Annotated in this window: 48 protein-coding genes (2 of these 48 cut by a window edge); 29 read left to right on the top strand and 19 right to left on the bottom strand. The window is 71.7% G+C overall.

Annotated features, from left to right (window positions below; genetic code table 11):
* Positions 1 to 70: the 5' portion of a Do family serine endopeptidase gene (locus IE209_RS03415; protein ID WP_189685628.1), read on the bottom strand. Its footprint begins 1424 nt before the window's first position; 70 of the gene's 1494 nt are visible here — the first part of the coding sequence; it begins with the start codon at positions 68 to 70; its stop codon lies off the left edge, out of view.
* 200 nt (positions 71 to 270) lie between these two features.
* On the opposite strand from IE209_RS03415, the gene IE209_RS03410 reads away from it, so the two are divergent.
* The 9 genes from IE209_RS03410 (at position 271) to IE209_RS03370 (ending at position 17625) form a co-directional block, all read left to right on the top strand.
* Positions 271 to 2499: a GGDEF/EAL domain-containing response regulator gene (locus IE209_RS03410; RefSeq protein ID WP_189685627.1), complete on the top strand. Its 2229-nt coding sequence runs from the start codon at positions 271 to 273 to the stop codon at positions 2497 to 2499.
* The gene (locus tag IE209_RS03405) at positions 2496 to 3605 is read left to right on the top strand and encodes an ABC transporter substrate-binding protein (protein ID WP_189685625.1); all 1110 of its coding nucleotides are present in this window, start codon (positions 2496 to 2498) and stop codon (positions 3603 to 3605) included. Before IE209_RS03410 ends, IE209_RS03405 begins: the two co-directional genes overlap by 4 nt.
* 13 nt (positions 3606 to 3618) lie before the next feature.
* Entirely contained in the window at positions 3619 to 5949 is a 2331-nt protein-coding gene (locus tag IE209_RS03400) for an ATP-binding protein (protein WP_189685624.1), read from the top strand.
* A 68-nt stretch (positions 5950 to 6017) separates the two neighbouring features.
* Positions 6018 to 8291 carry a sensor histidine kinase gene (locus IE209_RS03395; RefSeq protein WP_189685623.1) on the top strand — a complete coding sequence of 758 codons (2274 nt, stop codon included), beginning with the start codon at positions 6018 to 6020 and terminating at the stop codon, positions 8289 to 8291.
* A gap of 180 nt (positions 8292 to 8471) precedes the next feature.
* A complete protein-coding gene (locus IE209_RS03390; RefSeq protein ID WP_189685622.1) occupies positions 8472 to 10688 on the top strand; it encodes a GGDEF/EAL domain-containing response regulator in 2217 nt (738 codons plus the stop codon).
* A 7-nt stretch (positions 10689 to 10695) separates the two neighbouring features.
* Positions 10696 to 13047 carry an ATP-binding protein gene (locus IE209_RS03385; protein WP_189685621.1) on the top strand — a complete coding sequence of 784 codons (2352 nt, stop codon included), beginning with the start codon at positions 10696 to 10698 and terminating at the stop codon, positions 13045 to 13047.
* Positions 13032 to 14144 (top strand): ABC transporter substrate-binding protein, encoded by a 1113-nt coding sequence (locus IE209_RS03380; protein ID WP_189685620.1) that lies wholly within the window; start codon positions 13032 to 13034, stop codon positions 14142 to 14144. The genes IE209_RS03385 and IE209_RS03380 overlap by 16 nt, the downstream gene beginning before the upstream one ends.
* Positions 14141 to 16495, top strand: coding sequence for a sensor histidine kinase (locus tag IE209_RS03375; protein ID WP_189685619.1), 2355 nt, complete (start codon positions 14141 to 14143; stop codon positions 16493 to 16495). Before IE209_RS03380 ends, IE209_RS03375 begins: the two co-directional genes overlap by 4 nt.
* Positions 16492 to 17625, top strand: coding sequence for an ABC transporter substrate-binding protein (locus IE209_RS03370; protein ID WP_189685618.1), 1134 nt, complete (start codon positions 16492 to 16494; stop codon positions 17623 to 17625). The genes IE209_RS03375 and IE209_RS03370 overlap by 4 nt, the downstream gene beginning before the upstream one ends.
* On the opposite strand, the gene IE209_RS03365 is transcribed toward IE209_RS03370, so the two are convergent.
* The 3 genes from IE209_RS03365 to IE209_RS03355 are packed head-to-tail and all read right to left on the bottom strand — an operon-like array spanning position 17612 to position 20792.
* Positions 17612 to 18805, bottom strand: a complete 1194-nt coding sequence (locus IE209_RS03365; RefSeq protein WP_189685617.1) for a CaiB/BaiF CoA transferase family protein — start codon at positions 18803 to 18805, stop codon at positions 17612 to 17614. The genes IE209_RS03370 and IE209_RS03365 overlap by 14 nt on opposite strands.
* A complete protein-coding gene (locus IE209_RS03360) occupies positions 18802 to 20136 on the bottom strand; it encodes an ATP-binding protein (protein WP_189685616.1) in 1335 nt (444 codons plus the stop codon). Before IE209_RS03360 ends, IE209_RS03365 begins: the two co-directional genes overlap by 4 nt.
* The gene (locus IE209_RS03355; RefSeq protein ID WP_189685615.1) at positions 20133 to 20792 is read right to left on the bottom strand and encodes a response regulator; all 660 of its coding nucleotides are present in this window, start codon (positions 20790 to 20792) and stop codon (positions 20133 to 20135) included. Before IE209_RS03355 ends, IE209_RS03360 begins: the two co-directional genes overlap by 4 nt.
* Before the next feature lie 119 nt (positions 20793 to 20911).
* Between IE209_RS03355 and IE209_RS03350 the strand changes: the two genes are divergently transcribed.
* On the top strand, positions 20912 to 21625 hold the full coding sequence (locus IE209_RS03350; RefSeq protein ID WP_189685614.1) for a YebC/PmpR family DNA-binding transcriptional regulator: 714 nt from the start codon (positions 20912 to 20914) through the stop codon (positions 21623 to 21625).
* A gap of 4 nt (positions 21626 to 21629) precedes the next feature.
* Here the strand turns inward: IE209_RS03350 and IE209_RS03345 are convergent, their stop codons facing one another.
* Positions 21630 to 22562: a M14 family metallopeptidase gene (locus tag IE209_RS03345; protein ID WP_189685613.1), complete on the bottom strand. Its 933-nt coding sequence runs from the start codon at positions 22560 to 22562 to the stop codon at positions 21630 to 21632.
* 112 nt (positions 22563 to 22674) lie between these two features.
* Here IE209_RS03345 and IE209_RS03340 point away from each other — a divergent pair, with 112 nt between their 5' ends.
* The gene (locus IE209_RS03340) at positions 22675 to 24228 is read left to right on the top strand and encodes an acyl-CoA synthetase (protein ID WP_189685612.1); all 1554 of its coding nucleotides are present in this window, start codon (positions 22675 to 22677) and stop codon (positions 24226 to 24228) included.
* A 301-nt stretch (positions 24229 to 24529) separates the two neighbouring features.
* Positions 24530 to 27700: a bifunctional diguanylate cyclase/phosphodiesterase gene (locus IE209_RS03335; protein WP_189685611.1), complete on the top strand. Its 3171-nt coding sequence runs from the start codon at positions 24530 to 24532 to the stop codon at positions 27698 to 27700.
* A gap of 274 nt (positions 27701 to 27974) precedes the next feature.
* Here IE209_RS03335 and IE209_RS03330 read toward each other — a convergent pair whose 3' ends face one another.
* Genes IE209_RS03330 through IE209_RS03315 form a run of 4 tightly spaced genes read right to left on the bottom strand, consistent with a single transcriptional unit; the run spans position 27975 to position 31625 of the window.
* A complete protein-coding gene (locus tag IE209_RS03330) occupies positions 27975 to 28727 on the bottom strand; it encodes an enoyl-CoA hydratase/isomerase family protein (protein ID WP_189685610.1) in 753 nt (250 codons plus the stop codon).
* Positions 28724 to 29680 carry a Bug family tripartite tricarboxylate transporter substrate binding protein gene (locus IE209_RS03325; protein WP_189685609.1) on the bottom strand — a complete coding sequence of 319 codons (957 nt, stop codon included), beginning with the start codon at positions 29678 to 29680 and terminating at the stop codon, positions 28724 to 28726. The genes IE209_RS03330 and IE209_RS03325 overlap by 4 nt, the downstream gene beginning before the upstream one ends.
* A 26-nt stretch (positions 29681 to 29706) precedes the next feature.
* On the bottom strand, positions 29707 to 30846 hold the full coding sequence (locus IE209_RS03320; protein WP_189685608.1) for a CaiB/BaiF CoA transferase family protein: 1140 nt from the start codon (positions 30844 to 30846) through the stop codon (positions 29707 to 29709).
* A gap of 2 nt (positions 30847 to 30848) precedes the next feature.
* Positions 30849 to 31625 carry an enoyl-CoA hydratase-related protein gene (locus IE209_RS03315; protein WP_189685607.1) on the bottom strand — a complete coding sequence of 259 codons (777 nt, stop codon included), beginning with the start codon at positions 31623 to 31625 and terminating at the stop codon, positions 30849 to 30851.
* Between the two features lie 101 nt (positions 31626 to 31726).
* On the opposite strand from IE209_RS03315, the gene IE209_RS03310 reads away from it, so the two are divergent.
* Positions 31727 to 32542 carry an IclR family transcriptional regulator gene (locus tag IE209_RS03310; RefSeq protein WP_189685606.1) on the top strand — a complete coding sequence of 272 codons (816 nt, stop codon included), beginning with the start codon at positions 31727 to 31729 and terminating at the stop codon, positions 32540 to 32542.
* Here IE209_RS03310 and IE209_RS34155 read toward each other — a convergent pair whose 3' ends face one another.
* A complete protein-coding gene (locus IE209_RS34155; protein WP_268245946.1) occupies positions 32543 to 32665 on the bottom strand; it encodes a hypothetical protein in 123 nt (40 codons plus the stop codon). It lies immediately after the preceding gene.
* Positions 32662 to 33897, bottom strand: a complete 1236-nt coding sequence (locus IE209_RS03305) for an MFS transporter (protein ID WP_189685605.1) — start codon at positions 33895 to 33897, stop codon at positions 32662 to 32664. The genes IE209_RS34155 and IE209_RS03305 overlap by 4 nt, the downstream gene beginning before the upstream one ends.
* A gap of 107 nt (positions 33898 to 34004) precedes the next feature.
* On the opposite strand from IE209_RS03305, the gene IE209_RS03300 reads away from it, so the two are divergent.
* Positions 34005 to 34925: a LysR substrate-binding domain-containing protein gene (locus tag IE209_RS03300; RefSeq protein WP_189685604.1), complete on the top strand. Its 921-nt coding sequence runs from the start codon at positions 34005 to 34007 to the stop codon at positions 34923 to 34925.
* Here IE209_RS03300 and IE209_RS03295 read toward each other — a convergent pair.
* Complete coding sequence (locus IE209_RS03295; RefSeq protein ID WP_189685603.1) at positions 34912 to 35193, bottom strand: DUF2917 domain-containing protein; 282 nt, start codon at positions 35191 to 35193, stop codon at positions 34912 to 34914. The genes IE209_RS03300 and IE209_RS03295 overlap by 14 nt on opposite strands.
* A gap of 174 nt (positions 35194 to 35367) precedes the next feature.
* On the opposite strand from IE209_RS03295, the gene IE209_RS03290 reads away from it, so the two are divergent.
* Positions 35368 to 36114 carry an SDR family oxidoreductase gene (locus IE209_RS03290; protein WP_189685602.1) on the top strand — a complete coding sequence of 249 codons (747 nt, stop codon included), beginning with the start codon at positions 35368 to 35370 and terminating at the stop codon, positions 36112 to 36114.
* A gap of 68 nt (positions 36115 to 36182) precedes the next feature.
* Positions 36183 to 37655, top strand: a complete 1473-nt coding sequence (locus tag IE209_RS03285; RefSeq protein WP_189685601.1) for a patatin-like phospholipase family protein — start codon at positions 36183 to 36185, stop codon at positions 37653 to 37655.
* Between the two features lie 3 nt (positions 37656 to 37658).
* Here the strand turns inward: IE209_RS03285 and IE209_RS03280 are convergent, their stop codons facing one another.
* The 3 genes from IE209_RS03280 to IE209_RS03270 all read right to left on the bottom strand — a co-directional run bounded on the left by IE209_RS03280 (position 37659) and on the right by IE209_RS03270 (position 39623).
* The gene (locus IE209_RS03280) at positions 37659 to 37913 is read right to left on the bottom strand and encodes a hypothetical protein (protein WP_189685906.1); all 255 of its coding nucleotides are present in this window, start codon (positions 37911 to 37913) and stop codon (positions 37659 to 37661) included.
* Between the two features lie 151 nt (positions 37914 to 38064).
* Complete coding sequence (locus IE209_RS03275) at positions 38065 to 38379, bottom strand: hypothetical protein (protein ID WP_189685600.1); 315 nt, start codon at positions 38377 to 38379, stop codon at positions 38065 to 38067.
* Entirely contained in the window at positions 38376 to 39623 is a 1248-nt protein-coding gene (locus IE209_RS03270; protein WP_189685905.1) for a DEAD/DEAH box helicase, read from the bottom strand. The genes IE209_RS03275 and IE209_RS03270 overlap by 4 nt, the downstream gene beginning before the upstream one ends.
* Positions 39624 to 39776: 153 nt before the next feature.
* On the opposite strand from IE209_RS03270, the gene IE209_RS03265 reads away from it, so the two are divergent.
* From IE209_RS03265 to ggt, 3 genes are all read left to right on the top strand, one after another.
* Positions 39777 to 40811, top strand: a complete 1035-nt coding sequence (locus tag IE209_RS03265; protein ID WP_189685599.1) for an isocitrate/isopropylmalate dehydrogenase family protein — start codon at positions 39777 to 39779, stop codon at positions 40809 to 40811.
* The gene (locus IE209_RS03260) at positions 40808 to 41467 is read left to right on the top strand and encodes a YceH family protein (RefSeq protein WP_189685598.1); all 660 of its coding nucleotides are present in this window, start codon (positions 40808 to 40810) and stop codon (positions 41465 to 41467) included. Before IE209_RS03265 ends, IE209_RS03260 begins: the two co-directional genes overlap by 4 nt.
* A gap of 99 nt (positions 41468 to 41566) precedes the next feature.
* Positions 41567 to 43294 carry a gamma-glutamyltransferase gene (gene ggt / locus IE209_RS03255; protein WP_189685597.1) on the top strand — a complete coding sequence of 576 codons (1728 nt, stop codon included), beginning with the start codon at positions 41567 to 41569 and terminating at the stop codon, positions 43292 to 43294.
* A gap of 1 nt (position 43295) precedes the next feature.
* On the opposite strand, the gene IE209_RS03250 is transcribed toward ggt, so the two are convergent.
* Positions 43296 to 44480 carry a patatin-like phospholipase family protein gene (locus tag IE209_RS03250; protein WP_189685596.1) on the bottom strand — a complete coding sequence of 395 codons (1185 nt, stop codon included), beginning with the start codon at positions 44478 to 44480 and terminating at the stop codon, positions 43296 to 43298.
* Between the two features lie 123 nt (positions 44481 to 44603).
* Here IE209_RS03250 and IE209_RS03245 point away from each other — a divergent pair, with 123 nt between their 5' ends.
* Positions 44604 to 46310, top strand: a complete 1707-nt coding sequence (locus IE209_RS03245) for a long-chain fatty acid--CoA ligase (RefSeq protein WP_189685595.1) — start codon at positions 44604 to 44606, stop codon at positions 46308 to 46310.
* Positions 46311 to 46321: 11 nt separating this feature from the next.
* Here the strand turns inward: IE209_RS03245 and IE209_RS03240 are convergent, their stop codons facing one another.
* Positions 46322 to 47419, bottom strand: coding sequence for an acyltransferase family protein (locus IE209_RS03240; protein ID WP_189685594.1), 1098 nt, complete (start codon positions 47417 to 47419; stop codon positions 46322 to 46324).
* Positions 47420 to 47574: 155 nt separating this feature from the next.
* Here IE209_RS03240 and IE209_RS03235 point away from each other — a divergent pair, with 155 nt between their 5' ends.
* Positions 47575 to 47943: a response regulator gene (locus IE209_RS03235; protein ID WP_189685593.1), complete on the top strand. Its 369-nt coding sequence runs from the start codon at positions 47575 to 47577 to the stop codon at positions 47941 to 47943.
* A gap of 7 nt (positions 47944 to 47950) precedes the next feature.
* On the opposite strand, the gene IE209_RS03230 is transcribed toward IE209_RS03235, so the two are convergent.
* Positions 47951 to 48637 carry a GntR family transcriptional regulator gene (locus IE209_RS03230; RefSeq protein ID WP_229882673.1) on the bottom strand — a complete coding sequence of 229 codons (687 nt, stop codon included), beginning with the start codon at positions 48635 to 48637 and terminating at the stop codon, positions 47951 to 47953.
* A gap of 148 nt (positions 48638 to 48785) precedes the next feature.
* Between IE209_RS03230 and IE209_RS03225 the strand changes: the two genes are divergently transcribed.
* The 8 genes from IE209_RS03225 to IE209_RS03190 all read left to right on the top strand — a co-directional run bounded on the left by IE209_RS03225 (position 48786) and on the right by IE209_RS03190 (position 56522).
* Positions 48786 to 50210 carry an FAD-binding oxidoreductase gene (locus IE209_RS03225; RefSeq protein WP_189685591.1) on the top strand — a complete coding sequence of 475 codons (1425 nt, stop codon included), beginning with the start codon at positions 48786 to 48788 and terminating at the stop codon, positions 50208 to 50210.
* Positions 50210 to 50737 (top strand): TRAP transporter small permease, encoded by a 528-nt coding sequence (locus IE209_RS03220; protein WP_189685590.1) that lies wholly within the window; start codon positions 50210 to 50212, stop codon positions 50735 to 50737. Before IE209_RS03225 ends, IE209_RS03220 begins: the two co-directional genes overlap by 1 nt.
* A complete protein-coding gene (locus IE209_RS03215) occupies positions 50734 to 52011 on the top strand; it encodes a TRAP transporter large permease (protein WP_189685589.1) in 1278 nt (425 codons plus the stop codon). Before IE209_RS03220 ends, IE209_RS03215 begins: the two co-directional genes overlap by 4 nt.
* 31 nt (positions 52012 to 52042) lie before the next feature.
* On the top strand, positions 52043 to 53059 hold the full coding sequence (locus IE209_RS03210; protein ID WP_229882672.1) for a TRAP transporter substrate-binding protein: 1017 nt from the start codon (positions 52043 to 52045) through the stop codon (positions 53057 to 53059).
* Between the two features lie 73 nt (positions 53060 to 53132).
* A complete protein-coding gene (locus IE209_RS03205) occupies positions 53133 to 53918 on the top strand; it encodes an SDR family oxidoreductase (protein WP_229882671.1) in 786 nt (261 codons plus the stop codon).
* Entirely contained in the window at positions 53915 to 54703 is a 789-nt protein-coding gene (locus tag IE209_RS03200; protein ID WP_189685587.1) for an SDR family NAD(P)-dependent oxidoreductase, read from the top strand. Before IE209_RS03205 ends, IE209_RS03200 begins: the two co-directional genes overlap by 4 nt.
* A 4-nt stretch (positions 54704 to 54707) precedes the next feature.
* The gene (locus IE209_RS03195) at positions 54708 to 55580 is read left to right on the top strand and encodes an isocitrate lyase/PEP mutase family protein (protein WP_189685586.1); all 873 of its coding nucleotides are present in this window, start codon (positions 54708 to 54710) and stop codon (positions 55578 to 55580) included.
* Positions 55581 to 55604: 24 nt separating this feature from the next.
* Positions 55605 to 56522, top strand: a complete 918-nt coding sequence (locus IE209_RS03190; protein WP_189685585.1) for a dihydrodipicolinate synthase family protein — start codon at positions 55605 to 55607, stop codon at positions 56520 to 56522.
* Positions 56523 to 56757: 235 nt separating this feature from the next.
* Here the strand turns inward: IE209_RS03190 and IE209_RS03185 are convergent, their stop codons facing one another.
* Positions 56758 to 56922 carry the 3' portion of a DUF6364 family protein gene (locus tag IE209_RS03185; protein WP_189685584.1) on the bottom strand. Its footprint extends 60 nt past the window's final position, so only the last 165 of its 225 coding nucleotides appear in the window; its start codon lies beyond the right edge, outside the window; the stop codon is at positions 56758 to 56760.

The raw sequence follows: 56922 nt of genomic DNA, 5'->3' as shown, positions 1-56922 counted from the left end.
CACCGGCGGCCAAAAGCGCCAGCACAAGGCGGGAATTTTTCACGGAAGAGCGGTCGAGTCGGTCGGTCATGGCATCCATCCTTCAAGTGTTTTGCGGATGTCCGAAATGATGGGGAGGCAGACTTAGACCGGACTTAAGGCTGTGACGCACTGTTGCAATCGCTTACTGTCAGAACTAGCAGCTGACGCGTATGGGCCAGCCCTGGTGCAATCGCGGGCCTTTGCGGCGACAGCCGCCCAAGAAACCTGCGCAAGTGCGCAATGCGGGAAATGAACGACCACGACATACTGGAATTCGTCGACGACGGCGAGGGGCCGGAGCCGACGGAGCCACAAGAATCAGCGCCCTGGCGCATCCTGGTGGTCGACGACGATGCCGATGTCCACGAGAGCACGGCCTTCGGCCTGCGCGGCATGGAGATCGAGGGGCGGCCGCTGCAGCTGCTGCACGCCTATTCGGGCACCGAGGCGGTGCAGATCCTCGGCCGCGAACGCGACGTCGCGGTGATCCTGCTGGACGTGGTGATGGAAAGCGAGGAGGCCGGCCTGGTCACGGTGGACCGCATCCGCGGCGAGCTGGGCCTGGCCCATGTGCGCATCGTGCTGCGCACCGGCCAGCCGGGCCATGCGCCGGAGATCGAGACGATCCGGCGCTACGACATCAACGACTACAAGACCAAGAGCGAGCTCACGCGGGTCAAGCTGTACACGGCCTTGACGACCGCGATCCGTTCGTACGACCAGCTGCAGCGCCTGGACGCCAGCCGGCGCGGGCTGGAGAAGATCGTCGAGGCCAGCAACCAGTTCCTGGCCGAGCAGGGTTTGCGCACCTTCGCCGAAGGCGTGATCACCCAGATCGCCAGCCTGATCGGCGTGCTGCCCGAGGGGCTGGTCTGCGCCTCGCGCCGCACGACCGAGCGCGGCGCCGCCAGGCAGTGCACCGTGATCGCCGCGGCCGGCGCCTTCGCCGGCCTGATGGACCGGGACATCGCCGACATCGGCGACGCCGTGGTCGCCGACTGCCTGACGCGCGCGCTGTCCCAGCGCCGCAACCTGCTGGAGCCCCAGCACCTGACGCTGTTCTTCGCCGGCCAGGATGGCAACGACTTCGCCGCCTTCGTGCGCGCGGGGAAGCCCTTGCGCGACGTCGACGTGCGGCTGCTCAACGTGTTCTGCTCCAACATCTCGCTGAGCGCGGCCAACATCGATCTGCTGGCGCGTTTGCGTGCGCACGCCTTCCGCGACCGCCTGCTGGACCTGCCCAACCGCATGGCCCTGCTGCAGCACATCGACCAGGAGGCGGCCGCGGGCCGCGACGAGGGCCAGGTCCTGGCCCTGCTGGACATCGACCGCTTCGCCGAGACCAACGACATGTTCGGCTACGCCTACGGCGATCTGCTGTTGCAGGCCATCGCCCGGCGCCTGGCCGGCGGCCTGCCGCCGCACTGCCTGCTTGCGCGCGTGGCCGGCGACACCTTCGGCGTCTGGGGACCGGCATCCGAGCTGGTCCCGGCGCGGCTCGCGGCCTTGCTGGAAGCGCCCTACCTGGTCGAAGGCGTCGCGCGACCGATGTCGTTCTCCATCGGGCTGGCGCGCAGCGAGAACGCGGCCGGCGCCGGTCAGGAGCTGTTCAAGAACGCGCTGATCGCGCTGAAGCAGGCCAAGGCGAGCGGCCTGGGGCGCGCGCACTACTACACGGCCGAGGTCGGGATCGTCACGCGCGAGCGCACCCGTTTGCTGCACGGGCTGCAGCAGGCCTTCGACCGCGAGAGCCTGTTCCTCGTCTACCAGCCCCAGCTCGCGCTGGCCCAGGACCGGGTCATCGGCGCCGAGGCGCTGCTGCGCTGGCGCACGGACGACGGGCGCTTCGTCTCGCCCGCCGAGTTCATTCCGGTGGCCGAGCAATCCGGCCTGATCGTGCCGATCGGCCACTGGGTGCTGCGCACCGCGCTGCAGGCCCTGGCGCGGCTGCGCGCGCAGCAGGACGGCCTGCGCATGGCGGTCAACGTGTCGCCGCTGCAGTTCGCGCAGCCGCAGTTCCTGGCCCAGGTGGACCAGGCCCTGCACGATGCCGGGCTGCCGCCCAGCTGCCTGGAACTGGAGATCACGGAATCGGTGGCCGTGATGGGCATGGAGCGCGTCTCCGCGCTGCTGCACCAGATCAAGGCGCGCGGCATCGCCGTGGCGATCGACGACTTCGGCACCGGCTTCTCCTCGCTGTCCTACCTGGACCGTCTGCCGGCCGACCGGCTCAAGATCGACCGTGCCTTCGTCTCGGCGCTGGACTCGGGCGACACCACCGCGCGCATCGCCGAGATGATCGTCCCGCTGGGCCACCGGCTCGGCATGCAGGTGCTGGCCGAAGGCGTGGAGACCCCTGCGCAGGCGCAGGCGCTGCGCCAGCTCGGCTGCGACGAGGTGCAGGGCTATCTGTACGGCAAGCCCATGCCGCTGGACGGCTTTGCGGACTGGCTGGCGCAGCGGGAGACGCTTGCGTGAGGCGGCGTGCCCTGGTCGCCGGCCTGGCGGGTCTTGCCGGCCTGGCAGGCTGCCAGGCGCGGGGACTGTCCAGGATCGGCTTCCTGGCCGGCCTGTCCGGCCGCGGCGCGGCGACCAGCGTGGACGGGCGCAACGGCGCCATCCTGGCGGTCGAGCAGGTCAACGCGGCGGGCGACACCGGCGGGCGCCCGCTCGAACTCGTGGTGCAGGACAACGGCGACGACCCTGCCACCGCGCGCAAGGCCATGGAGAACCTGGTGGCAGCGCAGGTGCAGGCCGTGGTCGGCCCGTTCGCCAGCGCCATCGCCATCGCCGTGTTGCCGCAGGCCACGCAGGCGGGCCTGCTGCTGGTCAGCCCGAACGCCACCGCCTCGGTGCTGGCCGGCAAGGACGACATGCTGCTGATGCTGAGCCCCTGCACGCGCGACACCACCCGTGCCTATGCCCAGCTGCTGTGGCAGCGCGGCCACCGGCGCATGGCCGTGGCCACCGCCACCGACCCGCGCAACGCGGTCTACGCGGTGGCCTGGCGCGACGAGTTCTGCGCCGCCTTCCAGGCGCTCGGCGGCGCCGTGGCGGCGACGGTGGACTTCGCCTCCGACGCTGCCACGGCCTACGGCGACGTCGTGCGCGAGATGCTGCAGCAGCGGCCGGACGGCCTGGTCTTCGCCTGCGGCAGCGTCGATGCCGTGCGGCTCGCGCAGCAGGCGCAAAGGCAGGCGCCAGGGCTGCCGATGGCCGTGGCCGACGCCGCCGGCGGCGAGGCCCTGATCGCGCTGGGCGGCCGCGCGGTCGAAGGCGTGCTGGTCGGCCAGATGCACGACCGCAGCAGCACCAGCGCGCGCTACCTGGCCTTCGTCGCCGCCTACCAGGCACGCTTCGGCCGGGGGCCGGGCTACCACGCGGCCATCGCGCACGATGCCGTCACGGTCCTGGTGCAGGCCGCTGCGCGCAGCCGCGCCGGCGAATCGCTCAAGCAGGCGGTGCTGCGGCACGGCCCTTACGACGGCCTGCAGCAGCCGATCGGCTTCGACGGCTTCGGCGACACCACGCGGGCGCCGAGCTTCGTCGTGGTGCAGGACGGCCGCTACCAGCCGCTGCGATGAAAGGGGCCGCGCCATGAGGACCGCGCGGGTCTGGCAGTTGCGCCACCACCTGTCGGCGCTGCTGCTGGTGACCATGGTGCTGACCTTCGCGCTGGTCAGCGTCGTCGCGCTGGTCTGGCGCGTGCCCGACATCGAGGCCGGGGCGCTGCAGGACCTGCGGCAGGAGGTGGCCGACGTCTCCGAGCGGCTGGAGCTGCTGCTCGGTGCGCGCCAGTCGCGGCTGGAGCTGATCGCCACGCTGCTGCGCGGCAAGCCGGCCGAGGCGGCGACGGCGCTGCTCGATGCCGATGTCGGCAGCGGCCGCATGTTCCGCGCCGTGTACCTGGTCTCGCCGACGGGGCGCGTCGAAGCGGTCGGACTGTCGGCGGACATGCCGGCGCACGGCGCCGAGCTGGTGGGCAGCGACCTGTCCGCCAGCGCGCTGTTCCAGGCCGTCGACGCCGAGCGACCAACCGCCTGGAGCGGGCGCCTGCTGTCGGCGCTGTCCGGCACGCTGGTCGTCGGGGTGGCGCACCGCGATGCCGCGGGCCGCGTGTTGATCGGCGAGGTGCCGATCGCCACGCTGCTGCACGACCTGCAGGCGCTGGCCGGCGCCGGCGCGTCCGCCCTGTGGGTGGTCGACCGCAGCGGCGAAGTGGTGGCCGACACCGAGGGTCGCCAGATGGGCCGGCTGAACCTGCAGAACTGGCCGCTGCTGCAGGCCGCCCTGCGCGGGCAGGAGCTGCCCTCGGCCGTCGAGTTCGAAGGGCGCAGCCTGCAGGCGGCGCTTGCGCCGGCGCCGACGCTGGACTGGTATGTGGTGGGCACCATCCCGCGCGGGCTGCACTCCGCCGGCGTGCAACGCGCCCTGCGCTATGCGCTGCTCAGCTTCGCCGCCGCCCTGGCGGTGGGCCTGCTGGCCGCCCCGTTCTGGGCCCACCGGCTGGTGCGCGCACTGCAGGAGATCGTGCAGCGCGCCGCCCTGACCACGACCGGCCAGGCGCTCGGCCGCGACTGGCCGCGCGGTCCCGTGGCCGAGTTCAACAGCCTGGCGGCGAACCTGCAGGCCATGGCCGCCGCCCTGCAGGAACGCGAGCACAAGCTGCAGGCCTTGTTCAACGTGGCACCCGTGCCGATGGCCGTGGTCGACGCGGACGAGGGACACACGCTGCTGGACGTGAACGACGTCTGGACCGAGGAGGTCGGCTACACGCGCGCGGAGGCCGTGGGCCTGAACTCGCTCGAACTCGGCCTGTGGGAATCGCCGATGCGACGCGACGCGCTGCTGGCCGGCACGCAGGATGGCGCGCTCAGTGGCGAGATCGAGATCGTCTGCAAGAGCGGCGAGGTCAAGCTGTTCAAGTCCTTCGGCCGGATGCTGACCTTCCGCGAACAGCGCCTGGTGGTCTGGGGCAGCATCAACATCGGCCCGCTGCGCCGCGTGGAACAGGAGCTGCGCAGCGCCAACCACGACCTGGAGGCGCGCGTGGCGCAGCGCGCCGAGGCGCTCGCGGCGTCCAACGAGGAGCTGTCGGCCACGCTGGTGCGCCTGCGCGCCGCGCAGGCCGAGCTGGTGCGCTCGGAGAAGATGGCGGCGCTGGGCGGTCTGGTGGCCGGTGTGGCGCATGAGCTCAACACGCCGCTGGGCAATGGTGTCATGGCCATCAGCGCCATGGACGACGCGACGCGCCGCCTGCGGGCGGCCCTGCAGTCCGGGCTGCGGCGGGCCGACCTGCAGCACTGGCTCGACAGCATCGAGCAGGGCTGCGACATCGCCGCGCGCAACCTCGGACGGGCCGCCGACCTGGTGCGCAACTTCAAGCAGGTGGCGGTGGACCAGGCCAGCGCCCGGCGCCGCAGCTTCGAACTGGCCGAGGTGGTGCACGAGATGGTGGTGAGCCTGCGGCCGACCTTCGCGCGCACACCCTACCGCATCGAGACCGCGGTGCCGGCGCAAGGCCTGCGGCTGGACAGCTATCCGGGGCCGCTGGGCCAGGTGCTGGGCAACCTCTTGCAGAACGCGGTGCTGCACGGGTTCGACGGCCGCGCGCGCGGCACCGTGCGCATCACGGCCGGCCGCGCGGAAGAGGGCCGGATCTGGCTGCGCGTGAGCGACGACGGCCGCGGCATCGCGCCCGAGCACATCGGCCGCATCTTCGATCCGTTCATGACCACCAAGATGGGCCAGGGCGGCACCGGACTGGGCCTGCACATCAGCTACAACGCGGTCGTGAACCTGCTGGGCGGGACGCTGACGGTGAGCAGCGTGCCGGGCCAGGGCGCCTGCTTCGAGCTGCGGCTGCCGCAGACCGCGCCGCGCACCGCCGCACCGCCGGCGCGAACGGCCGACGAGGCGGCCGCATGAGGACCGCGCCGCAGGGGATGGGCCGGCGCGGCCGGGTGGCGGGCCGGCCCCGGCCACGCGTGTGGCGCATGCGCAGCCATCTGTCCGCGCTGCTGGTGGTCACGATGCTGGTGACCTTCGCCGTGGCGGGGGCCGCGATCCTGCTCGCGCGGCTGCCGGCCATCGAGCGCGCCACGCAGGCGGAACTGCAGGCGCATGTGGAGCAGCTCGCGGGCCGGCTGGAGCTCTTGCTCGGCACGGCGCAGAACCGGCTCGAGCTGCTGGACACGCTGGCCAGGGACGCGCCAGCCGGGCAGGCCGAGCGCCTGCTCGACGAAGGCCTGCGCGCCGGCCTGCCCCTGGATGCCGTCTACCGCCTCTCGGCGGACGGCCGCGTGCTGGCGGCCGGGCTGGGAGGCGAATGGTTGCGGCGGCGGCACGAACTGATCGGCAGCGACCTGTCCGCCAATGCGCTGTTCCAGGCGGTGCGCCGTGGCCCGGCCGTGGTCTGGAGCGGCCGCCACATGTCGTTGCGGGGCGGTGGGCGCGTCGCCGCGCTCGCGGTGCGCGATGCCGCTGGCCAGGTGCTGGTCGCCGAGGTGTCCCCCGCCGTGCTGCTGCAGGCGGTGCGGGTGGCGGCAGGCCGCCGCGCCGCGACCCTGTGGGTGGTCGACCGCAACGGCGACGTGATCGTCGACACCGGCGGCGGCCGCGAACAAGGGCCTCTGAACATCCGGGCCTGGCCGCTGATGCAGGCCCGGCTGCAGGGCCGCGCGGCCGAGCCGATCTTCCGCCACGAGGGCCGGACCTACCATGCCGCCGTCGCGCATTCCGCGGTGCTCGGCTGGGACTTCGTGGGCCAGGCACCGACCGGCTGGGCCAATCCGCGCGTGCGGCAGCTGGTGTCCTACATGGTGAGCTCGCTCGCCGGCTGCCTGTTGGTCGGACTGCTGATGGCGCCGTTCTGGGCGCAGCGGCTGACGCGGCCGCTGCAGCGCATCGTGCGCCGCGCCGAACGGACCACCCGCGGCGAGCCGGTCAGCGGCGACTGGCCGCGCGGCCATGTGGCGGAGTTCAACCGCCTGGCGGGCGACCTGCAGAGCATGGCCGAGGCGCTGCAGGAGCGCGAACGCAAGTTCCTGGCGATCTTCAACGCCTCGCCGGTGCCGATGAGCGTGACCGACGCGGCCAACGCGTACCGGCTGCTGGACGTCAACGAGGCCTGGTGCCGTGAACTGCGCAGCAGCCGCGACCAGGTGCTGGGCCGCACCGCCACCGAGATCGGCCTGTGGACCGAGGCGCAGCGCAGCGCCCTGCTGGGCCGCATGCAGGGGCAGCGCGCCAGCGCCGAGACCGTGCTGCTGCGCGGCGATGGCGAACCCATGCAGGCCCAGGTGTCCGCGCAGCGCGTCGCGCTGGCGTCGCAGGATCTCGTGATCTGGGCCATCATGGACATCGGACCGCAGCGGCGCATCGAACAGCAACTGCGCGAGATGAACCAGCAACTGGGCGAGCGCGTGGCGCAGCGCACCGAGGCGCTGGCCGCCGCCAACGCCGAGCTGTCCGCCACCGTGGAGCAGCTGCGCACGGCGCAGGACGAACTGGTGCGCGCCGAGAAGATGGCGGCGCTCGGCGGCCTGGTGGCCGGGGTCGCCCACGAGCTGAACACGCCGCTGGGCAATGGCGTGATGGCGGTGAGCGCCATGGCCGAGGCCGGCCGGTCCCTGCGCGCGGCGCAGGCCGGCGGGCTGCGGCGCAGCGTGCTGCTGCGCACGCTCGAGCAGGTGGAGCAGGCCACCGACATCGCCGGGCGCAATCTGCGCCGGGCCGCCCACCTGGTGCACAGCTTCAAGCAGGTGGCGGTGGACCAGACCAGCGCGCAGCGGCGCAGCTTCGAGCTGGGCGACGTGGTGCGCGAAATGGTGGCCAGCCTCACACCGAGCTTTGCGCGCACGCCCTACCGCATCGACGTGCAGGTCCCTGCGTGCGGGCTGCTGCTGGACAGCTACCCCGGCGCGCTGGGCCAGGCGCTGGGCAACCTGGTCCAGAACGCCGTGCAGCACGGCTTCGAAGGACGCGCGCACGGCACGGTGCGCATCACGGGCGGGCGCAGCGATGGGCCGGGCGAGGACGGCCGCATCTGGCTGCGTGTGGCCGACGACGGCTGCGGCATCGCGGCCGCCCAACAGGACCGCCTGTTCGAGCCGTTCATGACGGCCCGCTTGGGCAAGGGCGGCATCGGACTGGGACTGCACATCAGCCAGGCTGCCGTCGAGAACCTGCTGGGCGGCAGCCTGAAGCTGTGCAGTGCGCCTGGCGAAGGGGCCTGCTTCGAGATGCGGCTGCCGCCGCGGGCGCCATAGCGTCAAGGAAAGGGCTGGACCGTGTCTTGTACGCCGCTCTTCCCGGGTGCTGTCGCTCGTGATGTACACATTGCATGTGTCGGTGCCTGTCTTGTTGTCAGCGAATTTCCCTGATGGTGCAATGGCATCGTTGTCAACTCGTCCATCCCATGGCCGCGTTTGTGCGCAATGGGCATCCCCATGAACGATGAAGATCCACTGGAGTTCGTCCCCGACGACGAACCGCCGCCTTCGGCGGCGGATACCACGCTGCGGCCCTGGCGCATCCTCATCGTCGACGACGCGCAGGACGTGCACGAGAGCATGCGCTACGGCCTGCGCGGCCTGCAGATCGAAGGGCGGCCGCTGCAGTTGTTCCATGCCCATTCGGGTGCTGCGGCGCTGGAACTGCTGGCCCGTGAGCGCGACATCGCCGTGGTCCTGCTCGACGTGGTCATGGAAACGGAGCAGGCCGGCCTGGTCACCGTGGACCGCATCCGCCGCGACCTGGGGCTGGCCCACGTGCGCATCGTGCTGCACACCGGACAGCCCGGCCATGCCCCCGAGATCGAGACCATTCGCCGCTACGACATCAACGATTACAAGACCAAGGGCGAGCTCACGCGCGAGCGCCTGTACGTGGCGCTGACGACGGCCATCCGTTCTTACCAGCATCTGCGGCGCGTGGAGGCCGGCCGGCGCGGCCTGGAGCAGATCGTTCAGGCCAGTGGCCGGCTCATGGTCCGTGAGGACCTGCACGGCTTCGCCGAAGCGGCGCTCGCCGAGGCCGCGAACCTGCTCGACCTGCCGACCGAAGGCCTGGTGTGCGTGGGGGACGTGCGCAGCGAGATGGCTTACGCGGTGGTGCTGGCGGCGGCCGGCGTGCATGCCGCGCAGAAGGGCCGCGTGCTGCGGGAACTGCCGGACCGCGAGGCCGCCGCCTTCCTGGAACGCGCACTGAGCGGGCGGCGCCACGTGCTGGCGGACCGCCGGCTGGCCCTGTTCCTGCCCGGCCGCGCGGGCCGCGACCTGGCCATCCTGCTGGAGACCGACCGGCCGACGGACGGCGTGCGCGCGCGCCTGCTGAACGTGCTGTGCGCCAACCTGGCGCTCAGCGCGGCCAACCTGGATCTGCTCACGCGGCTGCGCGAGCAGGCCTTCGTCGACCGTTCGCTGGGCCTGCCCAACCGCTTGGCGCTGGTCGAGCACATCGATGCCGCCGGCGCTGCCGGCGCCGCGCGGGGCCATGTGCTCGCCTTGCTCGACGTCGACCACTTCTCCGCCACCAACGACATGTTCGGCCATGCCTACGGCGACCAGCTGCTGGCGGCCATCGCGCAGCGCCTGGCGCGCAGCCTGCCGCCCGGCTGCCTGCTGGTGCGCGTCACCGGCGACACTTTCGGCGTCTGGGGCCCCGAAGTCGCCGTCGAGCCCGGGCATCTGAACATCCTGCTGGCGCCGCCGTTCGAGGTCGATGGCGTGGCCCGCCCGGTCTCCGTGTCCATGGGACTGGCGCGCTGGGACGATGGCCAGCCCGGCGGCGCCGACCTCGCCAAGAACGCGGCGATCGCGCTCAAGCAGGCCAAGTCCGCCGGCCAGAGCGGCGCGCAGTACTACTCGCCCGAAGTCGGCGAGGCCACGCGCCGAAGCACGCGGCTGCTGCACGACCTGCGCCTGGCGGTCGACCGCGAGCAGCTGCAGCTGGCGTTTCAGCCGCAACTGTCCTTGGCCAGCGGCCGTGCGGTGGGCGCCGAGGCCTTGCTGCGCTGGCAGACCGAGGAGGGGCGCTTCGTCTCGCCGGCCCAGTTCGTTCCGGTGGCCGAGCAGTCGGGCCTGATCGTGCGGATCGGCCGCTGGGTGCTGCGGGCAGCGCTGCAGGCGCTGGCGCGCCTGCGCGCGCCGGACAGCCGGCTGCGCATGGCCGTCAACGTGTCGCCGCTGCAATTCGCGCAAGCCGACTTCCTGGACCAGGTCGACGAAGCACTGGCGCTGGCGCAGCTGCCGCCGCAGGCGCTGGAACTGGAGATCACCGAGTCCGTGGCGATGCTGGGCCTGGAGCGCGTGACAGGCCTGCTGCACGAGATCCGGGCGCGCGGCATCGCCGTGGCCATCGACGATTTCGGCACCGGCTTTTCCTCGCTGTCCTACCTGGATCGCCTGCCGGCCGACCGCTTGAAGATCGACCGGGCCTTCGTCTCGGCGCTCGAGGCCGGCGGTGGCGGCGCCCGCGTCGCCGAGATGATCGTGCCGCTGGGCCGGCGCCTGGGCATGCAGGTGCTGGCCGAAGGTGTGGAAACGCCGAACCAGGCCGGCCTGCTGCGCCAGCTGGGCTGCGACGAGGTGCAAGGCTACCTGTACGCCAAGCCCATGGCCTTCGATGCGCTCGGCCGCTGGCTGGCCGCCCATCCATGCGATTGAGCCCCTGATGCTGGCCCGCGGCCGTTGGGGCGTCTGGACGCTGCGCAGCCACCTGTCGGCCCTGTTGCTGACGAGCATGCTGCTGACGCTGGTGCTGGCCGGCGGCGCCGTACTGGCCTACCGGATCCCGGGCCTGGAGCGCGAGAGCCAGCAGTCCCTGCTCCACGAGGTGCAGGAACTCGGTGCGCGCATGGAGCTGCTGCTGGGCACGCGGCAGGACCGGCTGGAGCTGCTGGCCGCGCTGCTGCAAGGCCCGGCTGCGGCACATGCCGACAGGGTGCTGGACGAGGGCGTGGACGACGGCGCCATGCTGAGCGCGGTCTTCCGCGTCTCGCCGCAGGGCCGCGTGACCGCCGTCGGCCTGCCCGAGTCCCTGCGCGCGCGGCGCGGCGACCTGCTGGGCAGCGACCTGTCCGGCAGCAGCCTGCTGCGCGCGCTCGGCCCCGGGCCGGGCGTGGTCTGGAGCGGCCGCTACCTCTCGGTGCTGACCGGCCGCCTGACCGCCGGGCTGGCCTACCGTTCGCCGGCCGGCGAAACGCTGCTCGCCGAGGTTCCGATCGGCACGCTGCTGGACACCATGGACACGGCGGCCGGCGCAAGCCCGTCCTCGGTCTGGGTGGTCGACCCCGACGGCGAGATCATCGCCGACACCGTCGGCGGCCGCGACGCGGGCAAGGTCAACATCCGCAACTGGCCGCTGATGCAGGCGGTGCGCGAGGGCAGCGACGGCAGCCGGATCTTCCCCTTCCCGGCCGGGGCGTTCCGGGTGGCGACCGCGCACTCGCCGGCCCTGGGCTGGTACTTCATCGGCCATGCGCCGGTCGGTCTGGCCAACGCGGACGTGAGCAATCTGGTGCTGGGCGTCGGCGTGGCCTTCTTCGCCAGCCTGGGCATCGGACTGCTGATGGCACCGTTCTGGGCCGGCTATCTGGCGCGGCCGCTGCAGACCATCGTCGCGCGGGCCACGCAGACCATGCGCGGCGCCAGCCCGGCCGGCCCGGACAGGCCGGCCGGTCCGGACTGTCGGGTCGCGGAGTACGACCGGCTCTCGCGCCACCTGGCGGCCATGGCCGTCGCGCTGCGCGAGCGCGAGCTGACCTTCCTGGCCATCTTCAACGCCGCGCCGGTGCCGATGGCGGTGACCGATGCCGACCACGGCATGCGCCTGCTCGATGCCAACGAAGCCTGGTGCCAGGCCTTGCAGCACCGCCGGGAGGATGTCATCGGCCGCACCGGCGTGGAACTCGGCCTGTTCACCGCAGCCGAAAGCGCCGAGCTGGTCGCCCGCCTGCAGGACGACGGCCTGGTCGGCGAAGGCCGGCTGCGGCGCGCCAACGGCGAGACGATGCTGTGCCAGATCTATGGCCGGCGCGCCAGCGTGGGCGGCGAGCGCTGGCTGATCTGGGCCAGCATCGACATCGGCCCCATGCGCCGCATGCAGCAGCAGCTGCGCGGCCTGAACCGGCAGCTGGAGGCCTCCGTGCAGCAGCGCACCGAGGCGCTGGGCCGCTCCAATGCCGAGCTGTCGCAGACCGCCGCCCGCCTGCGCGCGGCCCAGCGTGAACTGGTGCGCGCCGAGAAGATGGCGGCGCTGGGCAAGCTGGTCGCCGGCGTCGCGCACGAGCTCCATACCCCGCTGGGCAACGGCGTGATGGCCGTCAGCGCGATGGGCGACGCCACGCGCAGCTTCCAGGCGGCCGCGCAGGAGGGCCTGCGGCGGCGCGACCTGGTCCAGCTGGTCGAGAGCCTGGGCCAGGGCGTGGCCATCGCAGGGCGCAACCTGCGGCGCGCGGCCGAGCTGGTGCACAGCTTCAAACAGGTGGCGGTGGACCAGACCAGCGCACAGCGGCGCAGCTTCGAGCTCAGCGAGGTGGTGCACGAGATGGTGGTGAGCCTCAAGCCCAGCTTCGCCAGCCAGCCCTGGCGCATCGAGGTGGACGTGCCGGCCAGCGGCTTGCGCATGGACAGCTATCCCGGCGCGCTGGGCCAGGCGCTGGGCCACCTGATCGAGAACGCGGTCGTGCACGGCTTCGAAGGCCGCACGCGCGGCACGGTGCGCATCACGGCAGGGCGCGAGGACCGGCCCGGCGGCGACGGGCGCATCTGGCTGCATGTGGTCGACGACGGGCGCGGCATCGCGGCCGGGCAGCTCGACCGCCTCTTCGAGCCCTTCGTCACGACCCGGACGGGACATGGCGGCGGCGGCCTGGGGCTGCACATCGCCTCCAACGCGGTGACCAAGCTGCTGGGCGGGACGCTCACGGTGGACAGCGTGATGGGCCAGGGGGCGTGCTTCGCGATGCGCCTGCCGGTCGTCGCGCCGGACGCGCCCAAGGACTCCGGATGGCTGCTGCCCTGAACGCGTGCCGGGTCGCCACCTGCCTGGCGCTGGCGCTGCTGGCCGGGTGCATGCCCGCGGCGCCGGTGCGCATCGGCCTGCTGGCCGATTTCAGCGGCCGCAATGCCCGTTTCAACGTGGACGGGCGCAACGGCGCGCTGCTGGCGGCCGAGAGGCTCAACGCCGGCGGCGGCATCGGCGGGCGGCCGGTCGAACTGCTGGTGCGCGACAGCGGCGCCACGCCCGCGACCGAGGCCGCGGCGGTGCGCGCGCTGCGCGATGCCGGCGTGGCGCTGGTCATCGGCCCGTTCTCCAGCCCCGTCGCGGCCCGCATGCTGCCGCTGTTCGACGCGGCCGGCGTGCTGTTGCTGTGCCCCACCTCCACCGACGCGGCGCTCAGGGAACGCGACGACCAGCTGCTGCTGCTGAACCGCAGCACGCGCGCGAGCGCCAGCGACTACGCCGGCATGCTGCATGCGCGCGGCCACCGCCGGCTGGCGCTGGCCACCGACATGCGCAATGCCAGCAACAACGGCGGCTGGCGCGATGCCTTCGTGCAGGCCTTCACGGCCCTGGGCGGGCACATCGTGGCGGACACCGAGTTCGGCGTGGCCGCGGATCCGACGGCCTACGCCGCGGTGCGCACGCTGCTGGCCGCCGGCCCCGACGGCCTGGTGTTCGTGGCCAATGGCGTGGACGCGGCGCGGCTGGCCCAGCAGGCGGCCAAGCTGCATGCGAAGCTGCCGATGGTGGCCCCGGACTGGGCCGAGGACCGCTCGCTGCTGGAGGCGGGCGGCAGCGCCGTGGAGGGCCTGGTGCTGGCATCCGCCGCGCGGCTGGACGACGAGGGCGCCGCCTACCGCGGCTTCCACCAAGCCTATGTGGCGCGCTTCGGCACCGAACCCAACTACCGCAGCATCGCCGCCTACGACGCGATGACCGTGGTGGCGCGCGCGCTGGCGCAGGCGCGGCCGGGCGAATCGGCCCGCAACGCCGTGCTGCGCCAGGGCCCCTACCAAGGCCTGCAGCAGAGCATCGCCTTCGACCGCTTCGGTGATGCCGCGCGCCAGGCGTATTTCCGGGTCGTGCAAGGCGGCCGCTTCGAGCCGCTGCCATGAAGCGCCCGGCCTGGCCCGTCCTGCGCCTGCGCAGCCACCTGGCCGCGCTGCTGGTGGTGGCCATGCTGCTGACCTTCGTGCTCGTGCTGGGCGGCCTGCTGGCCTACCAGGTTCCGCGCATCGAGGCCCGCAGCCACGCCGCGCAGCAGCGCGAGGTGGCCGAGATGCGGGCCCGCATGGAACTGGTGCTGCAGGCGCAGCGGCGCCGGCTTGCGCTGCTGGAAGCGCTGATCGATGCGGCGCCACCGCAGACCGCCGATGCGGTGCTGGACCAGGGCGTGGGCGATGGCCGCGTGCTGCGCGCCATCTACCGCCTGTCGCCGCAGGGGCGCGTGGTCGCGGCGGGCCTGCCGCCCGCGCTGCGCCACCAGCGTGAGGATGTGCTGGGCAGCGACCTGTCGGCCGACCCGCTGTTCCGCGCGGTCGCCGGCCGGCCGACGCTGGTCTGGCGCGGCACCCATGTGTCGGTGCTGGACGGCCGGTCCACCGTGGGGGTGGCCTTGAGCGACCGGCACGGCGACGTGCTGCTGGCCGAGGTGCAGCTGGGCGCGCTCGTCGATGCCGTGCGGGTGGCGGCGGGCACGCGCGCCGCGTCGGTATGGGTGGTCGACCGCACCGGCGAGATCATCGCCGACAGCCAGCAGGGCCAGGATGTCGGCACGCTCAACATCCGCAACTGGCCGCTGATGCGCGGCATGCTGCGCGAGCAGCCACCCGTGGAGCGCTTCGAGCACGGGGGCACGCAGTTCCACGCCACGGTCTCGCATTCGGCCGCGCTCGACTGGTACTTCGTCGGCCGCATGCCGGTCGGATGGGCCCATCCCCAGGTGCGCACGCTGGTGCTGTCCGTGGTCGCCGTGCTGCTCGGCAGCCTGGTGATCGCGCTGCTGGTGGCGCCGTTCTGGGCCACGCGCATGGCGCGCCCGCTGGACCGCATCATCGAACGCGCCGACCGCAGCGGCAGCGGCAACGACGGCGAGGATCCCTGGCCGCGCAGCTCGGTGGCGGAATTCAACCGGCTGGCCTGCGACCTGGAATCCCTGACCGGTGCGCTGCAGGCGCGGGAGCGCAAGTCGCAGGCGATCTTCCACGCCTCGCCGGTGCCGATGGCCGTGAGCGACACCGACGACGACGACCGCCTGCTGGACGTCAACCGGGCCTGGTGCAAGGAGTTCCGCTACCGCCGCGAGGACGTGCTGCAGCGGCTTCCGCGGGAGCTCGGCCTGCTGGCCGACCCGCAGCTGCGCGCGGGCCTGCGCGGCACCATCGAGCGCGGCGAACCGGTCGGCGACCTGTGCCTGCGCCGCAGCGACGGCAGCCCCGTGCAGGTCAGCCTGCATGCCCGGCGGGCCCAGTTGCCCAGCGCACGGCTGATGGTCTGGGCCACCATGGACGTGGGCCCGATGCGCCTCGTCGAGCGCGAGCTGCGCGAGTTGAACCAGCAGCTCGAGAGCCGGGTGCAGCAACGCACCGAGGCCCTGGCCGGCGCCAACGCCGCGCTGTCCCGGACGGTGGAGCAGCTGCGCGCGGCGCAGGACGACCTGGTCCAGGCCGAGAAGATGGCGGCGCTGGGCGGCCTGGTGGCCGGCGTGGCGCACGAACTGAACACGCCGCTGGGCAACGGCGTGATGGCCGTCAGCGCGATGGGCGATGCCTTGCGCGGTTTCCAAGAGGCGATGCGCTCGGGCGTGCGGCGCAGCGCGCTGGACCAGATGCTGGAGAGCATCGCGCAGGGCGTGGACATCGCGGGGCGCAACCTGCGTCGCGCGGCCGAGCTGGTCCACAGCTTCAAGCAGGTGGCGGTGGACCAGACCAGCGCGCAGCGCCGGCGCTTCGAGGTCGGCGAGGTGGTGCACGAGATGGTGGTGAGCCTGCGCCCGAGCTTTCACCGCACGCCTTACCGCATCGAGGTGGACGTGCCGGCCAGCGGTCTGGTGCTGGACAGCTACCCCGGCGCGCTGGGCCAGACCATCGGCAACCTGATCCAGAACGCGGTGCTGCACGGCTTCGACGGGCGCGACCACGGCACGGTGCGGATCTCGGCCGGCCGCGAGGACGAGGGCTGGGTCTGGCTGCACGTGCAGGACGACGGCAGGGGCATCGCGCCCGAGCACATCGACCGCATCTTCGAGCCCTTCATGACCACGCGCATGGGGCGTGGCGGCACCGGGCTGGGTCTGCACATCAGCTACAACGCAGTGGTCAATGTGCTGGGGGGCACGCTGACCGTGCACAGCGTCCTCGGTGCCGGCGCCAGCTTCGTGCTGCGCCTGCCGACCGATGCCCCGCGCACGGGCGGGCACAACCGGCCCGCCGACACCGTCGCCGGTTCTAGGACGACGTCGCCATGACGTGCCGCGCCGCACACCTGCGCCACATGCGGTCCTGGATGTGCCGCATGGTGTTCCTGGCCGCTGCAGCCCTGGCGGCCTGCAACGGCGGCACGCCGGTGCGCATCGGCTTCCTGGGCGGCGCGGCGACCCAGGGCTTCAGCGTGAGCGAGGACGGGCGCAACGGTGCCATGCTGGCCGTGGAGGAGCTCAACCGCGCCGGCGGCGTGCACGGGCGCCCGCTGGAACTGGTCGTGCGCGACATCGCCCTCGACAAGGACCACGCCCAGGCCATGGCCGCCGCGCTGCTGTCGGCCCGCGTGCGGGCCGTGGTCGGTCCGTTCACGAGCACCCAGGCGCTGGCCGTGCTGCCGCAGGCCGATGCCGCCGGCACCTTGCTCGTGAGCCCGACGGCCAACGCGCCCGAACTCGGCGGCCGCGACGACCACTTCATCCGTCTGAACGGTGCGCTGGCCGACTCCGCGCGGGCCTACGCCGAGCTGCTGGTCGGGCGCGGCCAGCGGCGCGTGGCGGTGGCCTTCGACCAGGCCAACGCGGCCTATTCCGGTCCCTGGCTGAGCGCCTTCCGCATCAGCCTGGCGGCCCTGGGTGGACAGGTGGCGGCAGAGGTGGCCTACGTCTCCGGGCCCGCGCTGTCGTCCAGCGCCGTGGCGCGCGCGCTGCTGCGGCACCCGTCCGACGCGCTGCTGTTCATCGGCCGCGGTGCCGATGCGGCGCTGCTCGCCCAGCAGGTGCGCAAGCAGGGTTCCGCTGTGCCGCTGGCCGCGGCCGAATGGGCCGCCGCCGACGCACTGCTCGAACTGGGCGGGCGCGCGGTCGAAGGCCTGCTGACGGCCTTGCCCTACGACCCCTCGGACCGCACGGCGCGCTACCAGGCGTTCCAGCGCAGCTACCGCGCGCGCTACGAGCGCGAGCCTGGCTTCGGCGCGCTGGGCTCCTACGATGCCGTCATGGTGCTGGCGCAGGCCATGGAACGTGCAGAGCGCGGCGAAAGCCTCAAAGAGGCCGTGCTGCGCCACGGCCCCTACCAGGGCCTGCAACGCGCCATCGCGATCGACCGCTTCGGCGACAGCCGGCCGCCGCTGCACTTCGTCGTGGTGGAGGGCGGCGCCTTCGTCAGCCTGCGGTGATGCCGCGCGCGCGCAGCGCGGCGATCTCGGCCGCGCCGTAGCCCAGTTCGCGCAGCAGCGCCTCGCCATGCTCGCCGGCCGCGGGCGGCTGCAGCCGGATGCCGGGCCGCTGCCCGTCCAGCGTGAAGGGCAGCAGCGGCACCTTGGCCATCTGGCCGTCGTTCATGCGCAGCTGGCCGAAGCCGCCACTGGCGTTCAGGTGCGGGTCGTCGAACAGCTCCTGCGGCTTGGCGATCGGCGCGAACGGCAGTTCGTGGGCTTCGAACCTGGCGGCCAGTTCGGCCGCGCTGTGCCCGGCCAGGTGCGAGCGCAGCAGGGGCATCAGCCAGTCGCGCGCGAGCACGCGGTCGTTGTTGCTGGCCAGGCGCGGGTCGGCCAGGAGCTCCTGCAGGCCGAAGGCCTGGCAGAACACCGTCCACTGCTTGTCGCTGACGACGGCCAGGAAGATCTGCGCGCCGTCCTTCACGGTGAACACGTCGTAGACGGCCCAGGCCGAGATGCGGCTGGGCATGGGGTTGGCCGCGCGGCCAGTGGCCGCGAACTGCATCATGTGCTGCATGACCAGGAACACGTTGTTCTCGAACAGCGCGGACTGCACCTCGCAGCCCAGGCCGGTCTGCTCGCGCTGGCGCAGCGCGGCCATGGCGCCGATCGCGCCGAACATGCCGCCCATGATGTCGTTGACGCTGCTGCCCGCGCGCAGCGGATCGCCTGCGCGGCCGGTCATGTAGGCCAGGCCGCCCATCATCTGCACCACTTCGTCCAGCGCCGTGCGGTTCTCGTACGGGCCGGGCAGGAAGCCCTTGTGGCTGACGTAGACCACGCCGGGGTTCAGCTTCTTCACGCTAGCGTAGTCCAGGCCGAGCTTGGCCATGGTGCCGGGCTTGAAGTTCTCGCTCACGATGTCGGCCGTCGCCACGAGCTTGAGCGCGGCCTCGCGGCCCTCGGGCTGCTTCAGGTCCAGCGCGATGCTCTTCTTGTTGCGGTTGAAGGCCGGGAAGAAGCCCGCCCCCGCGCCGAGCAGCCGGCGCGTGCTGTCGCCCTCGATGGGTTCGACCTTGATCACCTCGGCGCCCAGGTCGCCCAGCAGCATGCCGCAGGTCGGGCCCATCACCATGTGGGTGAACTCGACGATGCGGATGTTGGCGTAGGGCAGGGGCGCGGCAGCGGTATCGGTCATGCAGGGGGGGAGTCAGGGGGAAAGCGCAGCGTGGCGGCCAGGCCGCCCAGGCGCGTGGAGGAGTCCAGCGCCAGTGTCGCACCGTGGCGTTCGGCGATCGCGTGCGCGATGGTCAGGCCCAGTCCGCTGCCGCCGGCCGCGGCATCGGGGCTGCGGTAGAAGCGCTCGAACACGCGGGCGCGCTCGGCCGGCGCGATGCCCGGGCCGTTGTCGTGCACGGCCACGCGCAGCGGGCCCAGCACCACGTCGACGCGGCCGCCCTCGGGGCTGTACTTGATGGCGTTGTCCAGCAGGTTGCGCAACAGGATGGCCAGCGCATCGGCATCGCCGCGCACGGCGGGCAGGGCGGCCTCGTCACCCTCGCCATGGCCTTCGATGTCCAGGCCCAGGTCGATGCCGCGCGCCTGGGCCTGCGGCAGCGCGTCCGCCACGGCTTGGCGTGCCAGCGGCGCCAGCGCTAGCGGCGGCAGCGGCGCGCTGTCCTGCACGGCCGCCTCCTGGCGGGCCAGCAGCAGCAGCTGCTGCATGAGCCGGATCGCGCGGTCGATGCCCTGCTGCAGCCGCGCCAGCGCGGTGGCGCGGGCGCCGTCGTCGGCGGCGCGCTCCACGGCCTGGGCCTGCAGCTTGAGAGCGGCCAGCGGCGAACGCAGTTCGTGCGCGGCATTGGCGACAAAGGCGCGCTGCGCCGCGAAGGCCTGGTCGAGCCGGCCGAACAGCGCGTTGATCTCGTCCACCAGCGGCAGCACCTCGTCGGGCAGGCCGGCGGCCTGCAGCGGCGAGAGGTCGTCGGCCGCGCGCACCGCGACCTCGGCCCGCGTGCGTGCCAGCGGCGCCAGCGAGCGGCGGATGCCCCACCAGGCCAGCAGCATGAGCGGCGGCGCCATCAGCGCCATGGGCAGCGTGGCGCGCAGCGCCAATGCGCGCGCCCGGGCCTGGCGCGCGTCCCGGTTCTGCGCGATCTGGATGGTCTGGTACGGCGTCTGCACGCTGTAGACGCGGTAGTGCACGCCGTCCAGCCGCGCGTCGGAAAAGCCCAGCACGGCGCGCGGCGGCAGCGGCGTGGGCACGGAGCGGAACAGCTGCACGCCGTCGCGGCCCCAGATCTGCACCAGGTATTCGTCGCTGCCATCGGCCTCCAGCGTGGGCGGCGCCAGCGGCAGGCCGCCGCGCAGCGCATGCGCCATCTGCTGCAGGTGGTAGTCGAACATCTCGTCGGCCTGGCGCAGCGCGCTGCGCCAGGCCGTGCCGGCCAGCACGGCGGCGGCCAGCACGATGACCGTCATCACCGTGGCCAGCAGCCGGCGCTGGAGCGAGTGGCGCGCCTGCGTCATTCTTTGGGCATCAGGTAACCCAGGCCGCGCACGTTCTGGATCAGGCCCGGGCCGAGCTTCTTGCGCAGGCCGTGGATGTAGACCTCCACCGCGTTGGAACTGATGTCGTCCTTCCAACCGTAGAGCTTTTCCTCGAGCTGGGCGCGCGAGAACACCACGCCGGGCCGGGCCATCAGCGTCTCCAGCACGGCCCATTCGCGGGCCGACAGCACGATGGGTTCGCCGGCTTTGCTGGCCTCGCGTGTGACCGGGTTCAGCGCCACGTCCTGGTAGCGCACCACGGGGTCGGCCCGGCCATGGGCGCGACGGATCAGCGCGTGGATGCGGGCCAGCAGCTCGTCCAGGTCGTAGGGCTTGAGCACGTAGTCGTCGGCACCGGCGTTCAGGCCGGCCACGCGCTCGGCCACGGCGTCGCGCGCGGTCAGGATCAGCACGGGCACCGTGTCCTGGCGCGCGCGCAGCGCGCGCAGCACCTCCAGACCGTCGCGCTTGGGCAGGCCCAGGTCCAGCAGCACCAGGTCGTAGCGCTCGGCCTTGAGCGCGGTGTCGGCCATCTCGCCGTCGCGCACCCAGTCCACGGCGAAGTGCTCGGCCCGCAGCAGGTCGAGCACGGTCTCGCCGATCATGGTGTCGTCTTCGACCAGAAGCAGTCGCATGGTTGTGTCCTTTGGCCGCGGATTATCCCGAGGCCGGCGGCGCGAAACTGAAGCGGGGCTGAAAGCCGGCCGCGGCGGCCGCCGTGGCCTAATACCGGGTTTCTTCAAGGAGAGGCGACATGGGCGCACAGTGGAAATCGAAGGGCAAGGAGCTCGTGGCCAATGCCAAGGGCAGGCTGTTCAGCAAGCTGGCCAAGGACATCATGCTGGCCGCGCGCGCCGGCGCCGACCCGGCCAGCAATGCCAGGCTGCGCCTGGTGGTGGAGCAGGCGCGCAAGGCCTCCATGCCCAAGGACACGCTGGACCGTGCGATCAAGAAGGGCGCGGGCCTGACCGGCGAGGCCGTGCACTTCGACCATGTGATCTACGAGGGCTTCGCGCCGCACCGCGTGCCGGTGATGGTGGAGTGCCTGACCGACAACGTGAACCGCACGGCACCCGAGATGCGCGTGCTGTTCCGCAAGGGCCAGCTCGGCACCTCGGGCTCGGTGTCCTGGGACTTCGACCATGTGGGCATGATCGAGGCCGAACCCGCCACCCCTGGAGCCGACCCGGAACTGGCCGCCATCGAGGCCGGCGCCCAGGACTTCGAACCGGGCCATGAGGAGGGCAGCACGCTGTTCCTGACCGACCCGGGCGACCTGGACCTGGTCAGCCGCGCGCTGCCGGCCCAGGGTTTCACGGTGCTGTCGGCCAAGCTGGGCTACAAGGCGAAAAACCCGATCGACCCGGCCAGCCTGTCGGTCGCGGAGCTCGAGGAAGTCGAGGCCTTCCTGGCCGCCATCGACGCCAACGACGACGTGCAGAACCTGTTCGTCGGCCTGGGCGGCTAGCGCCTCAGTCCAGCGGCCGGGTCAGGTACACGGCCTCGCGCCCCACGATGGGTTCGCGCGTGGGCATGAAGACCGTGCAGTCGTTGCAGGGCGCGACGATGGCGTGCGGCCCGTCGGTGGCGATGAGTTCGCCCTGCGCGAAGCTCTCCAGCCCGATCAGCGGCCGCGTGAAATGGAAGTCCGTGGTGCGCACCAGGTGCGTTTCCAGCAGCTCGAAGCGCAGCTGCGGCTGGGCCGGTGCCTTGGCGGGCGCATCGACGAGGCCGAAGTGCGCGAGGAAGTCCAGCGTCACGGCCGTCGCCAGGTCGGACGCGGCCTGCTGGAAATGCTGGCCGCACTCGGCCACCAGCGCCACACCCGGCCCCGGCCCCTCGCTGCCGTGCGGGCCGTACTGGATCAGCGGCGTGCCCGAGCCCAGGCCCCGCGGCATGACCAGGTGCAGCGCCGGCCGGCCGATGGCCAGCGCCACATCCGCGTTGCGCGAGAAGGACGGATAGACCCAGAACGGCGGCACGGCCTGGCTCGTGGAGTGGATGTCCAGGATGTGGTCGGCCGCCTCGACCACGCCGCGCAAGGCGCGGGCGCGCTGCAACTCGGGGCTGTCTTCGGCGCCGTCCAGCCACTCGGTGGACCAGATGCGGTTCATGTTGTGCACGAGCTGGCGGCTGTCGAAGGGGCGCTCGATGTCGAAGCTCTCGTAGGCCGCCACGTTGGCGAAGCTCACCGTCAGCGTGCCGATCTTCGGCCGCACGCCGGTGTCCAGCAGGTGCGTGGCCGCGACCATGCCGCAGATCTCGTTGCCGTGCGTGAGCGCGTTGATGAGCACGTGCGGCCCGGGCTTGCCGGATGCGAAGCGGTGCACGTAGTCGACGCCGGTGTTGCCCTGGCGGTAGGCGGAGAGGTCGCGCGGTAGAACCTCGAGGGGTGTGGTGCTCATCCGGCCATCTTACGGGTGACACAGCGCCAGCGGAATCCGCCATAGCATGCACAGCCTCAACCCCGGACGCACCGCCCGTGCATCCGCACACACCACCAGGAGACCCATGCCGATGTCCACCCCGTCCCCGCGCCGCCACACCATCGCCGACCTGCTGCGGCGCACGCGCCGGCGTTACCCCGAGCGCACCGCCATCCGCTGCGGCGCCGTGAGCTGGACCTATGCGCAATTCGACGACATCTGCAGCCGCCTGGCCGCGGGACTGGCCGGCCTGGGCGTGGCGCCGGGCGACCGGGTCGCCGTGGTGTCGCGCAACTCCCACGCCTTCGCCGCGCTGCGCTATGCGGTGGCGCGGCTGGGCGCGGTGCTGGTGCCCGTCAACTTCATGCTGAACGCCGAGGAAGTGCGCTACATCCTGGAGCATGCCGGCGCCAGCGTGCTGTGCGTGGACACGGCCTCGGCCGCGGTCGCACTGCAGGCCGCCGACGGCACGGCCGTGCGCCACCGGGTCTGGCTGCCGGCCGAGGATGCGTCCGAGGCCGTCCCGGGCCTGCTGCCCTTCGATGCGCTGCTGGCCGACGCCGCAGCCCTGGTGGAGCCGGCGCTGGAGGCCGACGCGCTGGCCCAGATCATCTACACCAGCGGCACCGAGTCGCGGCCCAAGGGCGCGATGCTCACGCACGCGGCCGTGATCGCCGAGTACGTGAGCTGCCTGGTGGATGCCGAGATCGCCCAGGGCGACCGCGTGCTGCATGCGCTGCCGCTGTACCACTGCGCCCAGCTCGACGTGTTCCTGGGCCCCTGCATCTACGTGGGCGCGACCAACGTGATCACGGGCAAGCCCACGCCCGACAACCTGCTCGCGCTGATGGCGCGCGAGCGCATCACCTCGTTCTTCGCGCCGCCCACGGTCTGGATCGGCCTGCTGCGCGCGCCGCAGTTCGACGCCACCGACCTGTCGGCGCTGGCCAAGGGCTACTACGGCGCCTCCATCATGCCCGTGGAGGTGCTCAAGGAGATCCTGCGCCGCCTGCCCGGCACGCGGCTGTGGAACCTGTACGGCCAGACCGAGATCGCGCCCGTGGCCACGGTGCTGCCGCCCGAGGACCAGCTGCGCAAGGCCGGCTCGGCCGGCCGCGCCACGCTGAACGTGGAGACGCGTGTGGTCGACGACGCGATGCAGGACGTGGCGGTCGGCCAGGTCGGCGAGATCGTGCACCGCTCGCCGCAGCTGCTCAGCGGCTACTACCGCGACCCCGAGCGCACCGCCGCCGCCTTCGAGGGCGGCTGGTTCCACAGCGGCGACCTCGGCTTGCTCGACGAAGAGGGCTACCTCACGGTGGTGGACCGCAAGAAGGACATGATCAAGACCGGTGGCGAGAACGTGGCCAGCCGCGAGGTGGAAGAGGTGCTCTACACGATCGAAGGCGTGTCCGAGGTCGCCGTGATCGGCCTGCCCGACCCGAAGTGGATCGAGGCCGTCACGGCCGTGGTCGTGCGCCGCCCGGGCAGCGCCCTGGACGAAGCCGGCCTGGTCGCGGCGGCCTCGGAGCGGCTCGCGCACTTCAAGGTGCCCAAGCGCGTGCACTTCGTCGACGCGCTGCCCAAGAACCCCAGCGGCAAGCTGCTCAAGCGCGAGCTGCGCCGGCTTTACGAAGCGCGCTGAGCGCGCGCGCGGGCCGGCAGGTCCGGCCCGGCACCGGGCAGCTCGATCGGAAAGCAGATTTGCACATCAGCGGCTCTGCCATGGTCCACGGCCGCCGGACCTGCTCCAGGATTGGCTTGCAGCGACAGGCCGAACATGCGCAAGTGGGACTGCCGATTCAGAGAGCGGCACTGGACTGTTGTTGCCACCAAACTGCGCGTGGTTTGCACGTATGTTTTCCGCGATTCGATCACTTATGATGCAGATAGCTCGGTAGCCGAAGCCACCCGTTTTCGTGGAAAGGGGCTCGGGCGCAGGCAGCATGACCACACCCAGCCCATCCGCGCCCGAACGCCGGACCGCGCCGCCAGCCGCGGTGGCCACCACTGTCTCGTGGCTGCGGCCCGCGCTCGCCGCGGGGCTCACCAGCGCGGTGCTGGCGCTCGTCCCCTGGCTGTACCTGCAGGACCGGCAGAGCGATGCGGAGCTGGCGCTGCATGCGTTGGTGTCCCACGAGGCCGACCGCGCCGTGGCCAATGTACAGACCCAGCTGCGCGCGTTCGAACTCGTGCTGCGTGGCGTCAAGGGTTTCTTCGAGGGTTCGGATGGCGTCGATGCCGCCGAGTTCCAGGCCTTCGCGGCCTCGCTGGCGCTGCAGCGCACGGCACCAGGCCTGCAGGGCGTGGGATTCGTCGCCCACCTGGACGGTGCCGGCGGCCCCCGCCACGCCGTGGCAGCCGCCTTCGATGCCTCCGGCCTGGTGCTGCGCCCGCCAGGGCAGCGCCCGGCGTATGCGCCCATCCTGTTCATGGAGCCGCCCACGCCCGGCAACCGGGGCGCGCTGGGCCTGGACGTGCTGACCGTGCCCACGGCCCGTGCCGCGATCGAGCAGTCCATGGCCTCGGGCGCGCTGGCGTTGACGGGCAAGCTGCAGTTGGCCCAGGACGCCGGTGGCCCGCCTGAACCGGGCTTCGTGATGTACCTGCCGGTCTACCTGCCGCAGGTCCCTGCGCCTGGCCAGGGTCGGCCGGACGTGGCGCCCGTGGGCTGGGCCGACGGGCCGTTCCGTCTGCGCGAACTGCTGGCGCCGGTCGCCGCCGAGCTCATGCCCGGCCTGCGCCTGCAGGTGTTCGATGGCGAAGAGCCCAGCGAGGCCAGCCACCTGTTCGGACTGCTGGACGGCAAGCCGGCCCTGTTCGACGGCGCCGCGTCCACGGGCGATGCCGTGCGCCGTGTGGCCAGCTTCGGCGGCCGCAACTGGACCTATGTGCTCGCGCCGACGCCGGCCTTCGTCGCGCAGCACCGCGCCGGCGCGCACCACGGGCTGGCGCTGACCGGCCTGCTGTTGAGCCTGTCGGGCGGGGTCATCGTGTTCCTGCTGCTGCATGCGCGCAACCGTGCGCAGCGGCTCGCGCTGCAGATGAGCGGCGAGGCGCGCGCACTCTCGGCCGAGATCGCCGGCACGCTCAACGCCATCCCCGACCTGCTGGTCGAGATGGACGGCGAGGGACGCTACCTGGCCTTGCGCGCGCGCCGCCTGGACGGCCTGATCGCGCCGCCCGCGCAGATCATCGGCCGCACCGCGCAGGAGGTGTTGCCGCCCGCTGCGGCCGCCACCGTGCTGCAGGCGCTGGCTCTGGCGCGCATGCATGGGCGCAGCGCCGGCCTGCGGCTGGAAGTGCAGATCAAGGGCGAGGCGCGCTGGTTCGAACTGTCGGTGGCCTGCAAGAGCGAACACCCTGATCCGGCGCAGGCACGCTTCATCGTGCTCTCGCGCGACATCACCGCGCGCATGCGCACGCTGCAGGCCTTGCAGGAGAGCGAGCGCGTGCTGCTGGAGGCGCAGCGCGTTGCGGCGCTGGGGCACTTCCGCGTCGAGCGCGCGGCCCGCATCTGCCATCTGTCGCTGGCCTGCGCGCGGCTGCTGGGCCTGCCGCCGACCGAGCGGCTGGACTTCGACCGCTTCCTCGCCTGCGTCGACGCGCGCCAGCGCCAGCGCGTCGAGGCGCTGTGCCTGGGCGAGGCCGCACCGCAGGCGCTCGAATACGAGTTCCGCCTGGCCGGGCCCGACGATGCCGCGCCGCGCTGGCTGCTGCTGAGCACGCCCGGCGCGGGCGAGCACGAGGCCGAGCGCTTCTTCACGCTGCAGGACATCAGTTCGCGCCGCACCTCGCAGGAGCAATTGCATCGCCTGGCTTACTACGACCCGCTGACCGGCCTGCCGAACCGCAGCCTGTTCGTGAAGGAAGCCACGCAGCTGCTCGGGGCTGCCCAGGCCCGCGGCATGGTGGGCGCAGCCATCCTGCTGGACCTGGACCGCTTCAAGGCCATCAACGACAACTGGGGCCACCGCAGCGGCGATGCCGTGCTGCGCGAGGTGGCGCAGCGCCTGCGCGACGCGGTGGCACCCGAGCACCTGGTGGCACGCCTGCATGCCGACGAGTTCATCGTGCTGCTGGACGCGCTGGGCCAGGACGAGGAAGAAGCCCAGCGCTTGGCGCAGGACCGCTGCCGCAGCGTGCTGCGCATGCTGGCCGTGCCGTCCCAGATCGGGGGGCGCGAGCTGTACTGCTCGGCCAGCATGGGCATCGCGGTGTTCGGCCGCGAGGCGCTGACGCTGGAGGAACTGCTGGCGCGGGCCGATTCGGCCATGGAGCTGGCCAAGCACGACGGGCGCAGCACCTTCCGCCTGTTCGACGAAGGCCTGCGCAGCCGCGTGGCCGAGCGCGCCCAGCTGGAGGCCGCGTTGCGCCAGGCCGTGCCGCGCAACGAGCTCACGCTGCTGTACCAGCCGCAGATCGATGCCGACGGCGCGCTGGTGGGCGCCGAGGCGCTGTGCCGCTGGATCCACCCCGAGCGCGGGCCGGTGTCGCCGGCGGTCTTCATCGCGCTGGCCGAGGACAGCGGCAGCATCTACGCGCTGGGCGAGTGGGTGCTGCGCACGGCCTGCCGCGAACTGGCCAGCTGGCGGCCCGGCACGCCGCTGGGCCAGGCGGTGATGGCCGTGAACGTCAGCGCGCGCCAGTTCCACCATCCGGACTTCGTGGGCCAGGTGCTGGATGCGCTGCACAGCAGCGACGCCGATCCGGCCCGGCTCAAGCTGGAGCTGACCGAGAGCGTGGTCGCGCGCGACCTGGACGCCATCGTCAACAAGATGGGCGCGCTCAAGGCGCTGGGCGTGCGCTTCTCGCTGGACGATTTCGGCACCGGCTACTCCTCGCTCTCCTACCTCAAGCGGCTGCCGCTGGACCAGCTCAAGATCGACCAGTCCTTCGTGCGCGACCTGCTGGCCGACCCGAACGACGCGGCCATCGTGCGCACCGTGATCGCGCTGGGGGCCAGTCTGGGCCTGGCCGTCGTGGCCGAAGGTGTGGAGACTGCCGAGCAGCGCGCCGTGCTGCTGGCGGCCGGCTGCCGCATGTACCAGGGCTACCTGTTCGCCAAGCCGCTGGCGGCCGAGGACCTGCTGGCACTGGCCGCGCGCGGCGTCTGAGAGGGTGTTTCCGAAATCAATAGGCCCACGTGTGGCCCCAGGGCGCGGCCAACGAGGCGCAAGGCGCCGTGCGGGCTGTCTGCCCGCACAAGCCTTGCAACGCCGAGTGGGGGTGCCCTGGGGCCACACCCCTCGGGCCGGGGCGCCCTGCGGCCATGGGCTGCGTTGCGCCACTTGGCCGGGCATCAGTACGGCCTGGGTGTCGCGCCTTGCCCATGGCCGCAGGGCACCCCGGCGTGGGCCTATTCATTTCGGAAACACCCTCTGAGCGCTTTCAGCGGCCTTCGAAGCGCGGCAGCCGCCGCTCCGCCATCGCGCGCACGCCTTCGCGGAAGTCGGCCGTCGCGTAGTGGATCTGCTGCATTTCGCGTTCGTGCCGGTTGATCTCTTCGACAGCGGCCGCCAGGCCGCGGCGCAAGGTGGCGCGCGTGCTGGTCACCGCGAGCGGCGCCGATGCGGCGATCTCCGCCGCCAGCGCGAGTGCGGCGGCGCGGACCTGGTCTTCGGCGACGAGCGTATCGATGAGGCCGATGCGCAGCGCCTCCTCGCCGCCGATGCGCCGGCCCGTGTACAGCAGCAGGGCGGCCTGTTGCGGGCCGAGCAGGCGCGGCAAGGTGGCGCTGAGGCCGAAACCCGGATGGAAGCCGAGCCGGTTGAAGTTGGCCGAGAAGCGCGCAGGCGCGCAGCCCACGCGGAAGTCGGCGGCCACGGCCAGGCCCAGCCCCGCGCCGATGGCCGCTCCCTGTACCGCGGCCACCATGGGCTTGTGGGTGCGGAACAGGCGCATGGCCTGCACGTAAAACGCGGCCGGGTCCTGCGCGCCGCCGCTGAAGTCCGCGCCGGCGCAGAACACGCGTCCCGCGGCCGCCAACACTGTGCAGCGCACGGCGGGGTCCGCGTCGAACGCTTCCAGCCGGTCGGCCAGCGCGCGCAGCATCTCCAGGCTGGCGTGGTTGTGCGGCGGGCGGCGGATCTCCAGCAGGGCCACATGGTCGTGGCCGGATGGCAGTTGGGCGATGTCCGTCATTGCACTTCGATCTTCGCGATGTCCACGTACTGCTTCCACTTGGCGCGCTCCTCGCGCTCGAAGGCCGCGAGCTGCTCCAGGCTCACGCTGGCCGGTGTGAACGCGAAACCCTCCAGCCGCGACTTGATCGGGTCGGTGGTCACGGCCTCGTTGATCCAGCCGTTGAGCTGCTGCTGCACGGCCAGCGGCGTGGCCGCCGGCACGGCGATGCCCAGGAAACCGCCGCGGATCGTGAAGTTGGGGATGCTCTCGGCGATGCGCGGCAACTCGGGGTAGCGCTTGAGCCGCGCATCGCTGTGCACGGCCAGCGCGCGCAGCTGGCCCGAGGCGACGAAGGAGTCGCCCTGCACGGTGTCGGTGAACACCACCTGGATCTGGCCCGCCATGAGCTCGGACATGGCCTGGCCGACCTGCTTGTAGGGGATCGCCGTGAGCGCGATGCCGGCCTCGTGCGCGAACAGCGCGGCCGTGACCTTGGAGGTGGCGTTGAAGTGGCCGTAGTTGAGTTGGCCGGGCGCGGCCTTGGCCGCGCGCACGAAGTCCTGCAGCGTCTTATAGGGTGCGTCCGGCCGCACCAGCAGATAGGTCGAGCCCGGGCCGAAGGAGCCGACCAGGCGGAAGTCCTTGCCGGGGTCGTAGGGCAGCTTGTGGAATAGCGCCGGGTTGGCCAGGTGCGTGGAGGTGGTGGCCAGCAGCAGCACCGAGCCGTCGGCCGGCGCGGTGCGGGCGGCCTCCACGCCGATGATGCCGTTGCCGCCGGGCTTGTTGTCCACGACCACGGCGCGGCCGGTCTTCCGGGTGAGGAACTCCGACAGCATGCGCGCGGAGATGTCGCCCGAGCCGCCGGGGCCGAAGGGAACGATGATCTGGATCGGCTTGTCCTGCGCCTGTGCGGGAAGGGCCGCGGCCAGCGGCAGCGCCGCCAGGCCCTGGAGCCACTGTCTTCTGTCCATGCTTGTCTCCTTGTCGTTGGGTGGGTTCAGCCCCGGATGTCGCGGTTGTGCTCGCCCAGTTCGGGCGCGCGGCCGCGCACGGGCGGGCGCTGGCCGTCGAAGGACAACGGCAGGCCGACCACGCGCAGGTCGACGTCGGGGATGTTCTGGAAGATGCCGATGGCCTCGGTCTGCGGCTCGGCCATGACCTGGGCGAAGTCCTGGATCGGCCCGCAGGGGATGCCGGCATCCTCCAAGGCGGCGATCCAGTCGCCGGTGCTGCGCTGGCGGAACAGCGCCTGCAGCTGCGGCAGCAGCTCGGCCTTGTGCTGCACCCGCAGCGCGTTGCTGGCGTAGCGCGGGTCGGCCGCCCATTCGGCGTGGCCGACCAGGCGCGCGAGCTTGGCGAACAGCCGGTCGTTGGCAGCCGCGACCACCACCTCGCCGTCGGCCGTGGGCAGGGCCTGGAACACCACCACATTGGGATTGCCGCTGCGGTGGCGCGCCGGTTGCTGGCCGGTGGCCTGGAAGCCCGCCATGGACACCTGCAGCCAGCCCAGCGCGGTCTCGAACAGCGAGGTGTCGACCACGCAGCCCCGGCCCGTGGCCGTGCGCTGGAGCAGGGCCGCGATGCAGCCCAGCGCGGCCCAGATCCCGCTGCCCAGGTCCAGCACCTGCATGCCCACGCGCGCCGGCGGGCCGTCCTCGGTGCCGTTGACGCTGAACAGGCCCGCATAGGCCTGCACCATGGGCTCGTAGCCCGGCGCCAGGTGCTTGGGGCCCTTGTGGCCGAAGGCCGTCAGCGCGCAGTACACCAGCCGTGGGTTGGCCGCGCACAGGAGCTCGGGGCCCAGCTGCAGCTCGGCCAGTGCACCGGGCCGCATGTTCTGCACGAACACGTCGGCCTCGGCGACGAAGCCGTGCAGCCATTGCAGGTCGGCCGGGTCCTTGAGGTCCAGCGTGATGCTCTTCTTGCCATGGTTCATGGCCTGGAAGGTGGTGGCCGTGCCGCGCCAGAACGGCGGGCCCCAGCCGCGCGCGTCGTCGCCCGTGCCGGGACGCTCGACCTTGACCACGTCGGCGCCCAGGGCCGACAGGATCTCGCCGGCGTAGGGGCCGGCGATGTTCTGCGCGATCTCGACCACGCGGATGCCCTTCAGGGGTTGTGCTGCAGCGAAGGGTGCCATGTTCATCGTCCGGTGAAGCGGGGCGCGCGCTTCTCGATGAAGTGCTGCACGCCCTCGCGGAAGTCCTCGGTGCCGCGGCAGGCGGCGATCTCGCGGTCGGCCAGGTCGGTGGCCTCCAGCAGCGTCTGTGTGCGGGCCGCGCGCAGCTGGCGCTTCATGGTGCGCACCGAGCGCGGCGAGGTGGCGTTGGCCAGGTCCCGCGCGCGCTCCAGCACGGCCTCGAGGAAGCCTTCGGCCGGCAGCATGCGGGCCAGGCCCATGCGCTCGGCCTCCTCGGCCAGCAGCGTGCGGCCGCTCAGCAGCAGGTCCGCCGCATGCATGGGGCCGATGAGCCGTGGCAGCAGCCAGGCACTGCCGTGTTCGGCCGCCAGGCCGCGCCGCGCATAGGGCGCCGCGAGCTTGGCGCCCGCGGCCACGAAGCGCAGGTCGCAGTACAGCGCCAGGCACAGGCCCACGCCGGCGGCCGCGCCGTTGATCGCGGCCACCAGCGGTTTGTCGATGCGGTCCATGAAGGCGTAGCGCCGGCCTTCGGCCAGCGGGCCGCTGCGCTCGCCGTCGCCGCTGGCGCGCAGCACCTCCATGTCCATGCCGGCGCAGAAGGCACGGCCCGCGCCGGTCAGCACGATGCAGCGCACGGCGTCGTCCTGCTCCGCCAGGGCCAGCGCCTGGCGCAACTCGGTCTCCAGCGTCGGCGTCCAGGCGTTCATGCGCTCGGGCCGCTGCAGGCACAGCAGCGCGACGCGTTCGGCAACGCTGTAGTGCAGTTCCTTGAAATCCATCCCTTGTCTCCGTGGTCGTCGGGGTCGGGCGCAGTATTGGGGCGCGGGCCGCCACGAACAAGGCGACAATTTCGTTGTCTGAAATTGCAGAAATCGTGCCCATGGGCTCCGAACCTTCCACGCGCAGCCGCACGCGGGCTTCGCGCAGCTTCGTGCGCAGCACGCCGGGCAGCCACTCGCTGGAGCGTGGGCTGGCTTTGCTGCGCGCCTTCCGGCTCGGCGGGCGCACGCTCGGCAATGCCGAACTGGCCGAACGCAGCGGCCTGCCGCGCCCGACCGTGAGCCGGCTCACGCGCTCGCTGGTGGACGCAGGCTTCCTGGCCTACGACCACCAGCAGCAGGGCTACCGGCTGGGCGCCGTGTGCCTCACGCTGGCCCTGGTCTACCGTGCCTCCGAGCGCGCGCTGGAACTGGCGTTGCCGCTGATGCGCTCGCTCGCCGAGGGGCGGCGCGTCAACGTCGGCCTGGCCATGGCCGACCAGCTGGAGATGGTCTACCTCGATTCGGTGCGGCTGAGCCGGCTGGGCATGTTCCGGCGCATCGTGCCGGGTTCGCGCATCCCGATCTCGAGCACGGCACTGGGCTGCGCCTTCCTGGCCGGCATGGCCGCGCCCGAGCGCCGGGCGCTGCTGGCGCGCTTGCGCCTGGCCCATGGCGCCGGCTGGCCGGCGCAGCAGCGCGCTGTGGACGCGGCGCTGGCCAGCGTGCGCGCGCAGGGGTTTTGCCGGGCGCAGTGGCAGGCCGGCATGGTCTCGGTGGCGGCGCCGCTGCGCACGCCCGGTGGCGACCTGTACGCGCTCAATGTGAGCTTTCCGGTGCCGGCCGCGTCCGCCCAGGAGGGCGACGAGAACCATGTCGGCCTGCTGCTGCGGCTGGCGGCCGACATCCAGGCGGCCTGGGCCGCGGCGGAGCTGTGATCAGCCGCCGCACAAGGTGGCGAGCGTGAGCCAGGCCTGGGCCAGCGTCGGATCGCGCCAGGCCGGTGCCAGTGCCGCGCAACAGCCAGCCAGGGCCAGCGCCCACAGGACCGGCCCCTTCACGCGGCGGCCGGCCGCAGCAGCGGCCGCTCGTCGATGGGCCAGTGCAGCGCGGCGGCCAGCACGCCCAGGCCCATGGCGATGAGCCAGACCGGCCCGTACGAGCGCGTGGCCTCGAACACCAGGCCGCCCAGCCACACGCCCAGGAAGCCGCCGATCTGGTGGCCCAGGAACACGAAGCCGAAGAGGGTGCCCAGGTAGCGCACGCCGAACACCTGGGCCACGATGCCATTGGTCAGCGGCAGCGTGCCCAGCCAGAGCAGGCCCATGGCGGCGGCGAAGGCGTACAGGCTGGCGCTGGACAGCGGCGCCTGAACGAACAGCGCCATGGCCGCACTGCGCGCGAGGTAGACGCCGGCCAGCAGGCGTTTCCTGCTCCAGCGCGCACCGAGCAGCCCGGCGGCATAGGTGCCGGCCACGTTGGTCAGCGCGATGATGGCCAGCGCCGCCACACCGTCGCTGGCGCGCAGGCCGCGGTCCAGCAGGTAGGCCGGCAGATGGCCGGCGATGAAGGCCAGCTGGAAGCCGCAGGCGAGAAAACCCAGGTTGAGCAGCCAGAAGCCGGGCTGGGCGAAGGCCTCGCGCACGGCGCGGCCCAGCGGCAGGGCTTCGCCTTGCGTGGCGGTGGCTGCGGCCCTGCGGTCGTCGAGCGGCCAGGCCAGCGGCAGCAGCAGCGCGGCGGCGACCGACAGCACGGCCAGCGCGGCCGACCAGCCCCAGCCCGCGATCAGGCCCTGGGTTCCGGGCACCAGCGCGAACTGCCCCAGGCCGCCGACCGCGCCGGCCAAGCCCAGCGCCCAGCCGCGCCGCGCGGGCGGCACGAGCCGGCTCAGCGCCGCGTAGACGACGCCGAAGGCCGTGCCCGACAGCGCGATGCCGATGCACACGCCGCTGGTCAGCACCAGCGCGGTGGCGGTCGGCGCCCAGGCCATGCCGGCCAAGCCCAGCGCATAGAGCACCAGCCCGGCGGCCACCACGCGCGTGGCGCCGAAGCGGTCGGCCAGCATGCCCGTGAAGGGCTGGGCCAGGCCCCAGACCAGGTTCTGCACGGCCAGGGCCAGCGCGAAGGTCTCGCGGGTCCAGCCGCGGTCCTGCGTCATGGGCAGCATGAACAGGCCTTGCACGTGGCGCACGCCCAGGGCCAGGCCCATGACCAGGCCGCCGGCCAGGACCAGCACCCAGGCCTGGGTCCACCAGGGCCGCGGATCGGAGGAAGGAGGGGAGGAAGATCGCATGGCAACGATTGGACGCGCCGGGCGGCACCCGCACAATTGATGATTTGGCGCGCCAGCCATGCACCATGCGCATGGCACCGCAGGACGGCGCGGCCGCACAATGGGCCATGTCCATGCCTCTCGTGCGCCTGTCGTCCCTGGATCTGCTCAAGGGCTTCGTCGCGGTCGGCCGGCGCCTGAGCATCACGCAGGCTGCCGACGACCTGTGTCTCACGCAGTCGGCCGTGAGCCGGCAGGTCAACCAGCTCGAGGAACAGCTGGGCTGCAGGCTGTTCCTGCGCCAGCACCGCGGCGTGGCCTTCACGCCCGAGGGCGAGCGCCTGTTCCGCAGCGCCGACGGGGCCCTGCAGCAGTTGCAGGACGTGATGGGCGAGCTGCGCCGCAGCGAGGAACGCCGGCCCGTCACCGTCACGGCCAGCGTGGGCGTGGTCGGCCTGTGGCTGCTGCCGCGGCTGGCGGCGCTGCAGCAGCTGCACCCGCGGCTGGACGTGCGGCTGTCGGCCAGCAACCAGCTCAGCGACCTGCGTGCCGACGGCATCGACTTGGCGCTGCGCTACTGCAGCGCGGCCGATGCGCCGGCCGACGCCGTGCGGCTGTTCGGCGAGACGCTGGCCCCCGTGGCGCACCCGCGTCTCGTGGAAGAGGCGGCGCGCGACCCTGGCGCGCTGGCGCGCATGGCTTTGCTGGAGCTGGACGATCCGCGGCCCTGGCTGCAATGGCGCGGCTGGACGCTGGCCAGGGGCGCGGCGCGCGGGCGGGCCCGCCCGGCCATGCTGCGGCTGAACCAGTACGACCAGGTGATCCATGCCGCGCTGGCCGGGCAGGGCGTGGCGCTGGGCCGGCTGGAACTGCTGCAGCCGCTGCTGGCGGGCGGTCAGCTCGCGCTGTTGGCCGGACAAGCCCCGCGGCCCAGCCCGTACGCGTTCTGGCTGCTGCAGGCCGAGCCGGCGCCGCGCGCCGATGTGCAGCGCGTGGCCGAGTGGGTCCGCGCCGAGGCCGCCGGCACGGCGGCGCTCAGCCCCAGCTGAAGACGTTGCGGCCTGCGGGGCCGGGCACGGGCAACTCCAGGCTGCAGCGCACGGCCCGGCCGCTGCCGCGCAGATGCGTGAGGAAGTGCGGGCCGGCCCGCTCGACCCGGTGGTGCTGGCCGGGCTGCAGCACGATGTCGGGGCTGGGGCCACCGTCCGCCGGGATTTCGCGCGTCAGCCACAGTTGGCCCGCGTGGCAGTGCAGGACCGCGCCTGCAGGCAGGTGCAGGCGGCGGCAGGCTTGGTCCAATGTCAGTTCCTGGTGCATGGCGTTCTCCCGGGTGCGCTTGCAGTGTGCGGCGCCGCGCCTGCGCGCGGCATGCAAAGGCAGGCCCGCAGCCATGCGGCTTGCGCATGCCTGGGCGGTGGGGCGGCGGTTAGAGTCGCCACCACGGAGCGGGCGCTGCGGCCCCTCCCATTCCTTGCAGAGGAGAGCATTTCCATGAACGAGACCGGCACCGTGCTCATCACCGGCGGCAGCCGCGGCATCGGCGCAGCGACGGCCAGGCTGGCCGCGGCGTCCGGACATGCCGTGTGCATCACCTACGCCACGCAGCCGGCGGCGGCGGAGGCGCTGGTCGCGCAGATCCGCGCCGCGGGTGGGCAGGCCGATTGCCTGCAGGCCGACGTGGGCGACCCGGACGTGGCCGAGTCTTTGCTGGACCGGCTGCCGCCGGCCCTGCCGCCGCTGCGCGGGCTGGTCAACAACGCCGGCATCACCGGGCCGCTGGGCGGCTTCGCGCAGGCCACGCGCGCGACCCTGCAGCAGGTGCTGGACGTGAACGTGCTGGGCACCATGCTGCTGACCCAGCAGGCGGTGCGGCGCTGGTGCGCGGCCGGGCAGGGCGGCGTGGTGGTGAATGTCTCGTCGATCGCCGCCACGCTGGGCGCGCCGGGCGAGTACGTGCACTATGCCGCGTCCAAGGCCGCGGTCGAGGCCTTCACCGTGGGCCTGGCCAAGGAACTGGCCGAAGAGGGCATCCGCGTGAACGCGGTGTCGCCCGGCACCACGCTGACCGAGATCCATGCCACGGCCGGCGAACCGGGCCGGCCACAGCGCGTGGCCGCGCGCATCCCCATGCGCCGCCCGGGCGAGGCGCCCGAAATCGCCGAGGCCATCGTCTGGCTGCTGTCGGACAAGGCGTCCTATGTCACGGGCAGCGTGCTGAAGGTGGCCGGCGGCCTGTAGCCGCGCCGTCCTGTATTCTGCGGACATGTCTTCCGTGTGGAAGATTTGTATGCAGAAGAGGGGTGGAGATGCTGGGATTCGACAGATTGGGACGGTTCGCGGGCCGGGTGGGCCTGGCGGCCGGCAGCTTGGCGCTGGCCGCGTGCACGGCCATGGCGCCCGTGAACGCGCCCGTGACGCAGCCGCAGGCCAGCCAGGGCTACAGCGTGATGCCCTTGCTCAAGCGGAGATTGCCGGGGAACAACCCGCGTGCGCTGGTGCTGCTCGCCTTCTCGGGCGGTGGCACGCGGGCTGCGGCGTTCTCCTATGGCGTGCTGGAGGAACTGCGCCGCACGCCCATCGTGGTCGAGGGGCAGACCCACCGCTTCCTCGACGAGGTGGACCTGATCGCCGGCGTCTCGGGCGGCAGCTTCACGGCGCTGGCCTATGCGCTGTACGGCGAGCGCCTGTTCACCGAGTTCGAGCCACGCTTCCTCAAGCGGGATGTGCAGGGCGAGCTCATCTCGCGCGCGCTGAGCCCGCGCCACTGGGGCGCACTGGGCAGCGCCACCTACGGGCGTTCGGAGCTGGCGGCCGACTACTACGACGAGATCCTGTTCCAGGGCGCGACCTTCGCCGACCTGCAGCGCCTGGCCACGCCCGTGGCACTGGTCACGGGCACGGACCTGTCGACGGGCGCGCGCTTCGAGTTCTCGCAGGACAACTTCGACCTGATGTGCTCGGACCTGGGCGGGGTGCGGCTGGCGCGTGCGGCCGCCACCTCCTCGGCCGTGCCGGTGGTGCTCTCGCCCGTGACCTGGCGCAACTACGGCGGCAACTGCAATGCGCCGTTGCCGGCCTGGGTGCAGGACGTGGCGCGGGCCGACAACACGGCCCGGCCGGCCGGCCGCGCGCTGCTGAGGTACCGCGACATCCGCGAGCTACAGGACAGCCAGGCCCGGCCCTACATCCACACGGTGGACGGCGGCGTCTCCGACAACCTGGGCCTGCGCGGCATGATCGAGGCCTTCGAGCAGATGGAAGCCAGCCCGAACTTCCAGAAGGAGCTGGACTTTGACCAGTTGCGCCATGTGGTGGTGATCGCCGTGAACTCGCGCTCGGCGCCCAGCACCGACTGGGACCGCAGCCCCACGCCGCCCGGCTTCGTGGCGCAGCTGCTGCAATCGTCCAGCGTGCCGATCGACCATTTCTCCTACGAGTCGGTGGAGCTGCTCAAGGACATCGCCCAGCGCTGGGCCAACCGGCGCGACTACCAGATCGCGCAAAAGCGCCTGGAGGGCATGACGCAGGCGCAGGCCGAGGCGCAGGTGCCGCGCATCACCTTCGATGCCATCGACGTGAGCTTCGACGCCATCGCCGACCCGGCCGAGCGGCGCTACTTCATGGAACTGCCGACCAGCTTCATGCTGCCCGACGAGGCGGTGGACAGGCTGCGCAGCCAGGCCGGCAAGCTGCTGCGCGAATCGGCCGCCTTCCGCAAGCTGCAGCAGCAGATCCGCGAGGTCAACACGGCCGCCATGGGGCAGGCCGCCGCGCAGTGAGCATCAGTCGGGCGTGAAGCGCGCCTCGAAGCGCGCGGCGTCGGCCTGCAGCTCGAAGGTCACGAGCTGGCCGTTCTTGCCATCGGTCAACCGGTGCGCGGCGAACAGGGTCCAGCGGCCCTGCGGGTCGTAGCTGGGCGGGTCCACCAGCGCGTAGGGATAGGGCACGAAGACCTCATGCGCGAACAGCGTGCGCTCGCGGTTGCGCGGCGAGGGGTAGAGCTTGTAGGTGGCGGTGGTGATGGTCTGTTCGGCCATGGGTGTCCTGGATGCCGTGGCCTCGCAAGGCCGCGGCGTGTTGTCGGATGGGGTTCGGCCCCGCGGGTCGTTGGCGAAGAAGCAGTCGGGCAGTTCGGTCAGCCGCTGTTCGGCAGGGGCGTGGTCGGATGCCATGGTGCGGCGGCGATCTTCAGGCCAGTGCATCCGCGAAATGTTGCTCGAAGGCGGCGGAGAACGCCGCCGATCCGGCCAGCGACAGGCTGAACACCTGGCGCGGTGCGCCGCTGCCATCGGGTTCCTCGCTCCTTTGCAGTTCGGCGTGCCAGTCGCCGCCGTCTTCCACGGGCGCCGCTGGGCCGAACTGCGCCTGGGCCCAATCCAGCACGGCGGCGATCTCGGCTTGCACGGCAGCGGCCTGCGCGGGCCGCACCGCGGCCATGGCTTCGAACAGGCCGGTGCCGTCGCCGCCCTCGCTGTGCTCGAACAGCAGGAACTGCAGGTTCATGGCTTGGCCGCGGCGGCAGCAGCGGCCGCGCGCAGCTTGTCCTTCTTGCTGGGCCGGCGGCCCTTGATGCCGCCCTGCGGATCGGAGACCACGGGCGGTGCCGCTTCCGTGGCCTCGAAGCCCGGCACCTGCTCGCGCGGCACGGCCAGGCCCTGGCGCTTCTCGATCAGCCGGAAATGCGCCTCGGCCGCGGCCGGCACGAAGCTCAGCGCCACGCCGCTGGCACCGGCGCGGCCGGTGCGGCCGATCCGATGCACGTGTTCTGTGGGCGAGCGCGCCAAATCGAAGTTGACGACGGCCGGCAGCTGCGCGATGTCGATGCCGCGCGCGGCCAGGTCGGTCGCCACCATCACCTGCACGCGCGCGGCCTTGAAGTCGGCCAGCACCTGGCTGCGCTTGCCCTGGCTCAGCTGGCCGTGCAGCGGCTCGGCCGCCAGGCCCGCTTTGCGCAGCTTGGCGGCCACGGTCTCGCAGGCCAGCTTGGTGGCGACGAAGACCAGCACCTGCGGCCAGCCGTGCGCAGCGATCAGGTGGCGCAGCAGCTGCGTGCGCCGGCCGGTGTCGACCACGATGGCACGCTGGGCGATGTCGGGCAGGGCGGCCAGCTGCGCCGGTGCTTCCACCTGGGCCGGCGCGCGCAGCAGCCCGTCGGCCAGCGCTTGCACGGCCGGCGGGAAGGTGGCGGAAAACAGCAGCGTCTGGCGCGCGGCGGGCAGGCGGCGCAGCAGCAGCTGCAGCTCGTCGGCGAAGCCCAGGTCGAGCAGCCGGTCGGCCTCGTCCAGCACCAGCGCGCGCAGGCCGTCCGGGCGCAGCGCGTGGCGCGTGACCAAGTCGAGCGCGCGGCCCGGCGTGGCGACCACGATGTCGGCGCCGCCGCGCAGCGCCAGCATCTGCGGGTTGATGGAGACACCGCCGATGGCGCGCACCAGGCGCGGTGGTTCGGGCAGCCCGGCCGCCAGGGCCTGCACCTGTTCGGCCACCTGGGTGGCTAGTTCGCGCGTGGGCACCAGCACCAGCGTGTGCAGGCGGCGCGGCTGCTGGCGCGGTGTCTGCATCCAGGCCTGCAGCAGCGGCAGCACGAAGGCGGCGGTCTTGCCCGAGCCGGTGGGTGCGCTGGCGCGCAGGTCACGGCCCTGCAACAGCAGCGGAATGGCGGCCGCCTGCACGGGCGTGGGCTGGGCGTAGCCCTGGGTGGCCGCGGCCTGCGCCAGCGCGGGCACGAGGCCCAGGGCGGAAAACGGCAGGGCCGGATCGGATTCGTTCATGCGGGGGTGGGGAGGCGGGGGCCGGCGCGGCAGTGTACGTGGACGGCCCCGCGTCGGTTGCGGACTTGCGGCAGCGGCACCAGCGCCGGGTATGCTGCCGCGCAAGTTCCACGACGCCACAGGAGCGCCACCATGAGCACAACCATCCCCGCCACCCTGATCCCCGGCGACGGCATCGGCCCCGAGATCGTCGAGGCCACCGTCGCCGCGCTCGACGCGCTGGGCGCACCCTTTGCCTGGGACCGCCAGATCGCCGGCCTGGGCGGTGTGCAGGCCGCAGGCGACCCGCTGCCCCAGGCCACGCTGGACAGCATCCGCCGCACGCGGCTGGCGCTCAAGGGGCCGCTGGAGACGCCCTCGGGCGGCGGCTACCGCTCGTCCAACGTGCGGCTGCGCGAGGAGTTCCAGCTCTATGCCAACCTGCGCCCGGCGCGCACGCTCATCCCCGGAGGGCGCTTCGACAAGATCGACCTGCTGGTGGTGCGCGAGAACCTCGAAGGCCTGTACATCGGCCACGAGCACTACGTGCAGATCGACGACGACCCGCACGCCGTGGCCATGGCCACGGGCATCAACACGCGGGCCGGCAGCCGGCGCATCCTCGAATATGCGTTCGACACAGCGGTGGCCACCGGCCGCAAGAAGGTCACGCTGGTGCACAAGGCCAACATCATGAAGGCGCTGACCGGCATCTTCCTGGAGACCGGCGAGCGGCTCTATGCAGAGCGCTACCAGGGCAAGTTCCAGCTGGAAACCGTGATCGTCGACGCCTGCGCGATGAAGCTGGTGCTGAACCCCTGGCAGTTCGACATGCTGGTCACGACCAACCTGTTCGGCGACATCCTGTCGGACCTGGTGGCCGGCCTGGTCGGCGGCCTGGGCATGGCGCCCGGCGCCAACATCGGCAAGGACGCGGCGATCTTCGAGGCCGTGCACGGCTCGGCGCCCGACATCGCGGGCAAGGGCATCGCGAACCCGGTGGCCATCATGCTGGCGGCGGCGCTGATGCTGGAGCATGTGCAGTTGCCCGACCTGGCACGCAGGCTGCGCGAGGCCATCGACGCGACCCTCAACGTCGACCAGGTGCGCACCGGCGACCTGGGCGGCCAGGCCGGCACGGCACAGTTCACGCAGGCACTCATCGCCAGGATCAAGGCCTCCGCATGAGCGTGCCCATCCTCTCGCTGGCCGAGGCGCGCGTGCTGGGCGTGCTGATCGAAAAGCAGCGCACCGTGCCCGACACCTACCCGCTCACGCTGAACAGCCTGGTGGCCGGCTGCAACCAGAAGACCAGCCGCCACCCGGTCATGGAGCTGACCGAGGCCCAGGTGCAGGACGCGCTGGCCACGCTGCGCGGCATGGCCCTCGTCAACGAGACCAGCGGCGGCCGCGCGATGCGCTACGCCCACAACGCCGATGGCGTGCTGCGCATCCCCTCGCAGTCCCAGGCCTTGCTCGCGGTGCTGTTGTTGCGCGGGCCGCAGACGGCCGGCGAACTGCGCATCGCGAGCGACCGCATGCACAACTTCGCCGACATCTCCTCGGTCGAGGCCTTCCTCGAGGAACTGGCCGAGCGGCCGGCCGGTGCCCTCGTGGCGCGGCTGGCCCGGTTGCCGGGCGCGCGCGAGAACCGCTGGATGCATCTGCTGTCGGGCGACGCGCCCGAGGCGGCCGCCGCCTTGGAGTCGCCGGCGGCAGCCGATCCGGCCGGCGAGGTGCCGGCCCTGCGTGCGCAGGTGCAGCGGCTCGAAGGCGAGGTGGCCGCGCTCAAGGCCACCGTGGCGCGGCTCTGTACCGAGTTGGGGATCACGCCCGAGGCCTGAGGTCCATCAGATGTAACTCCTGTCGAGCGCGCCCTTGCACACGCGAAAGCGCAGCAGAATCACGGTCCCGCACCGTATGCAAACAACAGGAGACTTTCGATGCGTTGGACCCTTTCCCTTAGCGTCTGCGCCGCTGGCTGCGCGGCCGTCTGCACCAGTGCCGCGCTGGCCGCCTCGCCCACGCCGGTCGCGGCCGAGAACGGCATGGTCGTCTCGGCCCAGCACCTGGCCACGCGCGTGGGCGTGGACGTGCTCAAGGACGGTGGCAACGCCATCGATGCCGCCGTGGCCGTGGGCTATGCGCTGGCCGTGGTCTATCCGGCCGCCGGCAACCTGGGCGGCGGTGGCTTCATGACCATCCGGCTGGCCGACGGCCGCAGCACCTTCCTCGACTTCCGCGAGAAGGCGCCGCTGGCCGCCACGGCCAACATGTACCTGGACAAGGACGGCAACGTGATCAAAGGCGCGAGCACGCTGGGCCACCTGGCCGTGGGCGTGCCCGGCTCGGTCTCGGGCCTGGAGTACGCGCGCGAGAAGTACGGCACGCAGCAGCGCGCCACGCTGATCGCACCGTCCATCAAGCTCGCGCGCGAAGGCTTCGTGCTGGAGCAGGGCGACATCGACCTGCTGGCCACGGCCACCACGGACTTCCGGCGCGATGCGCCCACGGCCGAGATCTTCCTGAACCGCGGCGAGCCCTTCCAGGCCGGGCAGCGGCTGGTGCAGCGCGACCTGGCCGCCACGCTGCAGGCCATCAGCGAGCGCGGCACGGACGGCTTCTACAAGGGCCCGGTGGGCGCGGCCATCGTGGCTTCCAGCCAGGCGGGCAAGGGCATCATCACGCAGGCCGACCTGGACCAGTACAGGACGCGCGAGCTCAAGCCCGTGGAGTGCAGCTACCGCGGCTACGGCATCGTCTCGGCGCCGCCGCCGAGCTCGGGCGGCGTGGTGATCTGCGAGATCCTCAACATCCTGGAAGGCTACCCGCTCAAGGACCTGGGCTGGGGCGCGGCCCAGGGCGTGCACTACCAGATCGAGGCCATGCGCCATGCCTACGTGGACCGCAACAGCTACCTGGGCGATCCGGACTTCGTCAAGAACCCGCTCGAGCGGCTGCTGTCCAAGGACTATGCGGCGCGCATCCGCGCCAGCATCGCGCCCGACAAGGCGGCCGACAGCCGTGCGCTCAAGCCCGGCGTGGCGCCGCACGAGGGCAGCAACACCACGCACTACTCGATCACCGACAAGTGGGGCAACGCGGTCTCGGTCACCTACACGCTGAACGACTGGTTCGGCGCCAAGGTCACGGCCGCCGGCACCGGCGTGTTGCTCAACAACGAGATGGACGACTTCACGGTCAAGGTCGGCGTGCCCAACCTGTACGGCCTGGTGCAGGGCGAGGCCAATGCGATCGCGCCCGGCAAGCGGCCGCTGTCGTCGATGAGCCCGACCATCGTGACGGGCAAGGACGGCCAGCCGCTCATGGTGGTCGGCACGCCGGGCGGCAGCCGCATCATCACGGCCGTGCTGCACACCATCCTCAACGTGCTGGACTACGGCATGACGGTGCAGGAGGCGGTGGACGCGCCGCGCTTCCACCAGCAGTGGCTGCCCGCGCCCACCAACGTGGAAGCGCGCATGCTCTCGCCCGACACGCGCCGTATCCTGGAAGGCTGGGGCCACCAGTTCGCAGGGCCCCAGCCGGCCAACCACCTGGCCGTGATCCTGGTCGGCGCGCCCGCGCTGGACGCCAAGCCCGTGCCCGGCAAGCGCTACTTCGGCGCCAACGATCCGCGCCGCAACACCGGCCTGGCGGCGGGCTACTGAGTCAGTCCCAGCCCAGGAATGCGCGCACCTGCGCGGCTTGCGCCAGCGTGTCGGCGCGGCCCAGCGCCATGAGCTCGCCCGTGAAGCCGGCGTCGAACAGCAGGTAGCTCGCAAACGCCGCAGACTGCGTGGCCGCGCGCACAGGCGGGCCGCCGGCCGCGAACAGCCGGCGCACCACGCCCGGCAGCGCCTGCGCATGGCGCGCGGCGATGGCGTCCAGCCGCTGCGAGGGCGCGATCAAGAGCAGTTCCACGGGCCGCAGCGCCGTGCGCTCGCGCGCGTCGGGCGGCACCAGGGCCAGCGTCTGGTTGATGCGCTGCAGCCGTTCCACGTCCACGCCCAGCGCGTCCAGGAAGATGCTCGACAGCGCGTGGCCGGCGATCTGCGCCGCCGTGGGCCGGCCGGTGTGCAGCGTGGGGCTGCTGCCGCGCGGTTCCTGCAGCCGGCCCGCGCCGACGGCCAGGATGCGCGCGGCGCCCAGGTGGATCGCGGGCGAAAGCGGCGCGGCCTGGCGCATCGAGCCGTCGCCGAAGTACTCCGCCGCCTCTTCGGTGCCGATCGCGGTCGCCGGGAACACGAAGGGGATGGCCGAGGAGGCCAGCAGGTGGGCGTGCGCGATCGGCCCGGGCACGGCGCGGCGCTGCGAGCGCATCCAGGGCTCCATGGGCACCGCCGATTGGTAGAAGGTGCAATGGTCGCCGGCGCTGTAGCTCGACGCGGTGACGGCCAGCGCCTGCAGATGGCCGGCCTGCAGCAGCGCGGGCAGCCGGTCCAGCGGCACCAGGCGCTGCAGCAGTTCGGCCAGCGGCCGGTTGTCGAGCAGGCTGTGCGGTTGGGCCTGGCGCCAGCGCGCCAGCAGCCGGGCCACGCCCCAGAGCATGCGCGCGCGGCCCGGCGTGTCCAGCAGATCCAGCGCATCGGCGCGGTAGACCTGTTCAGTCCTGAAATGCGCCCAGACCTCGGCGATGGCGGCCACGGCCGCGTCGAAGTCGTCGGTGCCGCAGGCCAGCGCCGCGGCGTTGATGGCGCCGGCCGAGGTGCCGACGATGATGGGGAAGGGATTGCCCGCGGCGGCCTGTGCGCTGCCCTGCCGCAGCTGCGCCAGGGCCTGCAGCACGCCGACCTGGTAGGCGGCCCGGGCGCCGCCACCGGTAAGCACCAGCGCGGTGGGTGAGGGTGGAGCCATGGGCCCGCAGTGTAGGAGGGGGTGCGCTGTCCCGGGCCCGACAGGCCCTAAGGGGCATCCCGGAGCGCGCCCTCGGTTTTCTGGCCTACGCTCGCCGGTTTCGACCACTGCTGGCTCTTGCCCATGTCCCTGACTGCCGACCGCCCCCACCACAAGTTCTGGCCCTCGCGCGTGCCGCGTGCACTGACCGTGCCGGCGACCTCGCTGTGGCACAACCTGGCGACCAGTGCGGCGCGCTACCCGGACAAGCCGGCCCTGGTGTTCTTCGACCGCGTGACGACCTATGCCGCACTTGTCGCGCAGGTCGAGGTCCTGGCCGGCGCGCTGGCCGCGCAAGGTGTGCAGCGCGGCGACCGCGTGGCGCTGTTCATGCAGAACTGCCCGCAGCTCGTGGTGGCGCATTTCGCGATCCTGCGCGCCAACGCCGTGGTGGTGCCGATCAACCCCATGAACAAGGCCGAGGAGCTCAAGCACTACCTCGTCGATGCCGATGCCAAGGTGGCCATCACCACCGGCGACCTGGCTGGCGCGCTGGCCCGGGCCAGCGACGAACTGCCGCCGCCGCAGCGCCTGGCGCACCTCATCGTCTCGCAGTTCACCGACGCCTTCGACGCCGCGGCGGCCGACGGCCCGGCCATGGCGCCGGCCTGGCGCGACTGGCTGCTGACGCGGCATGCGCTGCCGGCCCTGGCCGGCGGCGCCGTGCACGCCTGGGACGCGCTGCTGGCGCAGGGCCTGCCCGCGCCCGCGCACACGGTGGGGGCCAACGACATGGCGCTGTTGCCCTACACCAGCGGCACGACAGGCCTGCCCAAGGGCTGCATCCACCACCACAGCAACCTCATGCACAACGTGGTGTCCAGCACGCTGTGGTCCTGCGCGAATTCGGAATCGGTGGTGCTGGCCGTGGTGCCCATGTTCCACATCACCGGCATCGTGAGCATGATGCACACGGCCATCAGCGTCGGTGCCACGCTGGTGCTGATGCCGCGCTGGGACCGCGACGTGGCCGGCCACCTGATCTCGCGCTGGAAGGTCACGAGCTGGACCAACATCCCCACCATGGTGGTGGACCTGCTCGCCAGCCCGAACCTGCCGCAGTACGACCTCACGAGCCTGCAGCAGATCGGCGGCGGCGGCGCCGCGATGCCGCAGGCCATCGCCCAGCGCCTGGAGGAACAGTACGGCCTGCGCTACCAGGAAGGCTACGGCCTGACCGAGACGGCCGCGCCCACCCACACCAACCCCTTCGAACGGCCCAAGCAGCAGTGCCTGGGCATTCCGATCCCCTCGACCGATGCGCGCGTGGTCGACCCCGACAGCCTGCAGGAGCTGCCGGCCGGCGAGTCCGGCGAGATCATCGTGCACGGCCCGCAGGTCTTCCATGGCTACTGGAAGCAGCCGGAGGCCACCGCGGCCGCCTTCATCGAATTCGAGGGCAAGCGTTTCTTCCGCACCGGCGACATGGGCCGCATGGACGAGGACGGCTACTTCTTCCTGACCGACCGCCTGAAGCGCATGATCAATGCGAGCGGCTTTAAGGTCTGGCCCGCCGAAGTGGAGCTGCTGATGTACCGCCACCCCGCCGTGCAGGAGGCCTGCATCATCGCCACGCAGGACGCCTACCGCGGTGAATCGGTCAAGGCCGTGGTGGTGCTGCGTGCCACGCACAGGGACACCACGGCCGAGGACATCATCGCCTGGTGCCGCGACAACATGGCGGCCTACAAGGTGCCGCGCCAGGTGCAGTTCGCCGATGCCCTGCCCAAGAGCGGCAGCGGCAAGGTGATGTGGCGGCTGCTGCAGGAGGCGGAGAGCGCAGCGCACTGAAGGACAGGACCTCAGCCCGCCCGCGCCCGGCGCGCGAAGGCCCGCAGCAGCGCGGCCTTGAGCGGGCCCTTCAGGCGCTCGGTCCGCGCGCCGAGCAGCCACACCACGATCAGCGGCCCCAGCACGACGGGCAGCGCGCGCTGTTCCCACCAGCCGAGCCAGTGCGCCAGTGCGCCGAAGAACTGCAGCAGCGGGTTGTGGAACAGGTACAGCGCGAAGGTGTGGCCGGCCAGCGTGCGGATGGCACGTTCCAGGCCCGGTGGCACGGCCGCGTCGTCCTGCAGCAGGCGCCGCGCGCCCACGAAATGCAGCGCGACCAGCGCCCCCACCAGGTAGTCCGCCAGGAAGTTCGCCGACCAGCCCAGTGGCTTGGCGGCGTTACTGCCCAGCCATTGCGCCGTGAACCGGGCCAGGTCCTGGGGCAGGGCCGAGTCGCGGTAGGCCAGGTAGCCCGCCAGCGTGGCCGCGCACAGCAGGCCGGCCGCGAGCGGCGACAGGCGCTGCGCGAGCGGCGTGCGGTAGGCCCAGACGCCGGCCAGCCACACCGGCAGCAGCAGTGCGATCTTGGGGCCCATCACGAGCGCGACGAGCCCGCAGGCCAGCCAGCGAGCGTGCCCGCGCGTGAACAGCCAGGTGCCGAACAGCACGTAGTACCAGAACTCGTAGCCGACCGACCAGTACGGCGTGTTGGAGAACGGTTGCAGGGACCAGAACCAGAGCTCGTTGGCGAACAGCAGGCTGGCGACGGTGCGTGCGGCCGGGTGGTCGTGTCCGTACCACGAGAAGTCGTACAGGTGAGGCGCCAGGCGAAGGCCGATCCCGTCGACCACCAGGGTCAGCAGCAGGGCCGGCACGCAGACCGACCACAGCCGCGCCAGCCGCGCGGCCGCGTAGCCGCCCGGGGTGGCGGCTTCGCGCGTGGCCACATGGGCGATCACGAAACCGGACAGCACGAAGAACAGCATCACCGCGTCGTGGCCGAAGATGGCGAAGCGCCACAGGAAGGGCAGCCCGCCCGAGAAGCGTTCGAAGCTCGCGTGCAGCACGAACACCGCGAGCGCCGCGAGAAAACGCAGCAGATCCAGATAGACCGACAGACCGCGGCTCACACCCTGTTGTCCCCGTTCGCGCATTGGCGCCAGCGGCCGGCATTGTGACCGAGCGGCGCCTGCGGCAGGCGTGCGGAGGGGACGAAGCGCGCTTGACCTACATCAAGCGGGGCCGCGCGGCGCTAGCATGCAGTCCAACCACAGGCCATCGCTCCATGCCGCTGCGCATCTTCCTCGTGGAAGACAACCCCCTCATCCGCCAGAGCATGCAGGAGATGCTGGAAGAGGTGCTGGGCGCGCAGGTCGTGGACTGGGCCGATGGCGAGGCCGCGGCCATCGGCGCCATGCGCCGCGCGGCCTGGGACGTGGCCCTGGTCGACCTGTTCCTCGTGCAGGGTTCCGGCCTGGGCGTGGCCCGGGCCTTCGAGCAGCGCGGTGCCGGCCAGCGCGTCTACGTGCTGAGCAACTACGCCACGCCCAGCATCCGCGAGCGCTGCGCGGCCCTGCGCATCGACGGCATCTACGACAAGTCCACCGAGCTGGACCGGCTGCTCGAGGCGCTCGGCCAACTGCAGCGCCTCTGAGCGTGTTTCAGGCTGCGGCCGCGCGCCGCGCCTTCAGGCTGGCCACGTAGTTCTCGCGCGTGCCGGCCACGTGCACGCGCATGAGCGCGTCGAAGGCCGCGAAGTCGCCGGCGCTGAAGTGGGCTAGCAACTGCTGGTGCTGCTCGTAGCCGGCCGGGCGCAGCACATCGGCCGGAGCCGACAGGTGCGTGCGCAATGCGGCGATCTTGGCGCCGGCCGTGGCGTAGGCGGCCTGCAGGTAGCTGTTGCCGCAGTGCAGGACGAAGGCCTCGTGCAGCCGCGTGTCGGCGCGGCTGTAGCGCACACCGTCCTTGCTCTTGCGCGCGGCCGTCATCTCGGCGATGGCGGCCTGGACCTCGGCGATGGTCTCTGTGCGCGCATGCCGAAAGGCCAGCTCGGCGGCGCGCGGCTCGATCAGCATGCGGAACTCGCAGAGCGCCTCCACATCGGCTTCGGTCGCCTCGAACACATAGCTGCCGCGCTGCGGCTTGACGGCCACCAGGCCTAGCAGCTGCAACTGGTTCAACGCCTCGCGCACGGGCGTGCGGCTCACGCCGAACGAGCTGGCGAGTTGCTCCTCCGGAATCATCTCGCCCAGCGCGAACTGGCCGTCGACGATGGCTTCGCGCAGCCGCTGGGCGACCTGGGTCGCCAGCGAGCGGGGTGCTTCGATCTTGAAACTGGGTGCGCTCACGGCGCGGTCTCCTGTGGCTGCGCCCGTCGGGAGCAAGGGCGTCCGAGTCTCGCAGAACAAACCGATTCCCCGCGCGGGGCCCGTGCATTCTGCCATCGGTATTTGTACTAGTGCTTTAGTACCTTACATACAAGGATACTTGCCCGCCATGAACACGACCATCCTGGCGGGCGCAGACGCGGCCCGCGCCATCGAAGTGCTGACCCGGCTGCGTGACCAGTTGGGCGCCGCCACGGTGCTGATTGGCGCCGACGTGCCCGAGCGCAACCGCAACGACTGGAGCACGCAGTCGCCGACGAACCCGCTCGCCGTGGTCCGCCCGGTGGACGCGGCCGGCGTCTCGGCCGCGCTGCGCGCCTGCCGTGAGGCTGGCCTGCCCGTCGTGCCCCAGGGCGGGCTGACCGGCCTGTGTGGCGGTGCCCGGCCGGAAGACGGCTGGGTCGCGCTGTCGCTGGAGCGGCTGGTGGGCGTGGAGGAGATCGACCCCGACAGCGCCACCATGACCGTACGCGCCGGCACGCCGCTGGAGGCGGTGCAGCGCGCAGCAAGCGACGCCGGCCTGTACTTCGCGCTGGACCTGGGTTCGCGCGGCTCCTGCGCGATCGGCGGCAACCTGTCGACCAATGCTGGCGGCAACCGCGTGATCCGCTACGGCATGGCGCGCGAACTGGTGCTGGGTCTGGAATGGGTGCTGCCCGACGGCACCGTCGTGACCAGTCTGAACAAGATGATGAAGAACAACGCGGGCTACGACCTGAAGCAGTTGTTCATCGGCAGCGAAGGCACGCTGGGCATCATCACGCGCATCGTGCTCAAGCTGCATCCGCAGCCGGGCTGCACGATGTCGGCGCTGTGCGCGCTGCCGGACTACGCGTCCGTCGTGCGCCTGCTGGGCGCCGCGCGCCGCGGTCTGGGGCCGCTGCTCTCGGCCTTCGAGGTCATGTGGCCCGACTACTGGGAAGTCGTCACCCAGCGCGTGGGCGTGCGCCCGCCCGTGGCCGGCGACCATGGCTTCTACGTGCTCGTGGAGGCCCAGGGCACGGACGAGGCCGTGGACGGCCCACGCTTCGCCGCCTGGCTGGAGCAGTTCGCCGGCGACGGTGGCCTGGCCGACGCCGCGCTGGCCCAGTCCGTCGCCGACACGCAGTCGTTCTGGGCGCTGCGCGATGCCTGCTCCGAATTCTTCCAGGCACTCGGCCCCCACGTCTCCTACGACGTGGCGCTCGCCGTGCGCGACATGGACGCCTTCGCTGCGCAGTGCAAGGCCGCGCTGCTGGCCCAGATTCCGGGCTGCCAGAGCGTCTACTACGGCCACATCGGCGATGGCAACGTGCACCTCGTGGCCTGGGTGGAGGGCCTGTCGATCGAGGAGCAACCCAAGAAGCGCATGGACGAGGTGATCTACAGCACCGTGCGCGACTTCCAGGGCAGCATCTCGGCCGAGCACGGCATTGGCACGGCGAAGAAGCCCTACCTGTCGTACGCGCGCAGCCCCGAGGAGATCGCGCTCATGCGCACGCTGAAGGCCGCACTCGATCCCCAGAACCTGCTGAACCCAGGCAAGGTGATCTGATGGACCGCGTGTTCAAGGCCATCGAGGCCGTGCTCGCAGCGCTGCTGCTGGGCATGGTGCTCATGGTGTTCGGCAACGTGCTGCTGCGCTATGCCTTCAACTCGGGCATCCAGGTGTCGGAGGAGCTGTCGCGCTTCTTCTTCATCTGGCTGACCTTCATCGGCGCCATCGTCGCGATGCGCGAGGGAGCGCACCTGGGCATGGACGCCCTTGTCAGCAAGCTCGGCCGCCGCGGCAAGCTGGTCTGCCTGGCACTGTGCCAGGGGCTCACGCTGCTGTGCTGCTTCATGATGTTCCGCGGCACCTGGGTGCAGCACGAGATCAACGCCACCACGGCTGCGCCCGTCACGGGCCTGCCCATGATCTGGGTGTTCGGCGTGTCCTACCTCACGGCCGGCGCCATCGGCCTGATGGCGCTGCGCACGCTGTGGCGCATCGCCACAGGGCGCATCCGCGACGACGAACTGGTCGCCGTCAGCGAGAGCGAGGAAGCGCCGCACGGCACGCCCGTGGAGGCCAAAGCATGACGATCGCCGTCTTCACCTTCTCGCTGCTCGGCGCCATGCTGCTGGGCCTGCCGATCGCGTTCGCGCTGCTGGTCTGCGGCGCCGCGCTGATGGTCGCCCAGGGCCAGATCGACACCACCATCCTGTCGCAAAAGCTCATCGAGGGGGCGGACAGTTTCCCGCTGCTGGCGATCCCGTTCTTCATGCTGGCCGGCGAGCTCATGAATGCGGGCGGCATCTCCAAGCGCATCGTGAACGTCGCGCTGGCCTGGGTCGGCCATCTGCGCGGCGGCCTGGGCTTCGTCGCCATCTTCGCCTCGGTCATGATGGCCGCGATCTCGGGCAGCGCCGCGGCCGACGCAGCCGCGATCGGCGCGCTGCTGATCCCCATGATGCGCCGCGCCGGCTACGACGTGCCGCGTTCGGCCGGCCTGATCGCCGCTGGCGGCGTGATCGCGCCCGTGATTCCGCCGTCCATCGGCCTGATCGTGTTCGGCGTGATCGCCAACGTGTCCATCGGCAAGCTGTTCCTCGCGGGCATCTTCCCGGGCATCCTGATGGGCCTGTCGTTGCTGGTGGCCTGGCAGTGGGTGGCTCGGCGCGACAAGGTGGCCGTGCTGCCGCGCCAAAGCATGGCCCAGCGCGGCCGCGCCGCGGTCGACGGCATCTGGGCGCTGCTGATGCCGCTGGGCATCATCGGTGGCCTCAAGTTCGGCATCTTCACGCCGACCGAGGCCGGCGTGGTCGCCTGCGTCTACGCCTTCATCCTCGGGGCCTTCGTCTACCGCGAACTGCCGCTGCGCCAGCTCTACCCGCTGCTGGTGTCGGCCGCCAAGAGCACGGCCGTGGTGGTGTTCCTGATCGCCGCGGCCCTGGTGTCGGCCTGGCTCATCACCACGTCCGAAGTGCCGCAACAGGTCTCGGCCATGCTGCAGCCCTTCATGTTCAACAAGATCGTGCTGATGTTCGTGATCATGGTGATCGTGGTCATCGTCGGCACGGCACTGGACTTCGCGCCCACGCTGATGATCCTCACGCCGGTGTTGATGCCCGTGATCAAGGAGGCCGGCATCGACCCCGTGTACTTCGGCGTGCTGTTCATCATGAACAACGCGATCGGCCTGATCACGCCGCCCGTGGGCATCGTGCTCAACGTGATGTGCGGGGTGGCCAAGATCTCGATGGGCGAGCTCATGAAAGGGCTGTGGCCCTTCCTGTGGGCCGAACTCATCGTGCTCTTCCTGCTCGTGCTGTTCCCCGACCTCGTGCTCGTGCCCTTGCGCTGGCTGAGCTGATTTCCTTCTTTTCACTCCCGGAGACATGAACATGAAGAACATTTCCCGCGTTGCCCTGACCGCCGTGGCCGCCGCCACCCTGGCCCTGGCCGCAGGTACTGCCAGCGCCCAGTTCCAGAACCGCAACTTCCGCGTCTCCAACGGCGTGAGCAAGGAGCATCCCATGGGCAACGGCCTGGCCGCCATGGGCGCCTGCACGCTGGAGAAGTCCGGCGGCAAGATGAAGATCCAGCCCTTCTGGGACGGCGCGCTGGGCAGCGACCTGACCAGCACGCAGAGCGTGCGCACGGGCTCCATCGACATGGTGCTGACCTCCACGGCGCCCGTGGTGTCCATCGTGCCGGCGCTGGGCGTGTTCGACCTGCCGTTCCTGTTCAACACCGCGGCCGAGGCCGACCAGCTGCTGGACGGCAAGGTCGGCGACTGGTTCTCGGCCAAGATGCCGGCCGTGGGCCTCGTCAACCTGGCTTGGTGGGAGAACGGCTTTCGCCACACGACGAACTCCAAGCGACCGATCACCAAGGTCGAGGACTTCGAGGGCGTGAAGATGCGCGTGATGCAGAACAACGTCTACCTGGACACCTTCAAGACTCTGGGCAGCAATGCCGTGCCCATGGCCTTCACCGAGGTCTATTCGGCGCTGGAAACCAGGACCGTCGACGGCCAGGAGAACCCGTTCACCAACATCGAGAACATGAAGTTCTACGAGGTGCAGAAGTACCTCACGCTGTCCAAGCACGCCTACAGCCCCACGCTGGTGCTGTTCTCCAAGAAGGTCTGGGACGGCCTGTCGGAGCAGGAGCACGCCGTGCTCAAGGAATGCGCCGTGGTCGGCCGCGCGGAACAGCGCCGCGCCAACCGCGCCATGGAGGCCAAGAGCGTGGACAACCTGCGCGGCAAGGGCATGGCCGTGAACGAGATCAGCCCCGCCGAGACCGCGCGCATCCGCGAGAAGACCAAGGTCATCTACGAGCGCCATGCCAAGGCCATCGGCGACGAGCCGATCGCGCTGGTGACCGAGGAACTCAAGCGGATCCGCGGCCAATGAGCGCCGCGCCGGGCCGCCCCAAGCAAGCTCGCTCCCCCTCGGGGGGACAGGCCGCAGGCCGAAGGGGGTGCAAGTGAGCGGACTGTTGGAAGGACAGGTCGCCTGGGTCACGGGCGGCGGCAGCGGCATCGGCCTGGCCGGTGCGGTGGACCTGGCCAAGGCCGGTGCGCGTGTCGTCATTTCGGGCCGCGATGCGGCCAAGCTGGACGCGGCCATCGTGGAGGCGCAAGCGCGCGGCGCGCCGGCCGGCAGCATCACGGCCAGGCCGCTGAACGTGGCCGACGCCAAGGACGTGAACGCCGTGGCGGATGCGATCCAGGCCGCGTTCGGCCGGGTCGACATCCTGGTCAACAGCGCGGGGCTCAACTACCCCAAGCGCTACTGGTGCGACACCGATGCCGAGACCTTCGCCGACGTGGTGGGGATCAACCTGAATGGCGCGACCTACTGCACGCTGGCCGTCGTCCAGGGCATGCGCGCGCGCGGGCAGGGCACGGTCATCAACGTGGCCTCGTTCGCGGGCTTCCACTACGAATACATGACAGGCCCGGCCTACACGTCGAGCAAGGCCGCGATGATGGCGCTCACGCATTCCTTCAACATCGAGGAGTGCGTGAACGGCCTGCGCGCCACGGCGCTGTGCCCGGGCGAAGTGGCCACGCCCATCCTCAAGAAGCGGCCGGTGCAGCCGACCGAGGCCGACAAGGCCCGCATGCTGCAGGAGGCCGACCTGGGCCGCACGATCCGTTTCATCGCGGAGGCGCCCGCGCATGTTTGCGTGAACGAACTCGTGATCTCGCCGGTCTGGAACCGCACCTATGTGCAGGACCAGCCCTTGGTTCGCAAGAAGCCCGTATGACGCCAGGACTGGTCGTCGCCGTCACCGGTTCGGGCCAGGGCATCGGCCTGGCCGTGGCGCGCAAGTTCGCCGCGCAAGGCGCGCGCGTCGTGGTGTCCGACATCGACGCCGCACGCTGCCAGCACGCGGCCGACGAGATCGGGGCGCTGGGCGTTCAGGCCGACGTGACCGACGCCGCGCAGTGCCGCCAGCTCGTGGAGCGCACCGTGGCCGAACACGGCCGGCTGGACGTGATGGTCTGCAACGCCGGCATCATGCAGTTGAAGCCGCTGCTCGAACTCGAAGGCGCTGACTGGGACCGGATGCTGGGCGTCAACGTCAAGGGCTGCTTCCTGAGCCTGCAGGCCGCCGCGCGCCAGATGCTGCAGCAGGTGCCACTGGCGCAAGGGCGGCCGCGCGGCAAGATCATCACCATGGCCTCGATCGCCGGCCGACCGGGCGCCGGCCCGATCGCGGCCGTGATCCCGCACTACCGTGCCAGCAAGGCCGCCGTGCTGAGCCTTACGCAGTCGGCCGCCATCGCGTGCGCGCCGCACCTCACGGTCAACGCGATCTGCCCGGGCCTGGTGGAGAGCGAGATGTGGCGCGGCATGGACCGCGACTGGGGCGCACTGCAAGGCTTGGGCGAAGGCCAGATCTGGCAGCAGCGCATTGCCGGCATCCCGCTGGGGCGGCCGCAGCGGCCCGAGGACGTGGCCGACGTCGCGGGTTTCCTGGCCGCGCCGGAATCGGACTACATGACAGGCCAGGCCATCAACGTCGATGGCGGGCTCATGATGAGTTGAACCCATGCCCCACCCCGCAGCCACACTCCAAAACCTACTCGCCAGCGGCACCATCGTCCAGGCGCCCGGCGCCTACGACAGCCTCAGCGCCCGCCTGGTCGAACGCGCGGGCTTCCCGGCGATCTACATGACGGGCTTCGGCGCCACGGCCACGCGGCTGGGCCAGCCCGACATCGGCCTGCTCACGCAGACCGAGATGACCACGCACGCGCGCGACATGGTGCGCGCGGTCGGCATCCCCGTGGTCGCCGATGCCGACACGGGCTACGGCGGCCCGTCCAACATCGAACGCACGGTGCACGAGTACGTGCAGGCCGGTGTCGCGGCCATCCACCTGGAGGACCAGGTCGCGCCCAAGCGCTGCGGCCAGATGGCCGGCATCCGCCTGATCGATGCGGCAGAGAACGCTCGCCGCCTGCGCTGCGCCGTGCAGGCGCGCGCAGGCGACGGCCTGCTCATCATCGGCCGCACCGACGCGCTGCCGGCGGCCGGCATCGACGCGGCGGTGTCGCGTGCCCAGCGCTACCAGGACGCGGGCGTGGACCTCGTCTTCGTGGACGGCATCAAGACCGTGGCCGAGGTCGAGGCCGTCGCGCGCCGTGTGACCGGGCCCAAGGTCGTGTCCATCGTCGACGGCACGCCGGCCGTTGCCTTGACGGCGCCCGCGCTGCAGGCCATGGGCTTTGCCATGGTCTTCTACGCCGTCACGGCCCTGTTCAGTGCCGCCCGCGCGGTGCAGGAATCGCTGGCCGCGTTGCAGGCCGGCGGTACGCCCGGCGCGCTGGCGCAGCCCGGCCTGTCCTATGCCGCCTTCGCCGACACCGTGGGCCTCGCGCACCACCAGCAGCTGGACGCGCAGTTCGGCAGCTCCACCTGATTCCACCGACCCGAAAGTCATCCCATGAGCACCCCCGTACCCCATGCCGGCATCTGGCCCGCACTGCTGACGCCCCTGAACGCCGACCTCGGCATCGACACCCCCAAGTTCGCGCGGCATGCCAGGACCTTGATCGACGGCGGCTGCGCCGGCGTCACGCCCTTCGGCACCACGGGCGAGGGTCCCTCGTTCACGGTGGCCGAACGCAAGGCCGCGCTGGAAGGCCTGATCGCCGGCGGCGTGCCCGCCGAGCGCATCCTGGTCTCGACCAGCTGCGCCGCACTCCCGGACACTTTGGCCCTCACGCGCCATGCGCTGTCGGTCGGCGCCACGCGCTGCCTGATCCTGCCGCCGTTCTTCCTCAAGGGCGTACCCGACCAGGGCATCATCGACGCCTACCGCTACGTGATCGACGGCGTGGCCGACGCCCGCCTGCGCGCGGTGCTGTACCACATTCCCCAGGTCTCTGGCGTACCCCTGTCGCACCAGGTCATCTCCACGCTGCGCCTGCTGTATCCCGAGACCATCGTCGGCCTGAAGGACAGCGGCTGCACGCGCGCCGACTCCGTGGCCTATGCCGAGGCCTTCATGCCCGGCATGCAGGTCTGGGTGGGCAACGAGCCCGACCTGCCCACCATGGGCGCCCGCGGCAGCCTGGGCGCCGTGAGCGGCATCGCCAACGTGATGCCGCACCTGGTCGGCCGCCTGGCCGTGGCCCGCGGCGACGAGGCGGCGCAACGCGATCTGCAACGCGTGCGTGCCTTCCTGGACATCCTGGGCGGCTACGGCATGACGGCCGCCTTCAAGGCCATCATGGCCATCCTCGAGCAGGATGCCGGCTGGCGGCGTGTGCGTCCGCCGCTGGTGGCGCTGGACGAGGCCGAGCTGGCGCGCATCGAGGCGCAGATGGCCGCGTTCGCGCTGGACCGTAGCAAGGACTGAAGCCAGATGGGCGAAGTCGTCTGCATCGCCAGCTGGAACGCCGACCTGGCGGTGACCGCGCGCATCGGCCGCGACGACTTCGGCCGCATGGGCCTGGATCTCTGAGCGCGCGAAGGCATCGCCACCACGCACGTGGAGCAGGGGGGGCGCGTTGCTGGCCCGGCAGGGCTGACTCAGGCTGGAGCGCCTGCGAACGGATTGACGATGCGCACCCGGCCCCGCGCTCGGCCATGGCTCAGCGCGCGTTGACTTCGTCACGGTCGAAGCGCCAGCCGTCCAACCGGGTGGAGGCCTCCAGGCAACTCTGCTCGAACTGGGCCCATTGCTGTTCACGCTGGGCGCTGCCCGCCAACTGCTCGAGGTAGTCGCGCACGGCCTGGTTCAGGCTCTTGCCCATCTT

Origin of the sequence: Pseudorhodoferax aquiterrae, from assembly GCF_014652235.1 — a bacterium.
Lineage (GTDB): Bacteria > Pseudomonadota > Gammaproteobacteria > Burkholderiales > Burkholderiaceae_C > Pseudorhodoferax > Pseudorhodoferax aquiterrae.
This window is presented reverse-complemented; position numbering and strand designations above follow the sequence as displayed.

Coding starts and splice junctions, on each gene's coding strand:
- IE209_RS03410 (WP_189685627.1), top strand. CDS start 271: ATGAACGACCACGACATACTGGAATTCGTCGACGACGGCGAGGGGCCG.
- IE209_RS03400 (WP_189685624.1), top strand. CDS start 3,619: ATGAGGACCGCGCGGGTCTGGCAGTTGCGCCACCACCTGTCGGCGCTG.
- IE209_RS03395 (WP_189685623.1), top strand. CDS start 6,018: ATGCGCAGCCATCTGTCCGCGCTGCTGGTGGTCACGATGCTGGTGACC.
- IE209_RS03390 (WP_189685622.1), top strand. CDS start 8,472: ATGAACGATGAAGATCCACTGGAGTTCGTCCCCGACGACGAACCGCCG.
- IE209_RS03385 (WP_189685621.1), top strand. CDS start 10,696: ATGCTGGCCCGCGGCCGTTGGGGCGTCTGGACGCTGCGCAGCCACCTG.
- IE209_RS03380 (WP_189685620.1), top strand. CDS start 13,032: ATGGCTGCTGCCCTGAACGCGTGCCGGGTCGCCACCTGCCTGGCGCTG.
- IE209_RS03375 (WP_189685619.1), top strand. CDS start 14,141: ATGAAGCGCCCGGCCTGGCCCGTCCTGCGCCTGCGCAGCCACCTGGCC.
- IE209_RS03370 (WP_189685618.1), top strand. CDS start 16,492: ATGACGTGCCGCGCCGCACACCTGCGCCACATGCGGTCCTGGATGTGC.
- IE209_RS03365 (WP_189685617.1), bottom strand. CDS start 18,805: ATGACCGATACCGCTGCCGCGCCCCTGCCCTACGCCAACATCCGCATC.
- IE209_RS03360 (WP_189685616.1), bottom strand. CDS start 20,136: ATGACGCAGGCGCGCCACTCGCTCCAGCGCCGGCTGCTGGCCACGGTG.
- IE209_RS03355 (WP_189685615.1), bottom strand. CDS start 20,792: ATGCGACTGCTTCTGGTCGAAGACGACACCATGATCGGCGAGACCGTG.
- IE209_RS03350 (WP_189685614.1), top strand. CDS start 20,912: ATGGGCGCACAGTGGAAATCGAAGGGCAAGGAGCTCGTGGCCAATGCC.
- IE209_RS03345 (WP_189685613.1), bottom strand. CDS start 22,562: ATGAGCACCACACCCCTCGAGGTTCTACCGCGCGACCTCTCCGCCTAC.
- IE209_RS03340 (WP_189685612.1), top strand. CDS start 22,675: ATGTCCACCCCGTCCCCGCGCCGCCACACCATCGCCGACCTGCTGCGG.
- IE209_RS03335 (WP_189685611.1), top strand. CDS start 24,530: ATGACCACACCCAGCCCATCCGCGCCCGAACGCCGGACCGCGCCGCCA.
- IE209_RS03330 (WP_189685610.1), bottom strand. CDS start 28,727: ATGACGGACATCGCCCAACTGCCATCCGGCCACGACCATGTGGCCCTG.
- IE209_RS03325 (WP_189685609.1), bottom strand. CDS start 29,680: ATGGACAGAAGACAGTGGCTCCAGGGCCTGGCGGCGCTGCCGCTGGCC.
- IE209_RS03320 (WP_189685608.1), bottom strand. CDS start 30,846: ATGGCACCCTTCGCTGCAGCACAACCCCTGAAGGGCATCCGCGTGGTC.
- IE209_RS03315 (WP_189685607.1), bottom strand. CDS start 31,625: ATGGATTTCAAGGAACTGCACTACAGCGTTGCCGAACGCGTCGCGCTG.
- IE209_RS03310 (WP_189685606.1), top strand. CDS start 31,727: ATGGGCTCCGAACCTTCCACGCGCAGCCGCACGCGGGCTTCGCGCAGC.
- IE209_RS03305 (WP_189685605.1), bottom strand. CDS start 33,897: ATGCGATCTTCCTCCCCTCCTTCCTCCGATCCGCGGCCCTGGTGGACC.
- IE209_RS03300 (WP_189685604.1), top strand. CDS start 34,005: ATGTCCATGCCTCTCGTGCGCCTGTCGTCCCTGGATCTGCTCAAGGGC.
- IE209_RS03295 (WP_189685603.1), bottom strand. CDS start 35,193: ATGCACCAGGAACTGACATTGGACCAAGCCTGCCGCCGCCTGCACCTG.
- IE209_RS03290 (WP_189685602.1), top strand. CDS start 35,368: ATGAACGAGACCGGCACCGTGCTCATCACCGGCGGCAGCCGCGGCATC.
- IE209_RS03285 (WP_189685601.1), top strand. CDS start 36,183: ATGCTGGGATTCGACAGATTGGGACGGTTCGCGGGCCGGGTGGGCCTG.
- IE209_RS03280 (WP_189685906.1), bottom strand. CDS start 37,913: ATGGCCGAACAGACCATCACCACCGCCACCTACAAGCTCTACCCCTCG.
- IE209_RS03275 (WP_189685600.1), bottom strand. CDS start 38,379: ATGAACCTGCAGTTCCTGCTGTTCGAGCACAGCGAGGGCGGCGACGGC.
- IE209_RS03265 (WP_189685599.1), top strand. CDS start 39,777: ATGAGCACAACCATCCCCGCCACCCTGATCCCCGGCGACGGCATCGGC.
- IE209_RS03260 (WP_189685598.1), top strand. CDS start 40,808: ATGAGCGTGCCCATCCTCTCGCTGGCCGAGGCGCGCGTGCTGGGCGTG.
- ggt (WP_189685597.1), top strand. CDS start 41,567: ATGCGTTGGACCCTTTCCCTTAGCGTCTGCGCCGCTGGCTGCGCGGCC.
- IE209_RS03250 (WP_189685596.1), bottom strand. CDS start 44,480: ATGGCTCCACCCTCACCCACCGCGCTGGTGCTTACCGGTGGCGGCGCC.
- IE209_RS03245 (WP_189685595.1), top strand. CDS start 44,604: ATGTCCCTGACTGCCGACCGCCCCCACCACAAGTTCTGGCCCTCGCGC.
- IE209_RS03235 (WP_189685593.1), top strand. CDS start 47,575: ATGCCGCTGCGCATCTTCCTCGTGGAAGACAACCCCCTCATCCGCCAG.
- IE209_RS03225 (WP_189685591.1), top strand. CDS start 48,786: ATGAACACGACCATCCTGGCGGGCGCAGACGCGGCCCGCGCCATCGAA.
- IE209_RS03220 (WP_189685590.1), top strand. CDS start 50,210: ATGGACCGCGTGTTCAAGGCCATCGAGGCCGTGCTCGCAGCGCTGCTG.
- IE209_RS03215 (WP_189685589.1), top strand. CDS start 50,734: ATGACGATCGCCGTCTTCACCTTCTCGCTGCTCGGCGCCATGCTGCTG.
- IE209_RS03210 (WP_229882672.1), top strand. CDS start 52,043: ATGAAGAACATTTCCCGCGTTGCCCTGACCGCCGTGGCCGCCGCCACC.
- IE209_RS03200 (WP_189685587.1), top strand. CDS start 53,915: ATGACGCCAGGACTGGTCGTCGCCGTCACCGGTTCGGGCCAGGGCATC.
- IE209_RS03195 (WP_189685586.1), top strand. CDS start 54,708: ATGCCCCACCCCGCAGCCACACTCCAAAACCTACTCGCCAGCGGCACC.
- IE209_RS03190 (WP_189685585.1), top strand. CDS start 55,605: ATGAGCACCCCCGTACCCCATGCCGGCATCTGGCCCGCACTGCTGACG.